The organism is Sorangium sp. So ce295, from assembly GCF_051527405.1.
GTDB lineage: Bacteria > Myxococcota_A > Polyangia > Polyangiales > Polyangiaceae > Sorangium > Sorangium cellulosum_B.
In genome coordinates this window covers 13,188,192-13,244,649 of record NZ_CP150324.1, presented here as the reverse complement: position 1 = coordinate 13,244,649, position 56,458 = coordinate 13,188,192, and the positions used below count along the sequence as shown (strand labels likewise).

Annotated in this window: 46 protein-coding genes, 1 tRNA gene and 1 other RNA gene (2 of these 48 only partly in view); 26 read left to right on the top strand and 22 right to left on the bottom strand. The window is 72.6% G+C overall.

The window, feature by feature from the left end:
• On the top strand, positions 1-987 hold the 3' portion of the coding sequence (locus WMF11_RS50080; protein ID WP_437906104.1) for a hypothetical protein. 579 nt of this gene lie to the left of the window's left edge; 987 of the gene's 1,566 nt are visible here — the last part of the coding sequence; its start codon lies off the left edge, out of view; it ends in the stop codon at positions 985-987.
• A gap of 143 nt (positions 988-1,130) precedes the next feature.
• Complete coding sequence (locus tag WMF11_RS50075) at positions 1,131-1,736, top strand: hypothetical protein (protein ID WP_437975802.1); 606 nt, start codon at positions 1,131-1,133, stop codon at positions 1,734-1,736.
• 100 nt (positions 1,737-1,836) lie between these two features.
• Here the strand turns inward: WMF11_RS50075 and WMF11_RS50070 are convergent, their stop codons facing one another.
• Together WMF11_RS50070 and WMF11_RS50065 are read right to left on the bottom strand one after the other, a co-directional pair.
• On the bottom strand, positions 1,837-3,318 hold the full coding sequence (locus WMF11_RS50070; protein WP_437547922.1) for a sigma-54-dependent Fis family transcriptional regulator: 1,482 nt from the start codon (positions 3,316-3,318) through the stop codon (positions 1,837-1,839).
• Positions 3,319-3,374: 56 nt separating this feature from the next.
• Positions 3,375-4,217, bottom strand: coding sequence for an MBL fold metallo-hydrolase (locus WMF11_RS50065; RefSeq protein ID WP_437743285.1), 843 nt, complete (start codon positions 4,215-4,217; stop codon positions 3,375-3,377).
• Positions 4,218-4,646: 429 nt separating this feature from the next.
• Here WMF11_RS50065 and asd point away from each other — a divergent pair, with 429 nt between their 5' ends.
• The 3 genes from asd to WMF11_RS50050 are packed head-to-tail and all read left to right on the top strand — an operon-like array spanning position 4,647 to position 9,942.
• Positions 4,647-5,489 (top strand): archaetidylserine decarboxylase, encoded by an 843-nt coding sequence (gene asd, locus WMF11_RS50060; RefSeq protein ID WP_437975801.1) that lies wholly within the window; start codon positions 4,647-4,649, stop codon positions 5,487-5,489.
• Positions 5,486-7,867, top strand: a complete 2,382-nt coding sequence (locus WMF11_RS50055) for a methyltransferase domain-containing protein (RefSeq protein WP_437975800.1) — start codon at positions 5,486-5,488, stop codon at positions 7,865-7,867. The genes asd and WMF11_RS50055 overlap by 4 nt, the downstream gene beginning before the upstream one ends.
• Before the next feature lie 20 nt (positions 7,868-7,887).
• Entirely contained in the window at positions 7,888-9,942 is a 2,055-nt protein-coding gene (locus WMF11_RS50050; protein WP_437906099.1) for an FAD-binding protein, read from the top strand.
• 49 nt (positions 9,943-9,991) lie between these two features.
• Here WMF11_RS50050 and WMF11_RS50045 read toward each other — a convergent pair whose 3' ends face one another.
• The 5 genes from WMF11_RS50045 to rpmE form a co-directional block, all read right to left on the bottom strand.
• Entirely contained in the window at positions 9,992-10,330 is a 339-nt protein-coding gene (locus tag WMF11_RS50045; RefSeq protein WP_437547915.1) for a histidine triad nucleotide-binding protein, read from the bottom strand.
• A gap of 9 nt (positions 10,331-10,339) precedes the next feature.
• Positions 10,340-10,927 carry a hypothetical protein gene (locus WMF11_RS50040; RefSeq protein ID WP_437547913.1) on the bottom strand — a complete coding sequence of 196 codons (588 nt, stop codon included), beginning with the start codon at positions 10,925-10,927 and terminating at the stop codon, positions 10,340-10,342.
• A complete protein-coding gene (gene prfA, locus WMF11_RS50035) occupies positions 10,927-12,021 on the bottom strand; it encodes a peptide chain release factor 1 (RefSeq protein ID WP_437975799.1) in 1,095 nt (364 codons plus the stop codon). Before prfA ends, WMF11_RS50040 begins: the two co-directional genes overlap by 1 nt.
• 62 nt (positions 12,022-12,083) lie before the next feature.
• Complete coding sequence (locus WMF11_RS50030) at positions 12,084-13,259, bottom strand: DUF1385 domain-containing protein (RefSeq protein WP_437975798.1); 1,176 nt, start codon at positions 13,257-13,259, stop codon at positions 12,084-12,086.
• A 260-nt stretch (positions 13,260-13,519) separates the two neighbouring features.
• Positions 13,520-13,726 carry a 50S ribosomal protein L31 gene (gene rpmE, locus WMF11_RS50025; RefSeq protein ID WP_012241637.1) on the bottom strand — a complete coding sequence of 69 codons (207 nt, stop codon included), beginning with the start codon at positions 13,724-13,726 and terminating at the stop codon, positions 13,520-13,522.
• A 551-nt stretch (positions 13,727-14,277) separates the two neighbouring features.
• Between rpmE and dnaK the strand changes: the two genes are divergently transcribed.
• From dnaK to WMF11_RS50010, 3 genes are all read left to right on the top strand, one after another.
• The gene (gene dnaK / locus WMF11_RS50020) at positions 14,278-16,197 is read left to right on the top strand and encodes a molecular chaperone DnaK (RefSeq protein WP_437296781.1); all 1,920 of its coding nucleotides are present in this window, start codon (positions 14,278-14,280) and stop codon (positions 16,195-16,197) included.
• A 222-nt stretch (positions 16,198-16,419) separates the two neighbouring features.
• Positions 16,420-18,447: a hypothetical protein gene (locus WMF11_RS50015; RefSeq protein ID WP_437975797.1), complete on the top strand. Its 2,028-nt coding sequence runs from the start codon at positions 16,420-16,422 to the stop codon at positions 18,445-18,447.
• A gap of 225 nt (positions 18,448-18,672) precedes the next feature.
• The gene (locus WMF11_RS50010; protein WP_437906094.1) at positions 18,673-19,098 is read left to right on the top strand and encodes a TraR/DksA family transcriptional regulator; all 426 of its coding nucleotides are present in this window, start codon (positions 18,673-18,675) and stop codon (positions 19,096-19,098) included.
• A gap of 168 nt (positions 19,099-19,266) precedes the next feature.
• Here the strand turns inward: WMF11_RS50010 and def are convergent, their stop codons facing one another.
• Complete coding sequence (gene def / locus WMF11_RS50005; protein WP_437975796.1) at positions 19,267-19,911, bottom strand: peptide deformylase; 645 nt, start codon at positions 19,909-19,911, stop codon at positions 19,267-19,269.
• A gap of 35 nt (positions 19,912-19,946) precedes the next feature.
• Between def and WMF11_RS50000 the strand changes: the two genes are divergently transcribed.
• A complete protein-coding gene (locus tag WMF11_RS50000) occupies positions 19,947-20,870 on the top strand; it encodes a hypothetical protein (protein ID WP_437975795.1) in 924 nt (307 codons plus the stop codon).
• Positions 20,871-20,961: 91 nt separating this feature from the next.
• Here the strand turns inward: WMF11_RS50000 and WMF11_RS49995 are convergent, their stop codons facing one another.
• Positions 20,962-21,750: a hypothetical protein gene (locus WMF11_RS49995; protein WP_437906092.1), complete on the bottom strand. Its 789-nt coding sequence runs from the start codon at positions 21,748-21,750 to the stop codon at positions 20,962-20,964.
• 322 nt (positions 21,751-22,072) lie between these two features.
• Here WMF11_RS49995 and ffs point away from each other — a divergent pair.
• An RNA gene (ffs, locus tag WMF11_RS49990) (signal recognition particle sRNA small type) lies at positions 22,073-22,162 on the top strand.
• 90 nt (positions 22,163-22,252) lie between these two features.
• Here the strand turns inward: ffs and WMF11_RS49985 are convergent.
• Together WMF11_RS49985 and WMF11_RS49980 are read right to left on the bottom strand one after the other, a co-directional pair.
• Positions 22,253-23,722, bottom strand: a complete 1,470-nt coding sequence (locus WMF11_RS49985; RefSeq protein WP_437975794.1) for a hypothetical protein — start codon at positions 23,720-23,722, stop codon at positions 22,253-22,255.
• 55 nt (positions 23,723-23,777) lie between these two features.
• Positions 23,778-28,151, bottom strand: a complete 4,374-nt coding sequence (locus tag WMF11_RS49980; RefSeq protein WP_437975793.1) for a serine/threonine-protein kinase — start codon at positions 28,149-28,151, stop codon at positions 23,778-23,780.
• A gap of 369 nt (positions 28,152-28,520) precedes the next feature.
• Between WMF11_RS49980 and WMF11_RS49975 the strand changes: the two genes are divergently transcribed.
• The gene (locus tag WMF11_RS49975) at positions 28,521-29,939 is read left to right on the top strand and encodes a sigma 54-interacting transcriptional regulator (protein WP_437975792.1); all 1,419 of its coding nucleotides are present in this window, start codon (positions 28,521-28,523) and stop codon (positions 29,937-29,939) included.
• An 89-nt stretch (positions 29,940-30,028) separates the two neighbouring features.
• Here WMF11_RS49975 and WMF11_RS49970 read toward each other — a convergent pair whose 3' ends face one another.
• The gene (locus WMF11_RS49970; protein ID WP_437547892.1) at positions 30,029-30,469 is read right to left on the bottom strand and encodes a deoxycytidylate deaminase; all 441 of its coding nucleotides are present in this window, start codon (positions 30,467-30,469) and stop codon (positions 30,029-30,031) included.
• Between the two features lie 280 nt (positions 30,470-30,749).
• Here WMF11_RS49970 and purD point away from each other — a divergent pair, with 280 nt between their 5' ends.
• The 4 genes from purD (at position 30,750) to WMF11_RS49950 (ending at position 34,477) form a co-directional block, all read left to right on the top strand.
• A complete protein-coding gene (gene purD, locus WMF11_RS49965; protein WP_437975791.1) occupies positions 30,750-32,084 on the top strand; it encodes a phosphoribosylamine--glycine ligase in 1,335 nt (444 codons plus the stop codon).
• 9 nt (positions 32,085-32,093) lie between these two features.
• Positions 32,094-32,543, top strand: a complete 450-nt coding sequence (locus WMF11_RS49960) for a hypothetical protein (RefSeq protein WP_437547888.1) — start codon at positions 32,094-32,096, stop codon at positions 32,541-32,543.
• 203 nt (positions 32,544-32,746) lie between these two features.
• Complete coding sequence (locus WMF11_RS49955; RefSeq protein WP_437547886.1) at positions 32,747-33,625, top strand: FHA domain-containing protein; 879 nt, start codon at positions 32,747-32,749, stop codon at positions 33,623-33,625.
• 3 nt (positions 33,626-33,628) lie between these two features.
• A complete protein-coding gene (locus WMF11_RS49950) occupies positions 33,629-34,477 on the top strand; it encodes an FHA domain-containing protein (protein WP_012241622.1) in 849 nt (282 codons plus the stop codon).
• Here the strand turns inward: WMF11_RS49950 and WMF11_RS49945 are convergent.
• The 3 genes from WMF11_RS49945 to WMF11_RS49935 form a co-directional block, all read right to left on the bottom strand.
• A complete protein-coding gene (locus tag WMF11_RS49945; protein ID WP_437979413.1) occupies positions 34,368-35,030 on the bottom strand; it encodes a DUF721 domain-containing protein in 663 nt (220 codons plus the stop codon). The two genes, WMF11_RS49950 and WMF11_RS49945, sit on opposite strands and share 110 nt — an antisense overlap.
• 277 nt (positions 35,031-35,307) lie before the next feature.
• Positions 35,308-35,390, bottom strand: a tRNA-Leu gene (locus tag WMF11_RS49940).
• A 196-nt stretch (positions 35,391-35,586) separates the two neighbouring features.
• A complete protein-coding gene (locus WMF11_RS49935) occupies positions 35,587-36,450 on the bottom strand; it encodes a Crp/Fnr family transcriptional regulator (RefSeq protein ID WP_437975790.1) in 864 nt (287 codons plus the stop codon).
• A gap of 337 nt (positions 36,451-36,787) precedes the next feature.
• Here WMF11_RS49935 and WMF11_RS49930 point away from each other — a divergent pair, with 337 nt between their 5' ends.
• Both WMF11_RS49930 and nadE read left to right on the top strand, forming a co-directional pair.
• Entirely contained in the window at positions 36,788-37,774 is a 987-nt protein-coding gene (locus WMF11_RS49930) for a hypothetical protein (protein WP_437975789.1), read from the top strand.
• 11 nt (positions 37,775-37,785) lie between these two features.
• Complete coding sequence (gene nadE, locus WMF11_RS49925; protein WP_437975788.1) at positions 37,786-39,705, top strand: NAD(+) synthase; 1,920 nt, start codon at positions 37,786-37,788, stop codon at positions 39,703-39,705.
• An 85-nt stretch (positions 39,706-39,790) separates the two neighbouring features.
• On the opposite strand, the gene add is transcribed toward nadE, so the two are convergent.
• Together add and WMF11_RS49915 are read right to left on the bottom strand one after the other, a co-directional pair.
• Positions 39,791-40,984: an adenosine deaminase gene (gene add / locus WMF11_RS49920; protein WP_437975787.1), complete on the bottom strand. Its 1,194-nt coding sequence runs from the start codon at positions 40,982-40,984 to the stop codon at positions 39,791-39,793.
• Between the two features lie 57 nt (positions 40,985-41,041).
• Positions 41,042-42,430 carry a vitamin K epoxide reductase family protein gene (locus WMF11_RS49915; RefSeq protein WP_437975786.1) on the bottom strand — a complete coding sequence of 463 codons (1,389 nt, stop codon included), beginning with the start codon at positions 42,428-42,430 and terminating at the stop codon, positions 41,042-41,044.
• A gap of 91 nt (positions 42,431-42,521) precedes the next feature.
• Between WMF11_RS49915 and rnr the strand changes: the two genes are divergently transcribed.
• From rnr to WMF11_RS49870, 9 genes are all read left to right on the top strand, one after another.
• Complete coding sequence (gene rnr / locus WMF11_RS49910) at positions 42,522-44,894, top strand: ribonuclease R (RefSeq protein WP_437906081.1); 2,373 nt, start codon at positions 42,522-42,524, stop codon at positions 44,892-44,894.
• A 402-nt stretch (positions 44,895-45,296) separates the two neighbouring features.
• A complete protein-coding gene (locus WMF11_RS49905) occupies positions 45,297-45,779 on the top strand; it encodes an MSMEG_0572/Sll0783 family nitrogen starvation response protein (RefSeq protein WP_012241614.1) in 483 nt (160 codons plus the stop codon).
• Between the two features lie 14 nt (positions 45,780-45,793).
• Positions 45,794-46,822 (top strand): Nit6803 family nitrilase, encoded by a 1,029-nt coding sequence (locus WMF11_RS49900; RefSeq protein ID WP_437975785.1) that lies wholly within the window; start codon positions 45,794-45,796, stop codon positions 46,820-46,822.
• Complete coding sequence (locus tag WMF11_RS49895; protein WP_437906080.1) at positions 46,767-48,098, top strand: MSMEG_0568 family radical SAM protein; 1,332 nt, start codon at positions 46,767-46,769, stop codon at positions 48,096-48,098. Before WMF11_RS49900 ends, WMF11_RS49895 begins: the two co-directional genes overlap by 56 nt.
• Positions 47,995-48,501, top strand: a complete 507-nt coding sequence (locus WMF11_RS49890) for an MSMEG_0567/Sll0786 family nitrogen starvation N-acetyltransferase (protein WP_373372214.1) — start codon at positions 47,995-47,997, stop codon at positions 48,499-48,501. The genes WMF11_RS49895 and WMF11_RS49890 overlap by 104 nt, the downstream gene beginning before the upstream one ends.
• Positions 48,501-49,490: a sll0787 family AIR synthase-like protein gene (locus tag WMF11_RS49885; protein WP_437906078.1), complete on the top strand. Its 990-nt coding sequence runs from the start codon at positions 48,501-48,503 to the stop codon at positions 49,488-49,490. The genes WMF11_RS49890 and WMF11_RS49885 overlap by 1 nt, the downstream gene beginning before the upstream one ends.
• Positions 49,487-50,716 (top strand): MSMEG_0565 family glycosyltransferase, encoded by a 1,230-nt coding sequence (locus tag WMF11_RS49880; RefSeq protein ID WP_437975784.1) that lies wholly within the window; start codon positions 49,487-49,489, stop codon positions 50,714-50,716. Before WMF11_RS49885 ends, WMF11_RS49880 begins: the two co-directional genes overlap by 4 nt.
• A 16-nt stretch (positions 50,717-50,732) precedes the next feature.
• Positions 50,733-51,020, top strand: a complete 288-nt coding sequence (locus tag WMF11_RS49875; RefSeq protein WP_437975783.1) for an MSMEG_0570 family nitrogen starvation response protein — start codon at positions 50,733-50,735, stop codon at positions 51,018-51,020.
• A gap of 40 nt (positions 51,021-51,060) precedes the next feature.
• Positions 51,061-51,972, top strand: coding sequence for a methylenetetrahydrofolate reductase (locus tag WMF11_RS49870; protein WP_437906075.1), 912 nt, complete (start codon positions 51,061-51,063; stop codon positions 51,970-51,972).
• Positions 51,973-52,048: 76 nt separating this feature from the next.
• Here WMF11_RS49870 and WMF11_RS49865 read toward each other — a convergent pair whose 3' ends face one another.
• From WMF11_RS49865 to WMF11_RS49845, 5 genes are all read right to left on the bottom strand, one after another.
• Positions 52,049-53,212, bottom strand: coding sequence for a flavin reductase (locus WMF11_RS49865; RefSeq protein WP_437975782.1), 1,164 nt, complete (start codon positions 53,210-53,212; stop codon positions 52,049-52,051).
• Between the two features lie 147 nt (positions 53,213-53,359).
• Positions 53,360-53,728 (bottom strand): cupin domain-containing protein, encoded by a 369-nt coding sequence (locus WMF11_RS49860; protein ID WP_437547860.1) that lies wholly within the window; start codon positions 53,726-53,728, stop codon positions 53,360-53,362.
• A 14-nt stretch (positions 53,729-53,742) separates the two neighbouring features.
• A complete protein-coding gene (locus WMF11_RS49855; RefSeq protein WP_437906074.1) occupies positions 53,743-54,207 on the bottom strand; it encodes a 1,2-dihydroxy-3-keto-5-methylthiopentene dioxygenase in 465 nt (154 codons plus the stop codon).
• Between the two features lie 55 nt (positions 54,208-54,262).
• On the bottom strand, positions 54,263-55,261 hold the full coding sequence (locus WMF11_RS49850) for an FHA domain-containing protein (protein WP_437906073.1): 999 nt from the start codon (positions 55,259-55,261) through the stop codon (positions 54,263-54,265).
• A 34-nt stretch (positions 55,262-55,295) separates the two neighbouring features.
• On the bottom strand, positions 55,296-56,458 hold the 3' portion of the coding sequence (locus tag WMF11_RS49845; protein WP_437547854.1) for a methyl-accepting chemotaxis protein. 826 nt of this gene lie beyond the right edge of the window; 1,163 of the gene's 1,989 nt are visible here — the last part of the coding sequence; the start codon falls outside the window, past its right edge; it ends in the stop codon at positions 55,296-55,298.

Sequence of the window (56,458 nt, the reverse complement as noted above, 5' to 3'; positions counted from 1 at the left end):
CTGCCCGAGGAGGCGGCGCGGACGACGGGCACGGTCGCCATCGCCAAGTGGGGGCGGGTGACGATGCTCTCGCCGCGCGCCACGCCGAACGGCTACCCCTGGCTGGACACGCTCGCGCACGAGATAACGCACCTCGCTCTGTCCCGCGGGACGCGCGACAACGCCCCGCTGTGGCTGCAGGAGGGCGTGGCCAAGCGCGAGGAGGTCCGCTGGCGCGAGCCCGACCCGCTGGACGACGTGCCGTCCGCGGACGCGATCGCCTTCCTTGGCATCCAGAGGGGCCTCGGGCGGCCGCTCGACAAGATCGGCCCCTCGATCGCGATGCTCCCGAGCGCCGAGGAGGCGGCCGTCGTGTTCGCCGAGGTCGCGAGCTTCATCCGTTACTGGACGAGGGAGGCGGGCGACACGGCGCTGCCGCAGCTCCTGCGCCGGCTCAAGGACGCGAGCAGCGACGCGGACCTCGAGCGGGCGATCGCCGAGATCTCCGGCGCGGACCTCGCGGCCTGGGACAAGCGCTGGCGCGCCTACCTCGCCAGCGTGCCGGCCGACGTGCCGCCCGACCTCGCGCCCGGCGCCGACATGCCGCACCGGCAGGAGGTGAGCAAGCGGGTGCGGCTCGGCCAGCTGCTCCATGACCGCGGCCACCACGCCGCCGCCGCGGTCCAGCACGCGCGCGCGCAGGCGCTCGCGCCGCACGAGCCGGCGGTGCGCTGCTTCCTCGCCGCCGCCCTGCTGGCGTCGGGCGAGCGCGCGAGCGCCTCGCCCCTCGTCGAGCGGGTCGAGGACGTGCACAGCCGCTACGGCCGGTGGTGGTCGCTGCACGGGCTGCTCCACGGAGGCCCCGACGGGGACCGCGCCTTCTCGGCGGGCACGGCGCTCGATCCGCTGGACCCCGACGTGGCCTGCGAGGAGAAGCTGCCGCCCGATCTCCCCGGCGACCCCCTCCGTTCGGCCCTGTGCGAGGCCGCGCGCCGCAGGGCGCGCTAGCCCGTCGCCTCCGAGATCCAAAAAAAGACGGCGAGCCGAGGAAATAGCGCCGCTCGACGCAATGGCGCGCGAGCGGCGGTTTGTTCGCGAGCGCGCCCGCTCCGGATTCCGTCGCGCCGGAGCGCGCTCCTACGGTGCGCGGGATGCCGAACCCTGGTCGCATCCCCTTGATGATCGCGCTGGGCCTCGCCCTGCCGGCCCCGGCCTACGCCCACGGCGCGCAGCGCGCGCCAGAGCCGCATGTGCACAGCGAGTTCAGCGCGTCCTCCGTGATGGCATTTGGCCTGACACCCACGGTGGGCATCGGCATCTCGCCCGCTGCCGCTCTCCGCTGGTCCGACCTGTCCCTGTCGCTCGAGGCGCGGGCGATCGTCGCGCTGGGCGGCCCTCCGAGCGATCTGCCGAGCGCCGGGCCGCGGCGCATCAGCGCCGGGCTGGGGGTCATGTCGCTCTGCAGGCACCGGGACGGCGTCTTCCTGTGCAGCGTCTTCCAGCTCGGCGCTGTCCGCGCGCCCGTCCCGGAGAGCATCACCCAGACGGAAAACGGCGTCCTCTGGCTGCTCACCTCCGGCGCGCGCGGCGGCGCCGAGTGGCGCATCGCGCGGTACCTCCAGCTGCGCAGCTTCCTCGAGCTGCACCTCGTCCTGGCGCGCCCTCTGCTCTCGGCCGGCCCGGCCGCGAGGTGGAAGACCTCCGCCGTCGCGGCGATCGCCGGGATCGGCCTGACGTTCCCGGTGGACCCGGGGTGAGGAGGGTCGCGCCTGCGCGCCGTGACCCACGCCCCGCGCCTCCTCGGGCCTCGCGCGGCGCGGGCGTCGTGCCGGAGGAGGCCGTGCGCTCCGCGCGGCCTCAGTGCTTCGCGCGGAGCGCGCGCGCCAGGGTGTTCCTGCCGACGCCGAGCCGCTTCGCCGCTTCCGTCTTGTTCCCCTCGCACGCCCGGACCATCGCCTCGACGTAGCGCCGCGTCACCTCGTCGAGGGTGAGCCCGAGCGGCAGCGCGACCCGCGCGTCGCCCTCGGGCGCCGCGGCGGCGTGCGGCGGGGCGCCTTCGCCCCGGCGCGTCGGGAGGTGCCCCGCGGAGATGCGGCCGTCCGGCGCGAGGGCGATGGCGCTCTCGACCCAGTGCTCGAGCTCGCGCACGTTGCCTGGCCACGTGTGGGCGCGGAGGTGGCGGAGCGCGTCCGGATCGAAGCGCGGCGGCGGCCTGCCGTACCTCGTCGCGTAGACGTCCGCGAAGTGCCGGGCCAGCGTCTCGACGTCGTCGGGGCCGCGCTCGCGCAGGGCCGGCAGATCGATCTCGACGACGCGCGCGCGGTAGTAGAGGTCCTTCCGGAAGCGTCCGTCGGCGACCGCGCGCTCGAGGTCGCAGTGCGTGGCGCACACGACGCGCACGTCGGCGCGGAGCGACTGGCGACCGCCGACGCGCTCGAAGGAGCGGTCCTGCAGGAAGCGAAGGAGCTTGCCCTGGATGTCGAGCGGCAGGTCCCCGAGCTCGTCGAGGAACAGCGTGCCGCCCTCGGCGAGCTCGACCTTGCCCGGCACGCGCCGGTCCGCGCCGGTGAACGCCCCCCGCTCGTGGCCGAAGAGCTCGCTCTCGACGAGCTGCGCCGGCAGCGTCGTGCAGTCGACGGTGACGAAGGGCCTCGTCTGGCGCCGCGAGTTGACGTGGATCGCCCGGGCGAACAGGCTCTTGCCGGTGCCTGTCTCCCCGCGGAGCAGCACGGTCGCGTCGGTCTGGGCCGCGAGCTGGACCTTCTCGTACACGGCGGCCAGCCGCTCGCTCCGGCCGACGATCCGGTTGAACGGCCCCTGCAGCACGACCCCTGGGCCGCCGCCCTCGGCGGCGCGGAGCGTCGTCAGCGAGAGGGCGCGGGCGAGCTGCGTCGCGAGGGCGACGAGGTAGCGCTGGTCCTCCTCGTCGAAGGGCGCGCCAGCGCGGTTCAGCAGCTGGACGACGCCGCGGACCGGCGCGGCGCCGTCCTCGCGGATGGGCGCGACGAGCATCGAGCGCGTCGTGTAGCCCGTCGCCCGGTCCGCCGACGGATCGAAGCGCGGGTCGCGCGAGGCGTCGTCGACGCGCACGACCTGCCCGGTCGTGGCCACGTGCCCCGCGATGCCGCGCTCGAGCGGCTGCCGGAGCGAGGGGAGCTCGGGCAGCAGGGCGACGCGCGTCACGAGATCGCCGCGCTCGGCGTCGACGAGCCAGATCGTCGCGCGGTCGGCGCGGAGCGCCTTCGCGAGCCGCTCGCACGCCGTGCCGAGGAGGGCGTCGAAGTCGACCTCCCGGGCGAGGAGGGAGGCGAGATCGACGAGCAGCGAGAGGCGCGACATGGATAGCGGAGCAGTGTCCAGCATAGAGGGCGCCACGCTTGTCGTCATCCGCGTCATCACGCGGCCCGCGCGAGGGCCTCGACGTGGATGCACAGCCCCTCGCGCGCGGCGACCGAGCCAGGGAAGAGCTCGCGGGAGAGGCGCTCGATCTCGGCGACGCCGGCGTCCGTCCGCTGCGGGTCGTGATGGAACAGGACGAGCTTCCGCGCGCCGCACGCCCGCGCGATCTCCGCGCCCGCGACGTACGTCGAGTGCCCCCAGCCGACCTTCGAGCGCCCGCCGTCGCCGCGGTACTCCTCCGGGGTGTACTGCGCGTCATAGATGAGCACGTCGGCGCCGTCCGCGAGCGCGCGCAGCGCCGGATCGACGCAGGCGTAGTGCTCGGTGTCGGTCGCGTAGACGACGCTGCGGCCCTCGTGCTCGACGCGGTAGGCGAGGACGCCGCCCGGGTGGTTGAGCTTGGCGATCCGCACGTGCACCTCGCCCACATCGAACGCCTCGCCCGGCCGCGCCTCCCGCACGGCGATCTGCGCGCAGAGCTCGTCCATGCGGACGGGGAAGCTCGGCGCGGCCATCTGCGTCGAGAGCACCTCGCGGAGGCTCCCGACCCCGTGCGCGCTGCCCACGAACGACAGCCGCGAGCTCGGCAGGTACGCCGGCACGAAGAACGGCAGGCCCTGGATGTGGTCCCAGTGCAGGTGCGACAGCAGCACCGTCGCCTCGACCGGTCCCTCCCGGAGCAGGGCATCTCCGAGCTTGCGTACGCCCGTCCCTGCATCGAGGATGATCCGCGACGATCCGCAGCGAACCTCGACGCAGCTTGTGTTTCCGCCCACCGCAGCCGTCTCCGGCCCAGGCGAAGCGATGCTCCCGCGAACTCCCCAGAACTTGATCTCCATCGTTGTTGCGAGCCTCCTGGGCCCTCTTCAGCGAGCGGCGTGCCAGGACGCATGCCCTTGAAATCTCTCCGCTTTTCTGCTGCGCCCGCGGAGGTCGATCGAAGTTGCAGCGCGAGGTCCGGATCGCCGCTTCAGAATGGAGCGCGTCGAGGGGACGGCCTGCGGCCCCTCGCGCCTCCATTTGCGCGGAGCGGCGCTTCGCGATTGACGCGCTCGCAGCGACGTGGAGAAACGTGGGGCGCGGGGGACGGGCCTGGCGTCGCGCCTCGGATCGCGCTGTGCGTCGCGTCAAGGCTGAGCTCCCTCGCTGGTTGGGGACTGCGCCGACGCTGGAAGGTTCGTCTGACCCGAGCGTTGACCAAGGTCCTTCCTGAGGCCTAGCATTCCTGCACCGCTCTCTTTCCCGCATCGTTACCGCTGCTCCGCACAATGACCGTTGCCACCTACGCCGCCGCACAGCTGTTGCGGGTGCTTCCGCGAGAGCGCATTACCCGGGCCGTTGGCCGCCTCTGCGACGCCAGAGCACCCGCCGCCGTCTTGAACACGGTGGTGAAGCTCTACGCGCGCGCGTACCGCGTCGACATGGACGCCGCCGAGGTGCTGACGAGCCCTTACGAGAGCTTCGACGCGTTCTTCACGCGCAAGCTCCGCGAGGGGATGCGCCCTGTCTGCTCCGATCCCGGAGCCATCACCAGCCCTGCCGACGGACGGGTCGAAGACATCGGTCCCGTGACCGAGGGCGGGCGGCTGACCATCAAAGGGCAGCCCTACCGCGTGGAAGACCTCGTGGGCGACCCCGCAGAAGCCGCGCGCTATGACGGCGGGCAGTTCGCGATCGTCTACCTGTCGCCCCGCGACTACCACCGGGTCCATTCGCCCGTCGCCGGGCGGGTGAGCCTCATCCGCTCGATGCCGGGGGAGCTGTTCCCGGTGAACGCGATCGGCGAGCGCCACGTCCCGGGCCTCTTCGCGCGCAACCGGCGCGTCGCGATCGTGATCGACACGGAGCGCCAGGGGCGCGTTACGGTGGTGATGGTGGGCGCGATGATCGTCGGACGGATCACGGTGAGCGCCGTCGACGCGCGCGACGTGCCGCTCGGCCTGCACACGATCTCGCCGGCGCTTCCGGTCGCGTGCGGCGAGGAGATCGGCAAGTTCCACCTCGGATCCACCGCGGTCATGTTCGTGGAGCGCGGGGTCGCGCCCCCTTGGAGCAGGGCTCCTGGGCCGATCCTCTACGGCGAGCCGCTGGACGGAGGGGGCCAGCGATGACCAGCGAGCGGCCGCGCAACCCCCTGGCTACGCCCGCCCAGGAAGGCGGCGCCTCCGGAGAGCCCGGCGCGCCGCTGCCGGGCGAGGCAGGGAGCGCGGCCGCACCGGCGCCGCAGGGAGACCAGGGCTCGCTCCCCGCGCGAGCGTCCGCTCCACGGCCCGAGCGCTCGCCCAGCGCGCGCCCGCAGCTCGCGACGACGACGCCGCTGCCGCGCCTCGATGTCATCGCGGGCATCGCGGACGGGAGCTCCGGCGGGCAGATCGCCGAGATCCCGGACCTCGATCTCGACCCGCGGATCGCCGGACCGCCCACCGAGCGCTCGCGGCACGGCGCTCCCCTGCCGACGAACCCCGGCTCCAGGCGGTCCTGGCAGTCGCTCGCGACGGAGGTGGAGCGGGCGGCGGAGGTGGAGCGCGGCGAGGGCGCGAAGACCGGGCGACGGCGCTCGCGGCGGCTCGTGAACGTGTCCGGAGACGCAGCGCAGCAGGGTGACGATCAGGTCGCCACGCACGACCGCGCCACCGTGCCCGAGGACGCCGCGGCGCAGCGCTCGGGCGCGCGCGACGAGGCGGACGACGACGGGTGGCCGAGCGCCTCCGAGAGGCGGCCCAGCTACCCGACGCTCGATGCGCCCAGGCATCCCAGCGAGCCCGCGCTGGATGGATCCAGGCCCCCCGGCAAGCCGGCGGCGGCGACGGCGGCGAACCTGGCCGAGCTGGTTCCGCCCCGTGCCGTCCCGCGCCCGTCACCGAAATCCTCGAGCATGCCGCCGATGCCGGCGCCGAGCGGGCTCATCATCGATCCCGATTCGGTCGCGGTGATCCGGCCGCTCCAGATTGTCAGCATCGAGTCGGACCTGCCGCCGGTGCCGCCGATCACCTCGGCCCCCGAGCCCGCCAGACCGCCGCTCTTGACCGATCCGGCGGAGCACGAGTGGCCGCCGCTCCAGTTCAGGATCCGGCCGGACGACGTCCCGACCGGGATGGGCCTCGAGTCGTTCCAGGAAGGCCTCCCCGAGGGCCCGCCGACGGCGCGCGACGCCGCCTTCGACGCCCTCCAGCCACAGCCTCGGAGGCGGCCCAGGAGGCAGGCCTCGGCGCCGGAGATCGACGCGCACCCCTTGGACTGGCCGCTGGGGGCGGGCGCGGACGAGGTCGCGGAGGTCGAGCCCGAGTCCGAGCCCGTCACCGAGGCGAAGGCCGAGCTATCGAGCGATCCTCCCGCGGGCGGCGAAGGCCAGCAGGCGCAGGGCGACCCGACGCGCATCACCGTGCCGCCCAGGAGCACCGAGGTCGAGCTCGAGGAGGTCGAGCCCGAGCGCGACGCCGAGCTCGCCGACGCGGGCTCGGCAGCGCAGGCCGATCCGCACGCCGCGCACCCCAAGAAGCCACCGCCGCCTCCCTTGCCGCCGCGGCGCCCGCGCGCGCAGGCGCTGGCATCGCCGGATCTCGCGACGTTCACGAGCTCGGTGCCGCCGCCGCCCGCGTCGGCGCCGCCCGTGTCGGCGCCTTCGTCGCACGGCGAGCCGTCCGCGTCCGCGCGGCCCGCCGCTCCCGCCGCGGCGCCCGCGGCGCCCGCGGCGAAGCAGGTCGAGCACGATTCCGGACCCTCGACCGAGCCCGCCGCGCGCCGGAAGCGCCCGTGGTGGGAGGAGCTCTTCGGCGACGACTTCCTGCGCACGCTCGACAAGATCGACAGCAAGGTGGTTCGCCGCGAGGTCGATTTCATCGAGGAGCGGCTCGGCGTCGAGAAGGGCGCGGTCATCCTCGATCTCGCGTGCGGCGCAGGCGGCCACGCGATCGAGATCGCCAGCCGCGGCTACAGCGTTGTCGGCTACGACCTGTCGCTCGCCATGCTCGCCCGCGCCGCCGACGAGGCGCAGGACCGCGGCCAGAAGCTGAACTTCCTCCAGGGCGACATGCGCGAGATGACGTTCGAGGAGACCTTCGACGGCGTCTACTGCTGGTCGACGAGCTTCGGCTACTTCGACGACGAGAAGAACGCGGATGTCCTCGCCCGCATCCGCCGCGCCCTCCGCCCCGGCGGGATGCTCCTGCTCGACATCGTCAACCGCGACTATGTGGCGTCCCGCCAGCCGAGCCTTGTCTGGTTCGAGGGGGAAGGCTGCGTCTGCATGGATGAGATGCACGTGGATTTCTTCACGAGCAGGCTCAAGGTGAAGCGCACCGTCATGTTCGAGGACGGCCGCTCGCGCGAGCTCGACTACTCGCTCCGCCTCTACGGGCTGCACGAGCTCGGCAAGGTGCTCCACGAAGCGGGCTTCAAGGTCACCGAGGTGACCGGACACCCTGCGCACCCCGGCGTCTTCTTCGGCTCCGAGTCGCCGCGGCTCATCGTGCTTGCCGAGCGGAGCTGAGGCGCTAGGGCTCCCCGGGAATGAGCTTCGAGGCCGCGATCGCGCGCGCGCTGCCGGGGATCCCGCGCAGCGCCTCCCCCGTCGATCAGATCGCCTACGCCCGCGATCTCTGGCCGCGGCACCACCTCGCGGTGACGGAGGGCCGCATCGCCGAGCACCGGCCCGGGATGATCGTCTGGCCGTCCTCCGCGGAGGAGGTCGCCCAGGTGGTGCGCTTCTGCGCGGACGAGGGGCTCCCGCTGGTGCCTTTCGGGGCGGGCTCGGGCGTGTGCGGCGGCGTCTTGCCGGACGAGCGCACGGTCGTGCTCGACCTCAAGCGGCTCTCCCGCCGCCGCTCGCTCGATCGTCAGGCCCCGTCGGTCGAGGTCGAGGCCGGCGCGCTCGGCATCCGCTTCGAGGAGGAGCTCAACGCCGAGGGCTTCACGCTCGGCCATTTCCCGTCGTCCATCCTCTGCTCGACCGTGGGGGGCTGGGTCGCGGCGCGCAGCGCCGGCCAGTGCTCCGGGCTCTACGGCAAGATCGAGGACATGGTTGCGTCGCTCGAGTGCGTCGTCGGCCGCGGCGAGATCGTCCGCTTCGATCGGCGCGCGCGAGGTCCGGATCTCACGCCGCTCCTCATCGGCAGCGAGGGCGTGCTCGGCGTGGTCACCGCCGCGACGCTCCGGCTGCACCCGGCGCCGCCGGCGCGCGCGTTCGCCGCGTTCTCGTTCCCCAGCGTCGAGGCCGGATGGGACGCGATGCGGGCGATGTTCCAGGCCGGCCTCCGCCCGGCGGTCTCGCGGCTCTACGACCCGTTCGACTCCTTCATGGCCCGGCTGGGCGCCGTGCGCCGGCAGCGCGCCCACGCCGGCGCAGCCGATGAATCCTCCGAGGGGGCGGCCGCGCGGGGGCACGGCGCGCGCGGCCCCGGGGCCGGCGCCGCGGTGCTGCGCGGCCTGCTGCGCGCGCCGGGGCTCCTCAACCAGATCGTCGACGGCGTCGGGTCGCGGGTGCTCCGCGGCGCGACGCTCATCCTCATCTTCGAGGGCACGGCGCGCGCGAGCGCGGACGACCTCGCCCGCGCCGCGGCGATCGCGGAGCGCGGCGGCGCCAGGCCGCTCGGCGAGGAGCCCGCGCGCCACTGGCTCGCCCACCGCTACAGCGTGAGCTACCGCCAGGCGCCCGTGTTCATGGCGGGCGCGTTCAGCGACACCATGGAGGTCGCCGCGCCCTGGTCGCGCCTCGACGGGCTCTACCGCGCGGTGCGCGGCGCGCTCGGGCGCCACGTGTTCGTGATGGCTCACCTGTCCCACGCGTACCCGGACGGCTGCAGCATCTACTTCACCTTCGCTGGCAGCGCGCCGAGCGTCGCGGCGGCCGAGGCGAAGTACGACGCGGCCTGGCGAGCGGCCCTCGACGCCGCGATCGACGCCGGCGGGACGCTCTCGCATCACCACGGGGTCGGCCGGAGCAAGGCGCCGCGGCTCGGCGCCGAGCTCGGCCTCGGCGTCGACGTCATCCATGCGCTCCGCGGCGTCTTCGACCCCGCCGGCGTCATGAACCCTGGCAACCTGCTCCCGCGCGAGGCGCCCTCCGCCGCGCGCCGCCCGCTGCCGCCGCCGCCCGCGGCGCCTATGCTCGACGGCGACTCCATGCTCGTGCACGCCGCCGGTACCGCTCGCCTCGGCGAGATCGAGCGCGCCCTCGAGCAGCGCGGCCTCACGCTGGCGATCGACTTCGGCGCGACCTCGCCCGAGCTGACGCTCGACGCATGGATCGCGGCGGGCGCCCCCGGCGCCCCGGATCCGTGGAGCGATCCGGTCGATCACCTCGTCGCCGGGTTCACCGCGCGGCTCGCGTCCGGCGCCGAGCTCGCGGTGCGGCCCGCCCCGCGGCGCGCGGTGGGCCCGGATCTCTTCGCGCTGTTCCTCGGCGTGGGGGGGCGCGTCGGCGCCATCACGTCCGCGCACCTCCGTGTCCACGGCGCGTCGCGGTCCCGCGCCCTGCCGACCGCGCTGCCGAGGCAGCCGTCGCTCCGCGACGACGAGGCGGCATGGCTCGACGCGGCGGTGAGCGCCGCCCGCGGCGTCCGCTGAGCGCGGTCGGCGCCGCGCTCGCTCGGAGCGCGGACGGCGCGGACGGCGTTCAGCCGGGAGGCCAGGCCATCGGCCTTCCACCCATCACGTGGACGTGGATGTGGAAGACCGTCTGGCCGGCGTTCGCGCCGCTGTTCACCACGGTCCTGAAGCCGCTCTCCGCGATGCCGGTGAGCTCCGCGACCCGCCGCGCGGCGAGGAGCAGCCGGCCGAGGACGGCCTCGTCCTCGGGCGTGGCCTGGGCGATGCCCGCGATGTGGCGCTTCGGGATGATGAGCGCGTGCGTGGGCGCATGCGGGTTCACGTCGTGGAAGGCGATGACGTGCTCGTCCTCGAACACGACCTTCGACGGGATCTCCTTGTTCGCGATCTTGCAGAAGATGCACATGGCCGCCTCCTACTCCCAGGGTGCTTGCGAGTCACGCCGCGCCCGGTCACGCGGCAGCGCCCTGGTCCCGGGGTCCGGCTCTCCCGGCTCCCCCTCGCCAGGAGACTCCAGCGCTCCGCCGGGCTTCCCCTCGGGCAGCAGCCGGGCGAGCGCGCGCTCGATCCGCGACGTGTCCGCCGGCTCGGGGAGGAGCGCATGCGGCAAGGCTGCGCCTGTCGCCGAGCTCGGCGCGGCGTCCCCGCCGCCCGGCGGCTCGGCCCGCGGGACCGCCCCGCGCGCGACCGCGATGCGGAGCACCGCGAGCTCCAGGGCGTCGAGCGCGGCGGTGCGCTTCAACCCGAGCGACGGCACGTCGTAGGTGAGCAGCGCGCCGCCGCTCGCGGCGGGCGCGAGCCCGGCGCGGTCCGCGCCCGCGACCAGCTGCCGCACGATGCTCCTGAGCAGCGCCGCCCGCCGCCGCACCCGGCGCGCCTCCGGGTCGGCGTAGAGCGAGAAGAAGCGGTTTCGCGAGAAGGTCGACGGCGCCAGCACGAGCGCGACGAGCAGCGCCTCCAGATCGACGGGCGGCGCCCCTCTCTCGATGGACGGCGCCCCCATCACGTGGCGGGCTCCAGCGCGGGCCCCGAGAGCCCGCCGCGTCGCAGGAGCTCCGCCTGGCGGTGCGTGCGCAGCGCGCCGATGAGCTCTTCGAGGTCCCCTTCGATGATCTTGTCGAGCTTGTGTAGCGTGAGGCCGATCCGGTGATCCGTCACGCGGTTCTGCGGGAAGTTGTAGGTCCGCACCTTCTGCGCCCGCTCCCCCGTGCCGACCATGGTCCTTCGCTCGGCGCTCTGGGCCTCTTCCTGCCGCCGCTGCTCGAGCTCGAGCAGCCGGCTCCGGAGCACCTTCATCGCCTTCGCCTTGTTCTTCAGCTGGGAGCGCTCGTCCTGGCACTTCACGATCATGCCCGTCGGCAGGTGCTTGATCTGCACGGCGCTGTTCGTCGTATTGACGCCCTGGCCGCCGGGGCCGCCCGACGCGGCGATCGAGATCTCCAGGTCCTTGTCGTCGATGTGCACGTCGACCTCGTCGGCCTCGGGCAGCACGGCCACGGTCGCGGTCGAGGTGTGGATCCGCCCCTGCGTCTCCGTCGAGGGGACCCGCTGAACGCGGTGAACGCCGCCCTCGTACCGGAGGTGGGAGTAGACGTCCTGCCCCGTGATCAGCGCCGCGACCTCCTTGTAGCCGCCGGCGGAGGCCTCGCTCAGGTTGAGCACCTCGACCTTCCACCGCTTCGTCTCCGCGTAGCGGCAGAGCATGCGGAAGAGATCGGCGGCGAAGAGCGCCGCCTCCTCGCCGCCCTCGCCGCTGCGGATCTCGATCACGGTGTTCCGCGTGTCGTTGGGGTCCTTCGGCAGGAGGAGCACCTCGAGCTCGGCGGCGAGCCGCTCGCGCTCGAGATCGAGCTCGGGCAGCTCCGCCTGGGCGAGCTCGGACAGGTCGGGATCGCTCAGCGCCTCGCGATCCTCGGCGATGCGCCGCTCGACGTCCCGCAGCCGGGCGAAGGCGACGACGACGGGCTCGATCTCGGTCCGCTCGCGGTTGAGCCGCTGGAGCTCGGCCGGCGCGGAGAGCACCGCCGGGCTGCACATGAGGTGCTCGAGCTCCTGAAAGCGGCGCTGAACCGCCTCGAGTTTCGCGATAGGTAGCATCTGCAATCCGAAGACGACGCGGGGTTGGACGGCGGCGAGGGGCCCGGCGGAGCCGGCGCGCGCTAGCCGTGAGCGCCTGCGTAGCCGGGGTCGGCCAGCAGCTTGGAGTAGTCGGCGAACACCCGATCGGGCTGGGCGGGAGCGGCCACCGAGGCCTCGCGCCAGAGCGTCGCACGGAGCGACGCGAGGGCGATCTCCAGCTGCGCGTCGTCGGGCTCCGCCGTCGTGATCTTCTGGACAAGGAACCCCGGCCAGAGCAGCGCGCGGAGCGGGCCGGTGGTGCAATAACGCGCGAAGATCCGCTGGATCTCGAAGGTGACCGCGGCGATCAGCGGGAGGAACGGCAGCTTCATCAGGAAGAACGTGACGCTCTCGACGAGCCGGCCGCCGGGGAGCTTGGGCAGGAGCGCCCCGAGGGACGCCCCGGCCACCGAGAACACCACGATCGAAACGAGCGCCACCATGACCAGGAACGTCGTCCCGCAGCGGGGGTGCATGGCCGTCTTCCGGCGCGCGTTCTCGACCTCGAGGACCTCGTGCGCCTCGTAGGTGGAGATCGCCTTGTGCTCGGCGCCGTGGTACTGGAAAACGCGTCGAACCTCGGGGATCTGGCGGATCAGCAGGAGGTAGCCGACGACGATGGCGAGCTTCGCCACGCCGGTGATCGCCTGGAAGGCCGGCGACGTGACCTCGAGACCGAGGCCCAGGAGCTTGTTGATCAGCTCGGCGCCGGCCTGGGGCGCCGCCACGAAGAGCAGGACCGCGAAGAGGATCGGGATCATGCCCATCCCTCCTCCCCGCTTCTTCCCCTCTGCGCCGCCGCCCGGCGCGGGGCTGCCCGTGACCTGCGCGGGCTCCACGTCCTGCGCCGCGATCGCCGCCATGCTGAGCGCCAGGGAGGTGAGGTTCACCCCGCCCGCCTGCCCTGCGCTCGGGCGCTTCGACTCCGGCCCCTTGGCCGAGCCCGCCTCCTCGGCCGAGAGATCTTGCTCGTAGAGGTCCGCGGACCAGCGGAGCGCCTGGGATCCCAGCCGGAGCGACTCGACGAGGGTCGCGACCCCCCGCACGAACGGCCACGTGCGCGGCCCCTTCGAGACGGCGGTCATCGGCTGCTCGCGGACGACCAGCTCTCCCGAGCGGCGCCGGCAGACGATCGCGACCGAGCTCGGCGACCGCATCATGACCCCTTCGATGACCGCTTGGCCGCCGATATACGGACGTGCAGGCTGATCGCTCATACGCGTTCCAATCTAGCGCATAACACGGCCAGCGCATCGGCCCGACCGACCATCGCCGCACAGGTGAATGTGCCGGCGTCGTTCGATCCGCGTCCGCCCCCGCGTCCGCGACGCGCGACGTCTCGGCCGCTCACGCTCCGCACAGGGGGCGAGCGAGCTCTGCGCGAACCAGCCCATTCGCCACGCCCCGGGCGGGCGCGGCGTGACGGGCGAATCCGGTAAAAGAAGGGAGTTCGGGGGTAGAGGGACGATCGGCCCGGCTACTTGCCTGCGGTCGCGTACTTCTTGCGGAAGCGGTCGACGCGGCCGGCGACGTCCATGATCTTGTGCTTGCCCGTGTAGAACGGGTGGCAGGCGGAGCAGACGTCGGTGGTGAAGCTGCCGCGGGTGGAGCGGGTCTCGACGACGGCGCCGCACGCGCAGGTGATCGTGGAGGCCTTGTACTCGGGGTGGATGCCGGGCTTCATGGTGAGTCCTTCGGGTGTTGCGAGGGAGGGCGCCTATAGCTCAGCGCGTCTTGGACCGCAAGAAGCCCCTCAGACGCGCCCGCTCTTCTATCTCTCGTCCGGTTCTCGTCCGGTCCGCTCGGCATTGTTTGCGCGAGTTCGCGCGGGTTTGCGCGAAGCTGCGCAGCGAGGCGGCCCTGGCGTTGCCGGCCGAGCCCGCCGCGCTTCCCCCAGGAGCTAGGCCCCCGGCTCGAGACGCTGGCGGTGCGAAGCGCGGACACCTTAGGTGCGGCGCGACCGGGCTCCGGTCAAGGTGCGGGCAGCCCCAGCCCGCGCGCACGGCAATTGCTAGAGGCGGCGTTGACGCTCGGGCGCACATGGTTAGTTTCGCGGTCGCGAGCCAGCGAGCTCGCGAAAACTCGGCGAAAGTATCCGGATTCCCAGCGGTTTTTGACGGCTCTGGAGCGGTGGCTCGCGGCAGCTGTCAGCTGAGCCCTGCTGGCCGGTCGGGTCTTCTCGCCCCCCGTGGTCATCAGGCCGTCGCGCAAACAGTTCTCGGAGGGTTCAACGTCATGGGCAAGATCATCGGCATCGATCTCGGCACGACCAACAGCGTCGTCGCGGTGATGGAGGGCAAGGAGCCCAAGGTCATCGTGAATGAGGAGGGCTCCCGCCTCACGCCGTCCGTCGTGGCCTGGGACGACAAGGGCGAGGTGCTCGTCGGTCAGATCGCCAAGCGCCAGGCGGTCACGAACCCCACCAACACCATCTACTCCGCCAAGCGCTTCATGGGGCGCCGCTACGAGGAGGTGCAGGAGGAGGCGAAGCGCGTCCCGTACACGGTCAGCAAGGGCAAGAACAGCGACGCCTCGATCGCGGTGCGCGGCAAGCAGATGTCGCCCCCGGAGGTCTCCGCGAAGGTCCTCCAGAAGCTGAAGAAGGCCGCGGAGGACTACCTCGGCGAGAAGGTCACCGAGGCCGTCATCACGGTGCCGGCGTACTTCAACGACTCGCAGCGCCAGGCGACCAAGGACGCGGGCCGCATCGCCGGGCTCGACGTGAAGCGCATCGTCAACGAGCCCACGGCCGCCGCGCTCGCGTACGGGCTCGACAAGAAGAACGAGCAGGTCATCGCCGTGTACGACTTCGGCGGCGGCACGTTCGACATCTCGATCCTCGAGGTCGGCGACAACGTCGTGCAGGTCATCTCGACCAACGGCGACACCCACCTCGGCGGCGACGACGTCGACCACCTCGTGATGGACTGGCTCGCGGCCGAGTTCAAGAAGGACACCGGCATCGACGTCTCGAACGACAAGATGGTCGTGCAGCGGCTCAAGGACGCCGCGGAGCAGGCGAAGATCGAGCTGTCGAACGTGCAGGAGACGACGATCAACCTGCCGTTCTTGACCGCGGACGCCTCGGGGCCGAAGCACCTCCAGAAGCAGCTCACCCGCGCGAAGCTCGAGCAGATGATCCGGCCGCTCATCGACCGCACGCTCGAGCCGACCCGCAAGGCGCTCGCCGACGCGAAGAAGTCGCCGCAGCAGATCGACGAGATCGTCCTCGTCGGCGGCTCGACCCGCATCCCGCTCGTCCAGGAGACGGTCAAGAAGTTCTTCGGCAAGGAGCCCCACAAGGGCGTGAACCCGGACGAGGTCGTGGCCGTCGGCGCCGCGGTCCAGGCGGGCGTGCTCTCGGGCGACGTGAAGGACCTCGTGCTGCTCGACGTCACGCCGCTCTCGCTCGGCGTCGAGACGCTCGGCGGCGTGATGACCGTGATGATCTCGAGGAACACCACGATCCCGACCCAGAAGAAGGAGATCTTCTCGACCGCGACCGACAGCCAGCCCAGCGTCGAGGTCCACGTGCTCCAGGGCGAGCGCACCGAGGCCCGCTACAACCGGACCCTGGGCCGCTTCCACCTGGAAGGGATCATGCCGGCGCCCCGCGGCGTGCCGAAGATCGAGGTGACGTTCGACATCGACGCGAACGGCATCCTCTCGGTCCACGCCAAGGACACGGCCACCGGCAAGGATCAGCGCATCACGATCACCGCGTCGGGCGGCCTGAAGGAGGACGAGATCAACCGGATGGTCAACGAGGCGGCGGCGCACGAGGCCGAGGACAAGCGCCGGCGCGAGGAGATCGAGCGGCGCAACAAGCTCGATAACCTCTGCTACACGCTGGAGAAGACGATCAGCGAGAACAAGGACAAGCTGCCGGAGGGCGACGTCTCGGCGCTGAACGGGGTCATCGCCGAGGGGCGGTCGGCCATCGAGAAGCAGGACGACGCGGCCGTGAGCGCGGCGCTGGAGAAGCTCGAGAAGGAAGCGCACCGCATCGCGAGCGTCATGTACGAGAAGGCCGGCCCGCCCCAGGACGGCGGCGGCGCCGCGCCCGGCGGCGCGCCGGGAGGCCAGCCGCCGCCCCCCGCCGGCGGCAAGGGGAAGGATTCGGTCATCGACGCGGAGTTCGAAGAGTCGAACTGATTCGCCGCGAGGAGCCCGCTCCTCGACGGTGTGCGACGAGCGCGGATTCCTCCGCGCGCGTTCGCCGAGCGGCAAACGCTAAACGCAACGAGCGCGGATTCGTCCGCGCTCGTTCGCATTTGGAGCGGCCGCCGCGCGCGAGGCGGCGCACGCGGCCGTCGCCTGCGCGGCGCGCTCCTTGGGCGTCGACTCGGATGTCCGGGAGCCGTATAACCGGCGCTCATGCGAACCCTCCTGCCGATCGCCCCCCTGGTCCTGATGGCCGGTTCCCTCGCCTGCGGGCCGTCGCCCGCGCCTGTCGCGCCGACAGCAGGACAAGGTGAGGTCAAGGCCGGGCCTGCCCAGGTCGCCGCCAGCCCAGCGTTCGATCTATCGCCCGTCGCCGAGCCGACCGACGTCGTCGGCGTGCTCCGCTGGAGCAACCCCGCGGCCACGCTGTCGAGCATCGCGACGTGCGCGGGGCTGCCTCCGGCGCTCGCGGAGACGGGCGCGCAGGCGTTCTCCTCGGCTGTGCTGGGCGAGCTCGTGAGCCCTTCCATCGACACGGACCAGCTCGCCACGGTGCTCGCGCTCGACGCGCCGGTGCACCTGATCGTCGCGCTCGATGACAGCTCGAAGCGGGGCAAGCCCGTGGCGGCCGTGTCGTTCGGGCTCACGTCGCTCGAGCGGGCGAGGGGCGCGCTCGAGGCGGGCGCCGCCCTCACCGAGGTGAAGCCCGGCATGTGGAAGATCGGCGGCAAGGAGCCCTCGTCGTCGAGCTGCTTCCTCGCCGCGTCCGCCGGATCGGCGCCCGCGCGGCTCCTCTGCGGCGATCGGGACCGCGACGTGACGACGCTCGGGCCGTACCTCGCGCGCACGCTGCCGACGCTCGCGCCCGAGGCGCGCGACCTCCACGGCGAGGTCCGCTTCGTCCCGCTCAGCACGAAGTTCGGCGGCATGGCGAAGCAGCAGCTCGGCGGGCTCCCGATCCTCGCGCAGAGCCAGCTCTCGATCGGGCAGCCCCAGTTCGACCGGGCGCTCACCGACGCGGCGACCTCCGTTCAGCAGGAGCTCGAGGCGCTCATCAACGACGCGAGCAAGGCGGTCGTCGATCTCCAGGTCGACAACCAGTCCTGCGTGAACCTCACGGCTGCCCTGGAGCTCCGGGGCCAGTCGTCGTGGGTCGCCAAGACGATGGCCGACAGGGCGAACCGCGCCGCGGCCGCGCCGGCGCTGTACTGGCGCGCGCCGAAGGACAGCGCCGGCGCGTTCTTCGACCACGGCTACGACCCGGCGCACTACGGCGGCATCCTGAAGACGCTGCGCGAGATGCTCGAAGGGTGGCTGGAGAAGGAGAAGATCGGCAAGCCCGCCGATCGCAAGGCGCTCGCCGATCTCCTCTCGCTGCCGATCAACCAGGGGCCGAGCGTGTCCGCCCACGGGTACCCGGACGCGCCTCCTCCCGCTCCTCAGGCCGGAAAGCCGACGCCGAACGAGGCGCTCGACAAGATGATGGGGAGCTTCGTCGGCTGGAACCTGTTCGGGTTCGAGGAGGCGCCCGACGCGCTCATCAGGTACGTGAAGAACGCCGTCACCGCCTACAACACGCCCGGGCTGCGCAAGCGGCTCCCGGAGATCGACGTCGATCCGAAGGATTTGCCGACGGTCAAGACGGTTCAGGCGCCGAAGGAGCTCGGGAAGACGTCGCTCGCCGTCGAGATCCAGATCGTCCGCGATCTCCCGGCGCTCGACGGAGAAGCGAGCTCGACCCCCGCCGCCAAGGGCAAGCAGAGGCCCAAGCTGACGATGACGCTCCACCTGCTCCTCATGGGTGAAGAGAAGACGACGTGGGTCGCCTTCGGAAACGACAAGGGCGACCTGCTGAGGCGGCTCGCCATGGTGAAAGCGGACGCGCCCGCCGCAGCGACGCTCGCGTCACGTCCGGGGCTCGAGAAGCTGAAGACCGGGAAGTTCGCCTGGGGTGGATTCTCGACGCTCGCCCCGATCACCCGCACGTTTCAGAGCGTGCTCTCGACGTTGGATCAGCCCGGCGCGGCGCCGGTGGCGCTGCCTCAGGAAGCTCGCATCTTCGGCGAAGCGCTGGCAAAGCTCCCCCACAAAGGGGAAGGGCTGATGTTCGTCACGACCCAGCAGCAGGGCGGCGCCGCGCCGCGAGCCGAGATCTCGATCAATGTGTCGAAGCCCGTGCTCGAGGACATCGGCGCGCTCGTCGCGGCAGGGCTTCGAATGGCCGGCATCACGAAGCCATAGGCTCGTGGATGCGCTATCACCACAGCCAGTAAGCCGGCGCGGCTGCTCCTGCTCGGTCGTGTTCCCTGGTCACCGCGCCGCGCGTGCTTCGTCCGCCCATGTTCAAGATCGGTACGCGAATTGCCACCGAAAAGATGAGAGGAAACAATGAACAACCGTGAAGGTGCGAGTCGCGACGGAATGAGCCCGGCGCAGCCAGAGACGTCTGCCACGACGGCAGCCGCCATGCCGAGGCCACCCGTGCGCCGCGCGACGCCCGAAACGGACGACTCCGATCTGCCGGATCTGACGCAGGAGCAGCTCGACGAGCTCAGGAAGGCGCTCGAGGAGCGCCGGGCGAGCCTCGTCGCCAACATCGATGAGCGGCAGCACGCGGAACGCGACATCTCGCGCGAGGTGGGCGACGAGATGGACGAGGCCAACGCCGAGGGCGCGACGTCGCTGACGTCGAAGCTCCTGGAGCGCGATGTCCGCGTGCTCGCCGAGATCGACCGTGCTCTCGCGAAGATGAAGGAAGGGAGCTACGGGATGTGCGAGGGCACCGGCGAGCCCATCGGTTACCGGCGCCTCAAGCTGCGTCCCTGGGCGCGCTACAGCGTCGCCTACCAGGAGCAGATCGAGCGCGAAGAACGGACCGGCGGCGGCGCCTGATCGCTCCCCGCCAGCAGGCACCGCACGTCCCTCCCCGCCAGCGCGGGCGAGGGACGTGCGGCCTGCGCTAGCGGAGGCGCATGTCCGCGTGAGCGCTCGATCTCGTGCCGAGCGCCCTGGTCCGCAGAGCGATCACACGCACGAGCAGGACCCGCGCGACGAGGCACCTCAGCCGCCCATCCGCTGGATGAACGGGACGATGCGCTCGACGAAGGGCTGCTTGTGATAGCGGTCGAACTCCGCCCAGGTGCAGAGCGTCCGCGGATCCTTCACGCGATCGACGAAGAGCACGCCGTCGACGTGATCCTTCTCGTGCTGGAAGGTGCCCGCCGATAGCCCGCGCACGACGCGGTCGATCGGCCTCCCGTCGCGATCCAGGCCGGTGAGCCGGATCTCGGTGGTGCGGTCGACGACACCCCTCAGGTTCGGGACGCTCAGGCACCCTTCGTAGTTCTCGAACGTCTCCTGCGTGAGCGGCTCGATCACCGGATTGACCACGACGGTGAGCGGGATGTTCGGCTTGTACGGATAGCGGGGGTTGTTCTGCACCTCGACCGCGAAGATGCGGACCGGCACATGGACCTGGGTGGCGGCGATCCCCGCGCCGTTCGCGTCGCGCATCGTCTCCACCAGATCGTCGATGAACGCCTGCATCGCAGGGGAGGAGAGCTCTTCTGGCGTGACCTCACGCGCTCGCTGCCTGAGGACAGGGTTGCCGATGTGGGCGATTTTCAGGAGCGTCACGCGGCGATCGTACCATGGACCCGCGCCGTCGGCCTGGCCGGCCATGGCGGCGATCAGGCGCTGATCCATGCGGCGCGCGGCGGCGTCAGCTATGGAGACGGGGCATGCACTACTTCCCTGACGAGCCTTGCGTCCCCGAGCAGCAGCAGGCGACCGCCGTCATGCATCTTCGCTTCGAAGACGTCAGCCAGAACGGACGGGTGATGCTGGACGCGCTGCCGCACGGCCTCGGGCCCGCGGTCTGGATGAAGCTCCTGCGGGCGAGCCCCATCGAGGCGCTCATGCTCACGCAAGGGATCGTCCCGATCCTCACCCGCCTCATCATCGAGGGCGGAGAGGGGCCGATCGCGACGCGGGAGCCGCTGGAGCTGCAGGGCCGCTACCAGCTGGCGCACACGGAGGACGCCACCTCCCAGGTGAACCGGCTGATCCTGGCCATGTGGCTCTCGGCCAGCGGGCGCCGCAGCCGGACCTACGGCCCGCCGCCGCCCGGCGCGGGCGAGCCGATCCAGGTCGGTCGCGTGTTCGCGGAGCACGTCTTCACGCGGCCCTTCGCGGCGCCCGAGGCGCGCAAGGTGCTGCGCTTCGAGTCCCCGGATCTGCCGGCGGTGCCGCCCGAGCGCTACGACTTTCGCCCGCCGGAGGCGTTGATGGGCCTGCCCGAGGGCGCGGAGCCGCTCGACGCGAAGCCGACCCTGGATCCGATCCCGGTGGTGTTCGGCCTGGATCACACGGACGGGAACCAGCACGTGAACTCGCTCGTGTACCCGCGGCTCTTCGCGGAGGCCGCGCTGCGACGCCTCGCGGCGCAGGGCCACAGCACGGCGGTGCTCGCCCGGAGGGTGGAGATCGCCTACCGCAAGCCGTGCTTCGCGGGCACGCAGGCGAGGATCATGCTGCGCACGTTCACCCTCGGCGGCGCGCTCGGCGCGCTCGGCGCGTTCGTGCCGGACGCGCCGGAAGACCCCGCCGGCGCAGCCCCCGGGGCGCGCGCCTATTGCTACATCCGCACGCTGTTCCAGGGCTGAGCCGGCGCGAACGCGACGACGGCGCGCCCTCTGGGAGGACGGGCGTTCCGGGTCGGCGCCGCGCGCAGCGGCGCGCGCGATGATCGGCCCGCTACGCGCTCACCGTGCGGGGAAGGCCGGCGCGATCGGCGATCTCGTCGTGGAATGCGCGGAACGTCGACTCCTGGGGCCATGAGGGCGCGTCGGCGAGGAGCTCCTCGACGCGGGTGAGCTCGCCCTCGTCGATGGCGACGACGGCCGCGGCGTAGCGCATGGCCCAGAAGACGAGCGGGCTGGCCTCGCTCGCGCGCTCCAGCAGCGCGCGGTCGCCCGGCACGCTCGTGTGAGCGAAGGCGCGGGCGAGCGCGCCGGCCGCCGATCGCAGGGTGACCACCCGGCTGCGAAAGGGCGAGCTGATGTCCGGGAGAGGGAGGCGCTCCAGGCGACCTGCCTGCGCGAGCGCCGTGTCGCGATCGCCCTCGAAGGTGCAGAGGAGCGTGTCGAGGAAGAGGCGGTGCTCGAGGGCCGCTTCCCACGCGGGCCCCCGCTCGGCGGCGGCCATGGCCGCGCGCGCCTTCTCGACCCAACCATAGGCCGCGAACGCCGTCGCCGTCATGAGCGGCGCCATCGTGGCGGGGTGCGGGACGCGGTGGAGCGACGACGACCAGCGCCGCAGCACCGAGCCCACATCGCCCGAGCGCAGCAGCCGGCGCAGCTTGCGGCGCGCGAGCCAGCGGGCCGCGGCGAACACGAGAACCACGCTGAGCACCGCCGCCATGATCACCGGCTGCTGCCAGGCGAACCGGAGCGCGGCCGCTGCCAGCGCTGCGGAGCCGATGAAGAGAAGCACCGGAATCAGCCGGCTGCCCCGTCCCTCGTCCTCGGAATCGAACGGATTCACGACACCTCCAAGCGTACGGGGCTTCCTGAACGAGGCAAGTCCTGGCCGATGCCGCTCCAGGTCGATCGCTCCGCGCTCACACCGCCACCCTTTGCACACTCCGATCGCAGCTCACGCTCACACCTCACTCGCACCGCGCTCACCCCCGATGGCTCCGAGGAGGGAACCAAACGTAGGCGACGTGGGCGACGTGGGCGGCGCTGCGTTCGCGAAGGAGCCGAGGCGCCCTGGCCCACGAATCGCCGCCGCGCGCGCCATGGGGCTCGACAGAGGGACGAGGTTCGACTACGAAGTCCCTGCGTCAGGCAACAGCGCCTGGACCTCATGGGTCCGCCGACAGCGCGCCGTGAACCCCGCCAGGCCCGGAAGGGAGCAACGGTAGCGGAAAGCGAGTGTGGCGGGCCCACTTACTTTTTGTCGGTCCAGTTGTGGGCCCAACGCGCTCCCGCGCTCACCTCGGGACGCGGTCCGGAGCCGGGCCGTCGCCGCGCCGATGCAGGCCTCACGGGGCGTCGAGCGCCGCCGGCGCGATGGGCGCGACGGGCACGGAGAACAGCGCCTCCGGGCTCGTCACGATGCGCGGAACATCCGCGTCGCGCAGCGGGCTTACGCCGTCAGCGGGCAGACGCTGCTGCACGATGCCCGCCGCTTCGTCGCCGCCCTCCAGCGTCACGGCGGAGAGGCGGCTGTCCAGACCGACGCCGCCATCGATGAGCACGCTCGCGCGGCGTGACGGGCTGATGGAGGGGTTGAGGGACTCGAGCCCGTTGCCGCTCAGGACGAGCCCGAAGATCGCGGCCTGCGCGCGCTCCTGCCAGCTGACGCCGTCGCCGACGACTTCCTGGGCGAGCCCGCCATCCGCGCTCACCACCGCCGAGTCGGCGAAGGTCCCGGCGATGCGCATGCCGTCGATGATGATGCCGCGCGCGTCGCCGCTCATCCCCAGGCCGATGGCCCGGTTCTTCTCGAGGAGGCCTCCCGTGAGCTGGACGGTCTGCTCCGGCGTCGTGTGCTGGATCCAGATCCCGGGCTGGTTGCCGCTCACCTCGAAGCCCTCGCCGCTCTCGCCGAGGGCGGCGTTCGCTCGATCGATCAGGAGACCGAACCCGGTGTTGTCGGCGACTTTGAGGGCCGCCGCGTCGAGGGTCGAGCAGCCGGACACGGAGATGCCGCCGCTCGGATCGAACCCGATCAGGCCATTGCCGCTGACCTCGACGAAAGACATCGAGGCGCGCGCCCCGACGAGCGACACGCCGACCACCTTGCTGTCGCGGACGAGCGCGTCCTCGACGTGGAGCTCCACCGGCGCCTCGCAGTCACAGCCGCCGGTGCACTGCGCCCACAGCCCCGGCCCCTGCGAGCCCGAGACGACGGACCGCACGACGGAGACGCGGCCGGCGTCGAACGCGCTCAGGCCGTACCGCCCGGAGCCCTCGATCGCCGACGCGACGAGGTCGAGCGACGCGCCGAGGCCGAGCGTCACGCCGTCGGACGCGCTGCCGACGACGCGCACCGCCTCGATCCGCGCCCGGGCGCCGGCCGCGATCCGCACGCCGCCCTCGCCCACGGTCAACGCCCGGAGGACGGCGCCGTCACCGGCCGCGAGCGAGACCGCCGCGACGCTCACCGAGCCAGCGCCGCGGCCGAGCAGGCTCACGCCAGGGGGCAGATCGATCGGGCCGTAGGCGCCAGGGCCGAGCGCGATGCACGCCCCAGGTCGAGCGGCGTCGGTGGCCTGCGAGAGCGCGGCGGCGCTCGAGACCTCGATCACCTCGGCGCAATCGACCGACGCGGCGCAGAAGTCCCCGTCGCAGAGCGCTCCCGCGGGGACACCGATGCACGCGCCAGATGCGGCGCGCGCGCCAGGGCACCCGCCCGGCGGCGCGGGATCCGACGCGCACCCGAGCGCCGCCGAGCCGAGCGCGGCCGCGGCGGTCAGAACGATAGCTGCCTGATTCCAAGCCTTGATCATGACGAACGTCTCCCGCGCGGCACGTCGCGCTACCTGACGAGAAGGGGTCGGCGCCTCAGGGATCCGAGAGCAGCGCGCGGCACTCGGCCGCCCGCGCCGCGAGCTCGCCGTCCCGGAAATGCGCCTCCAGCGAGGCGGAGAGCTGCGCCACGGCCGCCTCGGCGCGAGGGCGCGTCGAGGCGTCGCGGAGGGCCGCGCGGCAGATCCGCGCGAGGCCGAGCGCGACGTCCGCGAGGTACACGCGCCCGCCGCCCACCTCGGCGAGCCGCAGCGCCGCGCAGCCGGAGTCGAGCGCCTCTCCGACGTGGCCGGCCGCGAGCAGCGCGGCGGCGAGGTTGCGGTACGCGTCCGGGAGATCGGCGCCGGCGCCGGCCTGCTCGCCGAGCCTCACGGCGCGCCGCGCGTGCTCCAGCGCGGCGTGAGGGCGCGCGAGGCGGAGCTCGACCTCCGCGAGGTTGTTGTGCCCCGACGCGATCGCCTGGAGATCGCCGAGCCGCTCCTTCAGCGCGAGCGCTCGGGCGAACACCTCCCGCGCGCCGCCGAGATCGCCCTTCGCGAACAGCACGGCCGCGACGCCGTTCAGCGCGAAGCCCAGCGCCTCTGGGTACGCGCGCTCGTCGACGGCCCGCGCGGCCTGGCGGTAGCAGCGCTCCGCCTGCGCCAGCCGACCGCGCGAGTAGAACACCGTCCCGAGCGCGAGGAGCAGCTGCGACGCCGCCGCGCGGCGACGGTCGTCGCCTCGATGCAGCGTCCGGCAGATGCGCAGGCTCCGGAGCGCGACCGCGCGGCACGCGTCGAGATCGCCGGCGCGCCGGTGGAGCGCCGCGAGCAGCCCGTACATGGGGAGCGTCTCCGGGGCGGCGCCGCCGCGCTCCGCGAGCGAGATCGCGCGCTCGACCAGCGCGCGCGCGTCGGCCGTCGCGCCGCGCACCTTCAGCACGAGGGCGAGGCGGAAATCCACGCGCGCATCCCAGAGCAGCGCCGCCTCCGGGCCTTGCGCGGCCTCCGGGCCTTGCATGGGGAGCGCGGAGGCGCGCCGCTCGACGCGCAGGATCCGCGTCCGCGCCTCGAGGTACGCGCGCTCCGCCTCGTCGAGTCGGCCCGCCCTGCGGAGGGCGTCGCCGACGTCGAGCAGCAGCGCCGCGCGCTCGTCCCAGGTGAACAGCCGGCGCTCGTCGCCCCCCGGCGCGGCGGCCGACGGGGCGCGCGCCGCGGAGCCCCTCGCCGGGGCGCCGTCCGCCGCGCTCGCGTGGATCTCCCGAGCCCGCTCGAAGTGCCGCAGCGCCTCGGCGTTCTGCCCGAGCGACGACGCGCTCGCCGCCGCTCGCGCGTAGGCGAGCGCCGCGCTCCGCGCGTCGCCGCCGCGATCATGGTGGAGCGCCGCGAGCGCCTCCCCGAGCGCCCGCGGCGCGCGCGCAGGCGAGCGCCCCGCCGAGACGCCGTCGACCCAGGCGGCGACCGCGCGGTGCATGGCCCGGCGCACCTTGAGGCTGAGCGTCTCGTAGGCGATCTCCTGGGTCGCCGCCTCGGCGAAGACGTACTCGCAGTCCTCGGGGAAGGTCGACGCGTCACGCGCCTGGATGATCTGCTGATCCCGGAGCCGCCGCAGCACGTCCGCGGTGCTCGATCCGCCGCCGTCGAGCGGCGCGGCGCCGCGGAGGTGGTCGATCGCGCCCTTCCAGAACGTCCTGCCGACCACCGCCGCCTGCGCCAGGACCGCGCGCGCCTCGCCGTCGAGCCGATCGAGCCGCGCCTGGACGATGCCCTGGATCGTCGCCGGCAACGAGAGCCGGGCGAGCTGCTCCTCGTGCAGGATCCAGGGCTCGCCGAGGCGCCGCTCGAGCGCGCCGGCGTCGATGAGCAGGTACAGCGTCTCGGTCAGCGTGAGCGGGTTGCCCTCGGCGCGCTCCGCCAGGGCGCGGATGGCCTCGGCGGAGCAGCGCGCGACGAGCCGGAGGCGCTCACGCGCCATGTCCTCGATGTGCCGCCGAGGCAGCGGGCCGAGATCGAGGCGCGCGTGGCTCGCCTTTCCTTCGCCCCAGTGCGGCCGCCGCTCGTAGAGCTCGGGCCGGGCCGCGCCGACGAGCAGCAGGGGCGCGTCCGACAGGCGCACGGCGAGATCGTCGAAGAGGTCGAGGCTGGCGTCGTCAGCCCAGTGGATGTCGTCGAGCAGGACGACGACGGCTCCGCGCGCGGCCATCGCTCGCAGCAGCATCGCGACGGCCGCGGCCACCCGCTTCGCCACCTCGGCGCCGCCCTCGTCGGGGACGATCGCCGTCGCGGGCGCGGCTTGCGCCGCCGGGCACGGGCAGAGCACGGCCGCGACCTCCGCCAGCGCGTCCTCCAGGGCGAGCGGGTGCGGCGCGCCGCCGGCCTCGCTTCCGGCATCGACGCCGAGGACGCCGCTCGCGAGCTTGCGCAGCACGACGTCGCGCGCGTCGCCGTCCTGGACGCGGAAATGAGCGCGGACGAGCGACGCGGCGAGGTGATAGCTCGCATCCATCGACAGCGACGAGCACGCCGCGCCGAGCACGATGCACGGCTCCGCCTGCGACAGCGCCCTCGTCCGGACCTCGGCGAGGAGGCGGCTGCGGCCGATGCCGCCCGCGCCGATCACCGAGACGAACGTCGCGCGCCGCTCCGCGATGACCGTCTCCAGCGCCTCCGAGAGCCGCTGCACCTCCGCCGCCCGCCCGACGAAGCGGGTGTCGAGGCCGAGGAAATCGGATCCCGCGCCCGATCCGCTCGCGAGCTTCAGCACACGGAAGCCCGGCGCGCCGTCGCCTTGCGGCTCGACCTGGAAGAGCCCGGCCACCTGCCGGAACGTGGGCTGCGCGATCAGCACCGCGCCGGGCACGGCGGCCTGCTGGAGCTGCGCGGCCGCCTTCAAGGCCTCGCCGGAGGCGTCGACCGGGGCGCCCCGCCCGGTCGCGCCGCTGACGAACAGCCTCCCCGTGCTGATGCCCACGCGCAACCTCGGCCGGGAGCGCGGCGGCAGCTGGACAGGGAGCGACCCGGCGTCGAGCGACGCGAGCTCCAGCCCGGCGCGGACGGCGCGCTCGGCGTCGTTGTCGCTCGCGCGCGGCGCGCCGAACAGCGCGGTGACGACGCCCTCGCTCCTGCCCTGCACGACGCCCCCGAGCGCCTCGACGCGCTCGCGGACGAGCTCGCGGCACGCCTCGCGGAGCTCCAGCTCCTGCTCGGGATCCAGAGGCTCCTGCCCGTCGTCGCCGGCGACGATCTCCGCGGAGAGCACGGTGCAGACACGGTACTCACCCGCGGGCGCCGCGACCTTCGCCCCGCCCGCGGGCGCCGCGACCTTCGTGGCGTCCACGGGCGCCGGGGCGGCCGGGAGCGCCGCGCTCGGCCCCCGCGGAGACGCCTGGTCGGCCCTCGGCGAGATCGCGGAGAGCGGGGCAGCCGGCGGCCGGAGCGCGGAGCCGGCGCGCGCGGACGCGAGCGCTTCTCCGAGCTCGCGCGCGTCCCGGAAGCGCGCTGCGGGCTCGACCGCGACGGCCCGCGCGACGACCGCCTCGATCGCGGGGCTCGCCTCGACGCCGAGCCCCGCGAACGACGGCCGCCTGCGCGGGTCCACGGCGGCGAGGTAGAGCTCGGCCCAGTCGCGCCCGTCGATCGGCTGCTTCCCCGAGGCGAGCTGCAGCAGCACGAGCCCGAGCGCGAACACGTCGGTCCAAGGCCCCGTCGCGCCGAGCTTCGGCTCGAACTGCTCCGGAGCGCCGTAGAGCGGCGTGAACACGTGCAACGTCGGCGACGTCGCGAGCACCTGCGTCGTGTCGCTGGGGCTCACGCCCCGCGCCGCGGCCACGGCTCGCCTCGTCTCCGCGAGCGCCTTCGACATCGGCACCGACGCGTCGATCACCTCGGCGATGCCGAAGTCGACGACCTTGATCGTCGTCGCGCCGGGAATCTCGACGAGGAACAGGTTCGCCGGCTTCACGTCGCGGTGAGAGACCCGCTCGTCGTGCGCCATCGCGAGCGCCCCGACCGCCGGCGCCAGGAGCTCGATCGCCTCGTCGACGGAGTACGGCGCGCGCCCCGAGGCGCGCCGCGCCTCGATGTGCTGCGCGAGCGTCTCTCCCTCGAGCCACTCCATGACGATGTACGGCGTCCAGGAGCCCTCCGGCGAGGTCGCGGCAGAGACGTCGAGCGCCTGGACGATGCCCGTCGTCCGGCGCGAGAGCCGGTGCAGCAGCCGGGCCTCGCGCTCGAACGTGTCGAGCAGCGACTGCCGCTCTTCCGGCAGGAGATCTGCGGGGATCTTCAGGCACTTGACCGCCACCTGCTCCTGGAACCCCAGGTGGGTCGCCCGGTAGACCACGCCGAACGTCCCCTCGCCGGCCACGGCGTCCACCAGCAGCTTGCCGCCGATGGTGCTGCCCACCCAGCCGAACGGGTCCCGCGCGATCATCCGCGGAAACTCTACTGCCCGCGCCGCGGCGCCGGGAGCGCGCCGCCGCGCCGCGATGACGATCGCCGCCCCGCGCGCGCTGGACCACCTCGACCACCACGCCCCTCGATCCCCGCGGGCGCGAGGCGAGCGCGACGGCAGTCGCCCTGCGCGCGCGTCCGTGCTACGCAGCCGGCTGCTGGGCGTGCCCTCGGTCCTGGCGACCGTCCCGCGAACGCTGCCGCAACGGTCCCCGGAACGGATCGCACGCGCGCAGCGGCAGAACGTCGCTCGTCGTCCGGCGCGACTCTGGGGTGCGATGTGGCTGAGCCGGAGATTCTTTCCCGCGATGGTGGCTCGCTCGAGCTCCTGATCATCACCCAGAGCTCGATGAGCACCCGACAGCTGCCGGGCTCGGGCAGCGTCGTCCTGGGCAGGGACGAGGACGCCGGCATCTGCGTCCCCGACGCCTCGGTGTCGCGCCGGCACGCGGTGCTGCACCTCGGCCCGCCGCTCCGGATCGAGGACCTCGGCAGCAGCAACGGGACCCGCGTGCGCGCCCGGCACTGCAGCGCGGCGACCGAGCGCCTGATCGATGTGGGCAAGGGCACGCCCGCGCGGGGCGCCGCGGTCGAGCTCTCGCCCGGCGACGTCATCTACCTCGGCGCCGCGCGCGTCGTCCTCCGCCAGAAGGGCGGCGAGCGGGACGCGGGCAAGGACGTCATCGTCAAGGACGACGCGATGCGCGCGGTCTACGAGCTCGCCCAGCGCGTCGCGAACGGCCCGATCAACATCCTCCTCCTCGGCGAGACGGGCGCCGGCAAGGAGGTGCTGGCCGAGTCGATCCACAGGGCCTCGCCGCGCGCGAGCCGCCCGCTCCTGCGCCTGAGCTGCGTCGCGCTGTCCGAGTCGCTGCTCGAGAGCGAGCTGTTCGGCCACGAGCGCGGCGCCTTCACCGGCGCCGTCCGGGCGAAGCCGGGGCTGCTCGAGACGGCCGAAGGGGGCACCGTGTTCCTCGACGAGATCGGCGAGCTGCCGCCCTCGATCCAGGCCAAGCTGCTCCGGGTCATCGAGGAGCGGAAGGTGATGCGGGTCGGCGGGCTGACCCCCATCAAGATCGACGTCCGCTTCGTCTCGGCCACGCACCGCGACCTCGAGGCCGAGGTGAGCCGCGGCGCGTTCCGGCAGGACCTGTATTTCCGGCTGAACGGCGTGACCCTCTCCATCCCGCCGCTGCGCGAGCGGCCCGGGGAGGTCGCGGCGCTGGCGCAGCTCTTCGCGGAGCGCACGGCGAAGGAGCTCTTCCCCGGCGAGGCGAGCGCCGCGTCCGTTCCGATCTCGCCCGCGGCCCTGGCCGAGCTCCAGCGCCACAGCTGGCCAGGCAATATCCGGGAGCTGCGCAACGTGATCGAGCGCGCGGTGATCCTCGCCAACGGGGCGCCCATCGGGCCGGAGCACCTGCTCCTCTCCGCTCTGGCCGATCCCACCCGTCCATCGCATGCCATGCCCCTTCCGGCGCGCCCGCCGCAGGCGCCCCCGAACGCGAGTGCGGCGGCGTCAGCGTCAGCACCAGGGTCTACGATTGCGAGGAGCGTGCCCGACGGCGCGAAGAGCGCGCCGGACGGCGTGGACCCGGGCCCCACCCGGCTGCGCGACGCCATGGAGGCCCACGAGCGCGAGCGCATCGTCCAGGCGCTCGAGCAGTGCATGGGGAACCAGACGCGCGCCGCGGCGCTGCTCGGGATCTCCCGGCGCACGCTGGTCGAGCGGATCCGCGTGTACGGGCTGCCGCGGCCGCGCAAGGCCTGAGCGTTGCGCAGATCGCCGCGCAACCTGGCGTCGATCCGGCGTCGATTGCGCGAGGGCTCGCTCAACCGAGCGGCCGCCCGCGCAACACCTCAGGCGGGCGTCTCGCGCCGCTCCAGCGGGGCGAGCTCGATCCCGAGCTCCGTGGCGAACCGGAAGATGCGCTCGTCGCGGTAGAACTCGCCGAAGACGACGCGCGAGAGCCCCGCGTTCGCGATCATCTTGAAGCACCCCCAGCAAGGCGAGGCCGTGACGTAGACCGTCGCGCCGTCGATCCGCACCCCGTTCCGCGCGGCCTGGATGACGGCGTTGGCCTCCGCGTGGATCGTGCGCACGCAGTGGCCGTCCTCGATCAGGTGCCCCTCCTCATCGCAGTGAGGCAGCCCCCGGATCGATCCGTTGTACCCGGTCGCGAGGATGCTCTTGTCGCGCACGATCACCGCGCCGACGTGCTTCCGATCGCAGGTCGCCCGCGACGCGACGACCTCGGCGATGCGCATGAAATATTCATCCCACGAAGCCCGATGCGTCATCGCTCACCTCCACGACGGGGGATCCGCGCCCGCCGCCCCCTCGACGTCCCCTCGACGTCGAGCGACCCGCGCTCGCCGATCCCTCCAGAATGTTCAGGGATCCGCCCTCCGGTCCCCCTCGCGAAGGGCCCGGCGTTGCGCGCCCGCGGCCCCGGCTGAGCCGCGCCGCGCGCCCCGCGGGCGCTTCTATCACGACGCCGAGCGCCGCGGAGCCCCCCGCGGGCGCGGGACCGCGCGAGGCGCCTCGACAGCGAGGCCCGGCGCGTGGTAGCGCGCGGGGGTGAGCTCCGCCGCCCCCCGAAGGTCAGATCGCCGCATCCTCGTGCTCGGCTCCGGGGGGCGCGAGCACGCCCTCGCGCGTGCGTTCGCCCGATCGCCCTCGGTCGCCGAGGTGATCGTGGCGCCCGGGAACGCCGGGACCCACGCGCAAGCGGGCGCCGGCCGCGCCCCGATCCGCCGGGTCGACCTCCCGTCCCTGTCGCCCGCCGAGGCGACCCGGCTCGCCGTCCGCGAGCGCGCCGACCTGGTCGTCGTCGGCCCCGAGGCGCCGCTCTGCGCCGGCGTCGCCGACGCGCTCGCCGCCGAGGGCATCGCCGTCTTCGGGCCGAGCCGCGAGGCGGCGCGCCTCGAGGGGTCGAAGGCGTTCCTCAAGGAGTTCGCCGCCCGCCACGGGATCCCGACCGCGCCGTTCCGGATCGTGCGCTCCTTCGACGAGGCGGCCCGCGTCATCCGCGAGCGCGGCGCGCCCATCGTCGTGAAGGCCGACGGGCTCTGCGCCGGCAAGGGCGTCGTCGTCGCGACGACCGTCGACGAGGCGCTCGCGGCCGCGAAGGACATGCTCGTGGATCGCCGCTTCGGCGACGCCGGCGCGACCGTGATCCTCGAGGACGCGATCCAGGGCGAGGAGGCCAGCGTGCACGCCATCAGCGACGGCGAGGCGATCTTCGTCCTGCCGGCGGCGCGCGATCACAAGCGCGTCGGCGAGGGCGACACCGGGCCGAACACGGGCGGCATGGGCGCGTTCGCGCCGAGCGCCCGCGTCACCCCGGCCCTGACCGCGCGCGTCGAGCGCGAGATCCTCCGGCCGACGATCGACGGCATGCGGGCGGAAGGGAGGCCCTTCCGCGGGGTGCTGTTCGCGGGCCTGATGATCACGCCCGCCGGGGACCCCATGCTGCTCGAGCACAACGTCCGCTTCGGCGATCCCGAGTGCGAGGCGCTGATGGAGCTGCTCGAGGGCGACGTCGCCGAGCTCTGCGCGTCCGCCGCGGCGGGCGCGCTCGCTCCCGGGGCGGCGCGCGTCGCCCCCGGCCGCCACGCGCTCACCGTCGTGCTCGCGGCGCGCGGCTACCCCACGGCGCCGGTGACCGGCGACGTCATCCGCGGCCTCGACGCCGCGGCCGCGGTGGAGGGCGCCTTCGTGAACCACGCGGGCACGGCCGAGCGGGACGGCGCGGTCGTGACCGCGGCGGGCCGCGTGCTCGCCGTCACCGCCGCGGGCGACTCGCTCGCCGAGGCGCGGGAGCGCGCCTTCCGCGCCGCGGGGGCCATCGACTTCGACGGCAAGGTGCTCCGCCGCGACATCGGGGTGGACGGAGCGCGCGCGGCCGGGTGAGGCGGCACCATGGAACCCATCGTCGATCTCGCCCCAGGCGCTGAAGAGAACCCGCTCGCGGCCTACCTCGGTCATCTCATCCGCGAGCACCTCGCGCGCGACCCGAAGCGCGCCTCCGATTTCCGGGCGCTGCGCGGGTCGGTGCTCGTCGTCGCGCAGGACGCCGATACGTCCATGACGATGCGCTTCGACCACGGGCGGCTCACCATCCACGATGGCGCCATCGGCATCCCGTCCGTCACGTTCTGCGGCGACGAGTCGGCGCTCCGCCGGCTCCCCGACGTCGCGTTCCACCGCTGGCTGCGCCTCCCGAAGCTGGGGGTGCTGCACCGCCGACAGAGCGGCCCCCTGCGCGACCTCGCGCGCCTCGTGGCTCGCGGGGAGCTCAAGATCTACGGGCTCGTCGCGCACCCAAGGCTCCTCCTTAGGCTGCTCCGGGTCCTCTCTCGCCTCCCCTGAGCGCCTCGCCCAGACCGGTAGCAACGGCGCGTGACGGCACGCGACGACGACGCCGACGACAACGAGGACTGGTGTGATACTGTAAGACGGCAACGGACGTCCCGTCCGCATTGCACGGCCGTTCTTGTGGGCTTGCAAACCAATGCTACACGGCCCGAAAGCTGTCTTTTGACGGCCTGTTGGGCTGTTGGTATGGCTCGATCATGGGCATCCGATTGCGCTACCTCGCCCACGATCTCGAGGTGCCGCTCGGCGAGTTCTTCATCGGACGGAGCGCGGACTGCCAGCTGTCGCTGGACGACCCGCTGGTGTCGCGCAGGCACGCGCTGCTGACCGTCGGTGAAGGCGGCGTCGCGATCGAGGATCTCGGCAGCCGCAACGGCGTGCTCATCAACGGTGCTCGGATCGCGGGGCGCCAGATCCTGACGGACGGCGACAAGATCGCGATCGGGGGGCAGGAGATGTTCCTGCTCGGCGCCATCGAGCCGAGCTCGGCGCACTCGCCGCGGAGCGCGCCGCTCTGGACGAGGCAGCAGAACGCGCGCACGGTCGACATGAGCGAGATGCCCGCAGGCGAGGACGACGGCGCGACGGCCATCGCCTCCCGGAGGTCGCTCCCCGGGCTCGTCCCTCAGCACCCGGACAAGCGCGTGCACGCGCTCAGCCTCATCGGCAGCGTCGCCGACAAGGCGCTCGCCCTGGGGCGCGTCGACGAGGCCGAGCGCATCCTCCAGCGCTCGCTCACCGACATCCTCACGAAGGCGCGGGACGGGGGCGTCGGCGCCGTGCAGCCCGAGCTGGTCGAGAAGGCAAGCATGTATGCGGCCCGCCTCGCCTCGGCGACGGGTCGGGGCTCGTGGATCAACTACATTTTCGAGCTGAATACCCGGCTCGAGCTCCTCCTCCCCGCCTACCTCGTCGATGAGCTGTATAGTGTCCTGCGCAAGGTGAAGGCCGTCGACATGTCCATTCTCCGTGGCTATGCGAAGCGGCTCCGCGAGCGCGCAGGTGAGCGTACGCCGGCGGAGCGGTTCATCCTCCAGCGCATTGAAGGGCTCGAGCGCCTCGGCGCACTGAAATAGACCATGCCTTTCCGCCTCCGGTACTTGGCGCACGATTTCGAGCTCCCCGAAGGGCCCTTCGTGATTGGCCGGAGCGGCGACTGCCAGCTCTCGCTCGATGACCCGCTGGTGTCGCGGCGCCACGCGACGCTGCAGGTGCGCAACGACGGCGTGGCCTTGCACGATCTCGAGAGCAGGAACGGCGTGTACGTCAACGGCACGCGCATCTCCGGCCAGCGCGAGCTGACCGACGGCGACCGCATCATCATCGGCAGCCAGGAGATGCTGCTCTACGGCGGGGAGGAGTCGCGCCCCCACGACGCCTACGGGGTCGAGTTCCGCCGCGCGACGGCGACGCTCGGCGCGATGGCGCTGACCGAGATGCGCAAGATGTCGGACGACCCGACGGAGCTCACGAGCCCGACGGGAGACGGCGGATCCAAGGGCTTCCAGTCGCTGCGCCTGCTCGCGAGCCTCGCCGACAAGGCGCTGGCGATGGGCCGCAGCGAGGAGGCCGAGCGCATCCTGCAGACGGTGCTGATCGACATCCTGAGCCGCGCGCGGACGAACGTGCCGCTGGAGATGCCGGCCGCGGAGCTCGCCGCGCGCTACGCGGCTCGCCTCGCGGGCGCCACGACCAAGGGGACGTGGGTCAACTACGCGTTCGAGCTCTTCACGATCGCGCGCCGCCCGCTGCCCGGCCCCGTCGTCGACGAGCTCTACACCGTCGTCCGGCGCGTCAAGACGCTCGATATCCAGCCGCTCAGGATCTACCTCGACGACCTCCGCCGGATGGCTCCGTCGTTCGGTCCGACCGAGCGGTTCTTGATGCAGCGGATCGAGGGTCTCGAGCGCCTCGTCGCGGCGAAGTAGCCTCCGCATCGCCGCCGGGCCTCGCGGGAGCGGCGGCCTCTGGCGACACGCGCGACACGCGCGGAGCCGGCGGCTGCGCCGCGCGAGCGGCCCCGTGCTGGACAGGCGGCGGCGACACACGGGGGGCCGGCGCCGCGGAGGGCTGGAGCGGCGGCGGTGCGTTGCGGGGACGCGCGCCCGCCTCGGCTTCCTGCCAGCCGAGGTTCCTCGCGGCGGCCTTCGCGATCGCATCGCGCAGCTCGGTATCGGCGACCTTCCCGAGCTCTCGCCGCACCTCGACCGGGAGCGGCGCCTCCTTCGGGGTCGGGCGGACCTCCTCGCGCCAGGGCGGCCGCGCGACCGGCTCCACCTTGCCGACGCGGAACCGGAGGGACTGCACAGGGAGGCCGCGCGACCGGAGCTGCGCGGTGATGGCGTCGCCGAGCAGCGAGAGCTCCTGCGCCCACATCGAGCTCGCCGCGCGGACGTGGAGCACGCCGCGCTCCAGCTTGAGCGGCCGCGCGCGCGCGGCGATCCGGGACCCCACGGCCGCTTCCCACTCGCGGAACGGCATCGGCGAGGTGTCAATCTCCGCCGGCGCCGAGAGCGAGGACCCGCGCTGGATCAGCGCACCCAGCCGTTCGATCCCACCTCCGCTCCGACGCGACATGCGCGCCGAGCGTAGCAGCCTGACAGCGCCGTGCTCCGGCAGAGCGCGCCGTCCAGGCTCGCCCAGCGTAACGAACGGTCAGCCCCTACGGCGCCGCCCTGTGACCAGGACGGTCGCCCGCCAGAGCGAACCACCCGCCCTCGGCTGCCTGGCGGCGAACGATCGTGAGGGGCGCTCTCGGTACCGAAGGTGGGACTCGAACCCACAAGCCCTTGCGGACAGCGGATTTTGAATCCGCCGCGTCTGCCATTCCGCCACTTCGGCTCAGCGCTGCGATGTCAGCGAGCTCCTGGAACCGTAGATCACCGGGCACGATCCTGGCAACCGTCTGAACGCCTGGGAGCCTGAGAGCTTGAGAGCGGTCGCGCAGGCCGGAGGCACGGCGAAGCCAGGAGCAGCGCCGCCGCGCCGCCGCCGCCACGCATCGAGGCGCGGCCCGCGAGCGCGGCGCGGCGCGAGGTCACACCACGAAATCCAGCATCTGGAGGCGCGTCAGGTAATCCTGGAGCGCAGAGGCGTACTCGTCGATCAGGAGATCGAGCTTCACCAGCGCGCCGTGATCGTCGACCGCGTCGATGGTCCCGCTCACCGGGATCTCGCGCGCGGGCAGGACGAGCACGCCGCTCCAGTGCGCGTCCTTCGCGACGTCACGCAGACCGGCGAGGCGCAGCCAGCCGTCCGAGAGCTCGACGATGGGGACGAGGGCGCCGCTGTCCAGGCGGACCGAGCTCTTCAGCGTGTGAGCCGGCTCGACCATGTAGTGGGAGCGCCGGTTCTTCTCGATGAGCTCCTCGAGGGTCGCGCAGATGACCTTGCTCAGCGGCGTCTCCTCGCTGTCGAGCACGAGATCGAGGAGCCGCTTCATCGCCTTCTGCGTGCGGATCAGGTTCGCGCGGGTCTCCTCGAGGCGGCGCGCGTCGCGCCGGATCTTGCCGGCCACGACGTTGAGCAGGTTGTTGTAGAAGGGGTACGCGACGTCCCCGTGGTCCTCGAAGAAGTTCTGGAGCTCGGCGACGCCGATGCGCCAGATCTCCGAAGGCTGCGTCGTCACCGCCGTCGTCGTCCGCCGGAAGCCGGTCAGCGCGCCGAGCTCGCCGATGGGCGAGATGGGGCTCAGGCGGAAGCGCGTCTCGCCCGCCTCGAGCAGCGCGACCTCGCCCCGGACCAGGAGGAACAGGTGCGCCGGGGCGCTCCGGGCCTCGAAGAGCACGTGGCCGGACGGGACCTCCTGGCGCTGGAACGCCTTCATCAGGTCATCGAGGTGATCCTCCGTGATTCTCTCGAACAGCGGGATCGCGTGCAGGTCGGATGGGCGGACCGCCATGGGATGACACTCCTCTTCAACATGGGTCGGGCTCCGCGTCCGCGTCGCGGGACACGGAGCCTTGCGGCGCGCACGAGCTCTGCGTGGACCGCGGGAGCGGCATCCTACTCCAGGTCCCGAGCCGAGGAAGAGGGATGGCCTCGCCGCAGCAAGGTGCGCGCGCAGGACCGCGAGCCCGCGCACCTTCTCGCATCGTCGCCGCGCAGCGCGTCGTCGCGTCGCGCGTCGGCGAGCGACGATCGCGCGGTCGGTCCGTCGACGCGCGCCCGGCGACGGGCGCCCTGGAGGTTTGCCCCGCTGGCAGGATCGGGTAGGTGCCGGTAACGTCGCCCGGGTGATGCCGTCCGTTCGCCAAGGGCTCCCCGACGCGATGCGCGCCTCGCCGCTGCGCCGCTCGCTGCTGCGGCTCGCCGCCATCGGCCTCGCCCTCCTCGCCGCCTCGTGCGGCTCCGCGTCGTCCGGAGCGCCGGTCAGCGCGGAGACGGCGCCGCCGCCGAAGCCGCGCAACGCGGCCGCGATCGCGCAGTCGATCGCCGGGGGGAAGGTCTCGGTGCTCGTCTACGGCGAGAGGACCCGGGGACACCCCATCATGGGGCGGCTCGCGGCGCTCGATCTGTGGGGCCCCGTGCTCACCGGCACGGGGCTCGATCCGGAGCGGGACGTCGAGCGCGCCTTCGTCACCGCGCCGCGCGCGGACGCGGCCCACGAGGCGGTGGTCGTCGTCCAGCACAGCGTGCCGCCGGACAGGCTGGCGTCCGGCCTCGACGCGCTCCTCTCGCGCAGCCAGCCGCCAGGGACCCTGGAGAGCGGGCTCGGCGTGCCGGCGGTGCGCGTGACCATCAAGGGGCACACGCGCGTCGTGGCGACCGTGGAGCCCGACTTCCTCGTGGTCTTGCCGGTCGCGCGGGCGCGCGAGGCGCGGCGCTTCCTTGGCACGGGCGGCTTCCCCGATCCGACAGGCGACGAGGCCGCGATCGCCGCGGCGATCGACCCGGCGCGGACGCTGAAGGGGCCGCGGGAGGCGCCCCGGGTGCCGCCCACCCTGAGATCGCTCGAGGCCACCGTGACGCTGACCAAGGACGGCGGCGCCACGGTCGCGCTCGACGGCGCGAGCGAGACCCCCGAGCTCGCCGCCCGCGACGCGGCCTTCCTCAACGAGGAGATCGAGCGCGCGACCTCGTTCCGCATCGCCATCGTGACGGTCCGCGTCGTCGACCCGATCGTCTTCTTCGCCGAGGGGGATCGCGTGAAGTCGAACCGGCGCGTGACCCCCGGGGAGCTCGACAAGCTCTTCGGCCTGCTCAGCGCCGTGCTGCCGCGGTAGGCTGCCGCCCGATGCGACTCGTCAAGATCGGAATCGCCAACGTCAACGCGACCGTCGGCGCCGTCCGCTCGAACACCGACCGGTGCCTCTCGCTCGCCCGCGCGATGGCGCGCGACGACGTCACCCTGGCGGTCTTCCCGGAGCAGGTGATCGGCGGCTACGCGGCCGAGGACCTCGTGCAGTGGCCGGCGTTCGTCGCGAGCCAGCAGCGCGAGCTCCGCCGGTTCGCCGAGGAGACCGCGCAGCTCCGCACCGTGTTCGTCATCGGCGTGACCGTCGGCGTGGGGGGCGACCTCTTCAACGCCGGCGCCATCGTCCACGCCGGCCGGGTGCTCGCCTTCTCCCCCAAGGAGAAGCTGCCGACCTACAACATCTTCTACGAGGCGCGGACGTTCTCGCGCGGCATGCCGTTCATGGAGCTCGACGCCGACGGCGTGCTCTGCGGCGATCGCGTCTACGCCTTCGATTTCGGGACGATCGCCGTCGAGGTGTGCGAGGACATCTGGTCGCCCGACGGCCCGATGCGGCGCCGCTGCTACGCCGGCGCCGAGATCATCTGCAACATCTCGGCGTCGCCGTTCCGCGCCGGGGTGACGAGCACCCGGCGCGAGATGATCGCGACCCGCGCCTCGGACAACCAGTGCACGATCGCCTACGCGAACCTGGTCGGCGGCAACGACGGGCTCGTCTTCGACGGCGGCGGGTTCATCAACCAGAACGGCCGGCCGATGCTGGAGGCGCCGCGGTTCCGCGAGGGGTTCTCCGCGGCCGTCGTCGACCTCGACCGGACCACCCGCTGCCGCCGCGAGGCGAGCACCTGGCGCAGCGATCTCGAGGAGTTCCGCCGCGCCTCCGCCCGCATGGTGCAGGTACTCCGGATCGACGGCGAGACGGCGGACCGCGCGCGCCTCGCCTACCCCGCCCCGCCGGCCGGCACGACGCCGTTCCTGCCCTCGGCGGCGCTGCCCGCGATCTCCGCGCGCGACGAGCTGCTCGACGATTTCTACGAGGCGCTCGCGCTCGGCGTCGCCGACTATTACCGCAAGATCGGCGCCTTCAAGAGCATCGGCCTCGCGCTCTCGGGCGGCCGCGACTCGCTCCTCACGCTGCTCGTCGCCTGGCGCGCGGTGCAGCTCATCCACCCGGGCCTCGAGGGCGCGGCCCTGCGCGAGCGGATGGGGGCGTCGCTCCACGCGTTCTTCATGCCGTCCCGCTACTCCAGCGACGCCACGCACCGCGCCGCCGCGCAGATCGCCGACGATCTCGGGGTGTCGTTCGCGGTCATCCCGATCGAGGACGCGTTCCCCCGGGAGCTCGAGGCCGCCCAGGCGATGGTCGGCGAGGGCGGCCAGCTCACCGAGCTCACGAAGCAGAACGTGCAGGCGCGCATCCGCGGCGGGCGCATGTGGAACTGGGCGAACACGAGCGGCGCGCTGTTCCTGCAGACGGGGAACATGAGCGAGAAGGCGCTCGGCTACACCACGGTGGGCGGCGACCTCGAAGGGGCGTTCAGCGTCATCGCCAACCTGCCGAAGACGGTGGTCATCGCGCTGCTCGAGCGGCTCTCGCAGCGCTTCCGCTTCCAGGGCATCCAGCAGACGCTCGCCACCACCGCCGGGCCGGAGCTCGCCGAGAACCAGTCGGGCGAGGCCGAGCTCATGCCGTTCGAGGTCCTCGACGCGTGCCTCCACCTCTACGGCGCCGAGAAGCTCGCCGCCGACGAGGTCGCGACGGCCCTCCCGAGCCTGTTCCCGGACAAGGACCCCGCCGCGCTGCGGGCCTGGGCCGAGAAGTTCGCGACGCTGTTCTCGAGGTCGATCTTCAAGTGGGTGCAGTCGCCGATCGCGATCCACCTCGGCTCGCTCGACCTCGACCGCGAGCGCGCGCTGCAGCTGCCCGTGGTGCAGCGGACCGAGTGGAAGGGCGGCTGAGCCCGCCCCGAGGGCGCGGCCGCCGCCCTGCGCCGCGCGATCGACGCTTCGATCCGCGGCGCGCGTCGCGTCGGCGGGCAGCCCGTCAGTTGGCGGCCTTCTCGACGGAGGCCGGCGGGCCCTGCCTGCCGTCCTTCCCGTCCTTCGAGGTGATCTCGATGCCGTCGTGGCCGGCAGCCGCGCCAGGAGCCACGGGCGCCGCCGCGGGGCGGATCGAGCCGTCCGCCGAGAAGCGCTCGAGATCCTCGGTGACGCGGCGGAGATAGGCCTGCTTGATGTGGAACGGCAGGAAGGAGCTCTTGAAGCCGGCCACGATGGTCGCCTTGATCTCCTTCAGCCCGAACCCCATCTTCGTGTGGCAGTACCAGAGCTCGTGGGACACCGTCGTGTCGGTGACGAGCCGGTTGTCGGTGTTGACCGTCACGCGCAGGCCGAGGCTCTGGTAGAGCTTGAGCGGGTGCGAGGCGAGGTCGCGCACGGCGCCGGTCTGCACGTTCGACGACGGGCAGCACTCGAGCGGGATGCGGTGATCGTTGATGTAGTGGAGCAGGTCGCCGTCCTCGCGCAGGCGGCAGCCGTGGCCGATCCGGTGCGCGCCGCAGACGTGGAGCGCCTGCGCGACCGACTCGGGGCCGTACGCCTCGCCGGCGTGGATGGTGCAGTTGATGTTGTTCTGCCGCACGAGCTGGAACGCGGCCTTGTGGTGCTTCGCCGGGTGGTCGTACTCGGCGCCTGCCAGGTCGAACCCGACGACGCCGCGGCCCTTGTACGCCACCGCGAGCTCCGCCATCTCCAGCGACGACTCCGGCGAGATGTTGCGGATGCCGCAGACGATGACGTTGCTCTCGATGCCCAGCGCGTCGCGCGCCGTCCTGAGCCCGGAGAGCACCGCCTCGACCACGCTCGTGAGCCGCAGGCCGAGGCGGGTGTGCAGCATCGGCGAGTAGCGGACCTCCATGTAGCGCACGTTCTCGCGCGCGGCGTCCTCCGCGAGCTCGTAGGCGACGCGGTGGAGGGCCTCCTCGGTCTGCAGGACGCGCAGCGTGATGTCGAACGCCTTGAGGTACTCGACGAGCGAGCCGCAGTTCTGGCCCAGGTTCATCACCCTGCGCAGCTCCGCCGGCTCGTACGTGGGGAGCTCGATGTGGTGGCTGCGGGCGAGCTCGATGATCGTCTCGAGGCGCAGCGAGCCGTCGAGGTGGACGTGCAGATCGGTCTTGGGTAGTTGCCGGAAGAACTCCAGGGGGAGCTTGCCGGCTAGCTCGGGATGATCACTCATGAGCCATTCTGTCACCCGGCGGCCAGCCGCGAAAGGCAGCGCGGGGCGCGACGTCGCTCACGATCGCTCTGGCGAGGACGACGAGGGCGCGGCGCCCCCCTCGTCCGCCGCGCCGCGCGAGCGATCCCTTCCGCCCACGAGCACGGCGACAGCGGCCGCGCCGAAGAGGGCGACGAGGAGCCAGGGGAGCGGCAAGCTCATGTCGTCCCCGGCGGCCTCACGGCGCAGCGCATCGCGGATCCGCTCGGGGTTGTACGCCACCACGAGCCGCCGGCCGACGTAGGTCGTCGGGAGCCCGCGCGCCTCCATCCGCCCATACAGCGCGACGTCCGCGTCGATGGCGGCCTGGGTCTCGGGCGCGGCGAGGCAAGCCGCGAGCTCCGCGGCGGAGAGGCCGAGCGGCGAGAGGACGGACGCGACGCGCTCGTCCGTGAGCTTGCTGGGCGACGCGCTGTAGAGCAGCGCCGCGGCCTGCTCGCGCTTGTCCTCGGGCGTGCAGACGTAGGCCTTCGCGGCGGGGAGCGCGCCGGGGTGGATCGGGAGCGGCACCATCTTGCGCACGTGGCGCACCCTGTCGCCGTAGGGCTCCTCGATCTTGCTCAGCTCGGGGTGCAGCCTGCGACAGAAGGGACACTCGAAGTCGGTGAAGGCCACGATCGTGATCTTGCCCGGCTCCTGCAGCGCCGCGAGCTCCGGCGGGAGCGGCGGAATGACCGGGTGGCTGCCCCAGAGGAACGGCAGGCCGATCGCGGCCGCGGCGGCCGCGCCCCACACCGTGACGCCCAGCGGCCCGCCCTGGGCAGCGCGCTCGAACGCCCCGGCCGGCATGCGCCGCGCCTGCCGCGCGACGAGGGCAGACGTGACCGCCGCGGCGAAGGCCGCGAGATCGACCGCGATGCACCACGCGCAGAACGCGCCGATCACGAAGCTCTGGAGCGCGAGGAGCACCGCGGCGGCGAGGCCGCCGACCGCCGAGGCGGCCGCGATCGCGGCGTGGTGCCAGCGCGCCCGCGCGAGCAGCGAGGCGGTGAGGAGCGCGGTGAAGGCGGCGAGGCCGAGGTTCGGCAGCGGGACGCCGAGGAAGCGGCTGTACGGCGAGATCCTGACGGCGAAGCACCCCGACGTGACGCCGCAGAACGCGGGATCGCCCGCGTTCTGGTACTCGACGACGAGCGCCGCGCTCGCCGCGATGGCGACGAAGAGCGCGAGCCGGAAGAGCGTGACGAAGAACCGGGCGCGCCCAGCCTGCCGCTCGTCGCTCGAGGACAGCGACGCAGGCGCCTCGGGGCTCGCCTGAGGCGCCTCCGCGCGCCCAGGCCGTCCGTCGCGTCCTTCACGTCCCTCACGCCGGTCACCGGCCGGACGCACCGCGAAGACGTTGCCCCTGCCGGCGAGGGCGACGAGGAGCACCAGCGCGAGGAGCAGGGCGATCGAGTTCAGCGGCATCGGTCGTTGCGGTCGGTGAGGGGTGGGTTCGAGGCATACCGGACCCGGGCGGAGACAGCCAGCGCGAGGAGACTCGTGCTAGTCGAGTTTCATGCGTTCTTCATCTCGCGGAGATCCTCCGACGACCGGCTCCGGCGCGCGCCGCCGGGAGGCCGTGGTCGACCTGCTGTCCTCGTTCAAGCGCGCCCTGCACGCGAACGAGATCGCCGAGCGCCTCGGGGTCGAGCCGGGCCGCTACGCGAAGCTGCAGCGGCTGCTCGAGGAGCTGTCGCTGGAGGGCAGCATCGTCGCGCTCCCCGGGCAGCGCTTCCGCACGAGCCAGAAGCAGGTCGAGGCGCGCGGCGCCGAGCGCGAGGGGACGCTGACGGTGCACCCCCGCGGCTTCGGCTTCGTGGCGCTCGGAGGGGCGGCCGAGGACGTCTACGTCTCGCCCGAGGCGATGGGCGGCGCGCTCCACGGCGACACCGTCGCCGTGCGCATCTCGACCCGCTCGCGGCGCGGCGTGGAGGGGGAGATCGTCCGGGTCGTCAAGCGGCGCCACGCGCGCGTGGCGGGCGTGCTGCGCCGGCGCGGCAGGAGCGCGTGGCTCGAGCCGGACGACGGGCGCGTCCGCGGGCCCATCGTGATCGTGCCGCGCGAGCCGGGCGGGCCGCTCGTTCCGCCCGACGCGGAGGACGGCGCCGCGGCGGTCGTGTCGATCGCCCGCTTCCCTGACCTGGCCGACGAGAACCCGGAGGGCGTGATCGAGGCCGTGCTGGGGACGCCCGGCGATCCGAACGTGGAGGTCGCCAAGATCCTGCTGCGCGAGGGGATCGAGGAGGAGCACTCGCCCGAGGCGATCGCCGAGGCCGAGGCGTTCGGGGGCGAGGTGCCGGCCGAGGCGCTCGAGGGGCGCACGGACCTCACCCACCTGCCCATGCCGACGATCGACCCGGAGGACGCGCGCGACCACGACGACGCGGTGTGGGTGATCCGCGAGGAGGACGGCTCGTACCGCGCCTGGATCGCGATCGCCGACGTCTCGCACTACGTGCGGCCGGGCACCGCGCTCGACAAGGCGGCGCTCGCGCGGGGCAACTCGGTCTACCTGCCCGATCGTGCGATCCCGATGCTGCCGCGGGCGCTGTCGTCGAACCTGTGCTCGCTGCTGCCGGGCGTGATCCGCCTCTGCCTGTGCGTCGAGGTCGAGCTCGACCCGACGGCGACGGTGCGGCGGGCCCGCGTCATCGAGGGGTACATCCGCTCGATCGCGAAGCTCACCTACCCCGGCGTGGCGCGCGCGCTCGGCTTCACCCCCGAGCCGCCGCGCAGCCCCGAGGCCGAGGCGCTCAGGAACGATCTCCAGGTGATGTGGGACCTCGCCCGGCTGCTCCGCGGCAAGCGGATGCGGCGGGGCGCGCTCGACCTCGACCTGCCCGAGGCGAAGGTGGTGCTCGACCCGAAGACGGGCGCGCCCGTCGACGTGCAGAAGCGCAGCCACGACCCCGGCGTGGCGAAGGCCTACCAGCTCATCGAGGAGATGATGCTCCTCGCGAACGAGACGTGCGCGCAGTTCGTCGTCGACCAGGGCATCCCCACGGTCTTCCGGTACCACGCGCCCCCGGACCAGGCGAAGCTTGAGCGCTTCGCGACGATGTGCGGGGAGCTCGGGCTCGCGTTCGACCCGGAGGACGCGGCCGACCCCAAGCGGCTGTCGGTGTTCCTGAAGAAGCTCGACGCGCACCCGCAGAAGCAGGTGCTGCACATGCTGCTGCTCCGCGCGATGAAGCAGGCGGTGTACGACGTCGCGAACGTGGGCCACTTCGGGCTCGCCTCGAGCGCGTACCTGCACTTCACCTCGCCCATCCGGCGGTACCCGGACATCACGGCGCACCGGGCCATCCGCGCGGTGCTGCGCGGCGAGCGCGTCGACAGGAGCGAGGCGGCCACCGAGCGGCTGCGCGAGGCGGCCATCACGGCGTCGGAGCGCGAGCGAAAGGCGATGGAGGTGGAGCGCGAGGTGGTCGACCTGCACCGCGCGCTCCTCATGCGCTCCCGGCTCGGCGACACCTTCGAGGGCACCGTCACGGGCATCGTGGGAGGGGGCGTTTACGTCAACATCGAGGATCCCTTCGTCGACGTGCTCGTCCGCATGGAGTCGCTCGGCCCGGATCAGTACGAGATCGACGACGAGGGGCTGCGCGTCATCGGCCGCCGCTCGGGGGACCGGATCGCGATCGGCGACGCGATGCTCGTGCAGATCGAGGACGTGGCCATCCTCCGGCGCGCCGTCTATGGCCGGCGCCTCGCCGGCGAGCCGGCGGCGGACGAGGCGAAGCCGCGCCGGCCGCGGCGCGACGCGGCGGACGCACGGCCCCCCCGTCGTGTCAAGATCAGCAAGAGCACCAAGCCCCTGAAGGGCATTAAGACCAGCAAGCGCACCAAGGGCGGCAAGAGCGCCAAGGTGCGAAAGAAGCAGCGGTAGCAGCCCGCCCGAGGGCTCGATTCCCTGCCAGCTTTGCCGCTCGAACGCACGAGCGCACAGCACCTCCCCAGCCACGCTCGCTCTCGCGGACAAGCGCGCGAAACCTCGTCGAAATCGTCGAGACGATCCGGCGAAACAGAGCGAGTCGAACCCGTCGAAATCGCCCAAGCGCACGAAGCGCACGAAGCGCACGAAGCGGACGAGGCGCTCGAGACACACGCGACGACCCAGGCAAACAGCCGACCGGGGCGCTGCGGACGCCGACGCCAGATCCAAAGTCGCACCCCCTCCGCGCCCCTCCGCGACTGACACCCGCTCAAAAGAGGGAGGGCTCCTGCATTTTCCTTGCGTCCAGAAAACCACTATGTTCTCAACTAACTCATTCTAGGAGAGAGGTAACCAATGCCCAAGCCGACGTATCCCGCCTACAACGCTGGTGACTTCCTGGTCGATTACGAGGAGAAGGTCTTCGAAGACGTCAAGGCGAAGCCGGGAGAGAAGGCGCTGGTTACCTTTCACACGGTGGCCTTCGAAGGGTCGATCGGCCTCGTCAACGTGCTGACGGCGATCCGCCTGCAACGTAAGGGGTTTGAGACATCCATCCTGCTCTATGGGCCGGGCGTCACGCTGGGGCTCCAGCGCGGCTTCCCCAAGCTCGGGAGCGAGGCGTTCTCCGGGCACCTCGCGGTGAACCAGCAGATCGGCCGGTTCATGGAGGAGGGCGGCAAGGTGTACGCCTGCCGGTTTGCGCTGCAGGCGCTCTACGGCCACGGCGAGCACGCGCTGATCCCGGGCATCAAGCCCATCAGCCCGCTCGACGTGCTCGACATCCAGCTGATCCACCGCCGGGACAACGCGTTCATGGTCCACTCCTGGACGCTCTGATCCGAGCGCGGTCCATGGAGTTCAACCGCAAAGTCCGGGCCGCCGCGGTGCAGGCCAGTCCCGTCCTCGGCAGCCGGGACGGGACGACCGAGCGAGTCGTCGCCGCGATCGCCAGGGCCGCGAAGGAAGGCGCCGAGCTGTGCGTCTTCCCCGAGGCGTTCGTCCCGTATTACCCGTACTTCTCCTTCGTGCTCCCGCCGCCCGCCATGGGGAAGGAGCACATGCGCCTTTACGACGAGGCGGTCACCGTCCCCGGCCCGGTGACCCGGGCCGTGGCGGCCGCCGCGCGCGCGCACGGGGTGGTCGTGGTGCTCGGCGTGAACGAGCGCGATCACGGGACGCTCTACAACGCGCAGCTCGTCTTCGACAGCGACGGCTCCCTGGTGCTCCACCGCCGCAAGATCACGCCGACCTACCATGAGCGCATGATCTGGGGGCAGGGCGACGGCTCGGGGCTCAGGACCGTGGACACCGCGGCCGGCAGGCTCGGGGCGCTGGCCTGCTGGGAGCACTACAACCCGCTCGCGCGGTTCGCGCTCATCGCGCAGCACGAGCAGATCCATTGCAGCCAGTTCCCCGGCTCCCTTGTCGGGCCCATCTTCGCCGAGCAGATGGAGGTGACGATCCGGCACCACGCGCTGGAGTCGGGCTGCTTCGTGGTGAACGCCACGGCCTTCCTGACGCCGGAGCAGGTCCGGGAGGTCGCCCCGAACGAGCAGATCCAGGGCGTGCTCCGCGGCGGGTGCATGACGGCGATCGTGACGCCCGAGGGCGTGCACGCGTGCCCGCCCGTGACCGACGGCGAGGGGATGGCCGTCGCCGAGCTCGATTTCGCCCTGATCACGAAGCGAAAGCGGATGATGGATGCGGCGGGGCACTACGCCCGGCCCGACTTGCTGCGGCTTTGGATGGATACGGCGGAGCGCTCGATAACGCTCGGCGCGAGCAGCCCCAAGGCCTCCTCCCTTGCCCCTGCGGCGGTGGACCATGGATACCCAGACGCTGATCACCGAGCTCCAGTCGTTCGGCCTGAGGCTGGCTGAAGCCCCCGAGGGCGCCCCCGAGGCGGGCGCCGCGCCCCCGCCGGAGCCCGCCTCCGGTGAGGCCTCCTGCGAGGGAGGCGGCCGCCGCGCGGCGTGGACCTCGCGGCGCGGCGGCGCGGGGCCGACCCAGCACGTCGCGGCGACGCTGCGCGGCGCCACGGTGATGATCCCGATCCACACCGACCAGGCGGCGGCGTCGCCGTTCGTCGCGCGGCTCGGGCGCGACGGCGCGGGGACCGTGGAGCGGGACGGCCAGGCGCTCGCGCCCATCGCCCTCGTGAAGACGCCGCGCTTCTACGCCCTCTCGACGAAGGACGGCATCCCCTACCCCAAGATCGCGCTGCTGCACGGGGCGGACGTCCTCGCCTCGACGGTGCTCCAGACGTGCATCCGGTACACGGAGCCCGAGAAGGCCTGCACGTTCTGCGCGATCGGGCAGTCGCTCGCGGCGGGGCGCACCACCGCGAAGAAGACGCCCGAGCAGCTCGGCGAGGTCGCCGAGGCGGCGGCGCGGCTCGACGGGGTGCGGCACGTGACGCTGACGACGGGCACGCCGCGGTCGGCGGATCGCGGCGCGGCGCACCTCGCCGACTGCGCGCGCGGCATCAAGGCGCGCGTCGATCTGCCGGTGCAGGCGCAGTGCGAGCCGCCCGACGATTTCGCCTGGTTCGAGCGGATGCGCGCCGCCGGCGTCGACAGCCTGGGCATGCACCTCGAGGCGGTCGAGGACGAGGTGCGCGCGGCCGCGATGCCGGGCAAGGCCGAGGTGAGCGTGGCCCGCTACTTCGAGGCGTTCGAGGCGGCCGTGCGCGTGTTCGGGCGCGGCCAGGTGTCGACGTACCTCATCGCGGGGCTCGGCGACTCCCTGGCGTCGCTGCTCGACGCGAGCGAGCGGCTCATCGCGCTGGGGGTCTATCCGTTCCTCGTCCCGCTCGTGCCCATCCCCGGGACGCCCGGGGCCGATCGCGCGCCGCCCTCGGGGGACTTCATGCGGGCGCTCTACGAGCACATCGGCCCGCTGCTCGCGCGGGCGGGGTTGCGCTCGACCGACGTGAAGGCGGGCTGCGCCCGCTGCGGCGCCTGCTCGGGGCTCTCGGGCTTCGAGGCAGAAGGCCGAGCCGCGGCGCGATCGGGATCCGGCGCGGCATGGACATCAACCTCGGAGAGCTCCGATGACGCCACGTTACAGCTTCGAGCTTGTGCAGAGCAGGGACACGTACCTCGAGTACCTCCGCTTGCGCCGGGCCATCTTCTGCGACGAGCAAGGGCTGTTTAAGACCACCGACGAGGACGACTGGGACGGCTCCGCGTTCCCGATCGCCGCCCTGGAGCACGGGGCGCCAGGGGGCCCGCGGCTCGTCGGCACCGTGCGCATCTACGAGGCGGAGCCCGGCCTCTGGTACGGCGGCCGGCTCGGCGTCGAGCGCGCCCACCGCAAGCAGGGCGTGGTCGGCCGCGGCCTCGTCCACAAGGCGGTCACCACCGCCCACGGCTGGGGGTGCCGCCGGTTCCTCGCGCTCGTCCAGGCGGCCAACGTCCCGTTCTTCGAGGGCATCCACTGGCGCTCCCTCGAGGAGCGATCGCACCGCGAGCGGCCGCACCACCTGATGGAGGCCGACCTCGACAGCTACCCGCCGAGCGACGAGCCCCGCCCGCCGCCCGGGCAGAGGTTCCGCTGATGCTCGGCGGCGTCGCGGCCCAGCTGCGCGGCGCGATCGGCGTCCTCGCGAAGCGGGACGTGCAGATCCCGGCGCGGTACCTGTCCGGCGAGCGGGGCGCGGCGCTCGCGGCCAGCTCCGTCGAGCGACCCGCGGCGCTCGGCGACGACTGCGCGGCCATCCCCGACGGAGACGGCTACCTGCTCCTCGCCGCCGAGGGGATCTGGCCCGCGTTCCTCGAAGGGGATCCGCGGTTCGCCGGCTACAGCGCCGTGATGGTCAACGTCAGCGACGTCTACGCGATGGGCGGCCGACCCATCGCCGTTGTCGACGTCGTCTGGGGGACCTCGGCCGGCGCGCTGGAGCCGGTCTGGGAGGGAATGGTCGCCGCGTCGCGCGCCTACGGCGTGCCGATCGTTGGAGGGCATACGAGCGCGCGCAGCCCGTACAACGCCCTCGCCGTGGCCATCGCGGGCCGGGCGCGGCGGCTCATCACGAGCTTCGCGGCGCGCCCCGGCGACGTGCTCGTCGCGGCGATCGATCTGCGCGGCGAGATGCACGCGGAGCACCCGTTCTGGAACGCCTCGACGGGCGCGGACCCGGCGCGGCTGCGCGGCGACCTCGAGGTCCTGCCCGCCCTCGCCGAGGCGGGCCTGTGCGACGCGGGCAAGGACATCAGCATGGGCGGCGTCGCGGGGACGCTGCTCATGCTCCTGGAGACGTCCGGCGCCGGCGCGGTGCTCGATCTGGAGGCCGTCCCGCGGCCGCGTGACGTCCCGCTCGCGCGCTGGCTGCTCGCGTTCCCGAGCTACGGCTTCCTGCTCAGCGTGCGCCCGGAGGTCGCCGGCGACGTGCTCTCGGCGTTCGCGCGGCGGGGCATCGCGAGCGCGGCGGTCGGCGCCGTCGACGGCTCGCGGCGGCTCACCCTCCAAGCCGCCGGCGAGCGGCAGACGCTCTGGGACCTCTCGGCGGAGCCGCTCACCGGGCTCGCGCGCGAGGGCGCGCGATGAGCGCCCGCGCTGCCTCGGGCGCGATGAGCGCCGGCGCCACGAAGGCCTCGGGCGCGCCGCTCTCGGTCGCGCTCCTCACCTACTCGACCAAGCCGCGCGGCGGCGTCGTGCACACGGTCGAGCTCGCGGAGGCGCTCCACGACCTCGGCGTCTCGGTCTGCATCTACGCGCTGAACAAGGACCAAGGCGGCTTCTACCGCGCGCCGCGCTGCCCCTCGGTCCTCGTGCCCGCCGCGCCCCCGCCGGCGGGGATCGACGCGGTCGTGAAGCAGCGCATCGCGGAGTTCGAGGACGGGCTGCGCCGCCTCGGGGCGCGGCACGACGTCTGGCACTCCCAGGATTGCATCAGCGCGAACGCGCTCGCGGCGCTGCGCGCCGAGGGGCGCGTCCCCCACTTCCTCCGGACGGTGCACCACCTCGACGACTACGACAGCCCGTACCTGCGCGCCTGCCAGGACCGCTCCGTGCGCGAGGCCGACGCGTGCCTCGTGGTCAGCGAGGCGTGGAGGGAGGCGCTCCGGGCCGAGCACGGCGTCGACGCGGCGATCGTCCCGAACGGCGTGAGCCTGCGCCGCTACACGGCCACGCCCGACGAGCGGGACGCGGCGCTGCGCGCGCGCCTCGACGCCACCGGATCGCCGCTCTTCGTGACGGTGGGCGGCGTCGAGCCGCGCAAAAACTCGATCGGCCTGCTCAAGGCGTTCCTGTCGGTGCGGAAGCGGCTGCCCGGAGCCCAGCTCATCATCGCCGGCGGAGAGACGCTGTTCGACTACGAACCTTACCAGCGCGAGTTCGAGGCGATCGCGCGCGAAGGCGGCGTATGGCCCTCGCCCGCGGGCGCGTCGCCGCCGCCGCTCGTCCTCGCGGGCGTGCTCCCCGACGCGCTGATCCCGCCGCTCTACCGGCTGGCCGACGCGTTCGTCTTTCCGTCCGTCCGCGAGGGGTTCGGGCTCGTCCTGCTGGAGGCGATGGCCTCCGGGGCGCCGGTGGTGAGCTCTGCGCAACCTCCCTTCACCGAGTTCCTCGCCAACGGCGAGAGCGCGCTGCTCGTCGATCCCTCGAGAACAGACGATCTCGCCGGCGCAATGGAAGCTATCCTGGACGAGGGCGTGAGGCGGCGCCTCCGCGCCGCGGGGCTCGAGACCGCGGCCCGGTACACGTGGGATCGATCGGCCCGCATCGCGGCCGGCGTGTACCGCGAGTTCCTTGGATCCCGCCAAACGTAGGACAAGCGAGCGACGTATGCCGGAGATGCGCTTCGTTATCGAGTGGCCGAGCGGCGAGCAGCAGGTCTGTTACTCTCCGTCGCTCGTCGTGAAGGAGCACCTCGACGTCGGGGAGAGCTACGATCTCGACGACTTCGTGTCGCGTTGCCGGACGGCGCTCGATATCGCGAGCGAGCGGGTCCTCAAGAAGTATGGGTTCCCCTGCAACCTGGCGCGGGCCGAGGCGGCGCGCATCGCGAGCGCGGCCGCGCGGTTCCACGGCCGGAGCGGGGCCAAGGTCCGGGTCCTCAGGTTCGTCGAGTGACGGAATCCTCAGGTTCGTCGAGTGACGGAAGGAGCAGGAGATGGTGACGAAGTCGAAGATGGAGCGCCTCCTCAGCGAGCGCCAGTTCCTCGTTTCCGCCGAGCTGACGCCCCCGCGTCACTACGATCTGGAGAAGTTGCTGAAGCACGCCCGAAACATGGCGGGCTGTGTGGATGTGGTGCAGATCAACGATCACCTGCTCTCGCAGGCGCGCTGCGCCAACATGGCAGTCGGCCATTTCGTGAAGCAGGAGGGGCTCGAGCCGGTGCTCCAGTTCTCGCTCCGCCACAAGAACAAGATCGCCCTCCAGGGCGACCTGCTCGGGATGGCGGCGCTCGGGCTCTCGAACATCATCGTCCTCGGCGGCTACCCGTGCGCCATCGGCTCCGATCCCGACGCGAAGGAGGTGAGCGACGTCGACAGCTACGCGGCCATCGAGCTGACCCGCCGGCTGACGCGCGAGGGGAAGCTCTTCAACGGAGACGTCGTCTCGCCGGCGCCCTACTTCCACGTCGGGACCATCGATTTCCCGTGCGCGGAGCAGGCGATCGCCGGGGCGATGGACCGGCTCGCCGCGAAGATCGACGCGGGCGCGAGCTTCATCCAGGTGCAGGCGGTGTTCGAGCTCGCGTCGATGCGCCGCTGGATGGCCGCGGTGGTGGAGCGCGGGCTGCACGAGCGGGCGCACTTCATCGCGGCGATCTTCCCGTTCGCGGGCGTGGATCGGCTGAGCTTCCTGCAGAAGGTGCCGGGGCTCGTGGTCCCCGAACACCTGATCGAGCGCGTCCGCCAGAGCGGCGACGCGGAGGGGGAGAGCTACCGGATCACGCTGGAGCTCATCCGCGGGCTCCGCGACATCCCCGGGCTCTCGGGCATCCACATGCGGTCCATCGGCGCGGAGGACTGGGTGCCCCGGCTGGTCGACGAGGCAGGGCTCCGGCGGTCGGCATGAGCCTCTAGCGCGGGGCTCCGCGCGCCGGGCGAGGTTCGGGGCCGGTGCCTGGCGCCTGGGCGCTCGGGCGGCGCGCTCAGGCCTTGCGGGCGATCCAGAGCAGCGCGAGGCCGTTCATCCGGCGCTCGCGGCGGTCGACCTGGAGCCCTGCGCCGCCGATCTCGCCGCCGAGCTTGTCCTCGGTGTGACGGTAGGTGACCTCCGCCGCGTCGGCCCACGCCAGCATCGCGTGGGCCGTCGACGGGTTGTACCGGTGGCCGCGCAGGTAGCCGGCCATCGCGGCGCGGCTCATCGTGGCCGCGGGCTCGAGCAGCGCCAGGCGGCCGCCCGGGCGGAGGACGCGCGCCGCCTCGGCCAGCACCGGGCCCGGCTCGGGCAGGTGCAGGAGCAGGTTCGACGCGGTCACCACGTCGAACGAGGCGTCGGGGAACGGCAGCCGCGTCGCCAGCGCCTCCCGGAACGTCACGTTGTCCAGGCCGAGCGCCTTCGCCCGCTGCGCGGCGCGCTCCACCATCGCCGCCGTCGCGTCGATCCCGATCGACTCGTGGCAGCGGCGACCCATCTCACGCGTCAGGCGGCCCGTGCCGCAGCCGAGATCGAGGCACCGCTCCTCGACGCCCGGATCGACCAGCGTGACGAGCTCGTCGATGAGCGTCGCATAAGGGCCCTCCGCCTGCATGCGATCGAAGAAGTCGACGAGCTCGTGGAACGGGGTCGCCTGCTCTCGCGCCGCATAACGATCGCGCCACCGCCAGACGTCGTCGAGGGCCTGGTACGTGCCCCGGTAATACAGGAGCGGCGCGCCCGCCTCCCCCCGGCCCGACGCGAGCACGCGACCGACATAGATGATGTGATCACCCCCGTCGTACGTGTGCTCCACCTTGCAGTCGAGGAAGGCCAGCACGTCCTTGAGGATCGGGCTGCCCGACTCGGCCACGTGGGCCTCGGTGAGCACCACCTGCCGATCGATGTCCGTGCCCTTGCCGGCGAACAGGTCCGAGAACTCCCGCTGCTGCTCCCGCAGGATGTTCACCGCGAAGACCCCGGACGCCTCGATGGCCGCGCTCGTGCGCGACCGCCTGTCCGCGCAGAACAGCACGAGCGGCGGGTCGAGCGAGACCGCGCTGAACGAGTTCACCGTCATCGCCTGCGGCGTGCCGTCCTGCACCGTGGTCACGAGCGTGACCCCGGTCGCAAACTGGCCCAGCACCTTCCGGAACTCCGCGGGATCGAAGAGCATGGGGCATAGTACGCGCTCGGCGCCCACCAGGGATCGAGGATCTGCGCGGCGCGGTGCGCGGCGGCAGCGCGCGCGCCGCGCACCGCGATGCGCGCATCCTGCGGCGGCGCCGCTCAGATCACGCGCCGGCGCCGCGCACTGCGGAGCTCACTCGGCGTCGCGCCGCGCCAGATCCGGCGCGAAGGCCGGTATGCAGAGCGCGAAGTACTCGCTCTCCTCGTCGAACGGGTTGCTGTAGCGGACGCGCTGATCGGGCTCCGTCCAGAGGGCCTGGCCGGCGGAGACGTCGACCGCCTCGCCCGCGATCTCGGCGCGCACGCGGCCGCGGATCACGAGCGTCAGCTCGCCGAACGAAGGCGTCTGTGCCGGCTCGCTCCAGCCCGGCGGGGCCACCATGTGCGCCAGGCTGAACCCCTCCGTGCCGGTGTTCACGCGGCCGAAGATCTCCTCGATGAGCTTGCCGCCAGGGACGGGGATCCGGGCCCTGGAGGTGACGAGACGGTAGGGATGCGCCATGGGGTACCTCGCGATCACATCGCGCGCGTCCGATCATCGGACACGCGGTAGAGCTGCATGAGCAGGTGACGGCCGCCGTACGGCTGCAGGTAGCGGATCGCGCCCGCCTTGCTCGCCATGAAGCGATGGTAGCGCCGCGCCGGCACGGCGATGAGATCGCCCGCGCCGACCCAGATCCGCAGCCAATCGTCGTTCGTGCAACGGATGTCGTAACAGCCCTGTCCCTCCACGAAGAGCCGCACCTCGTCGCCCAGGTGACAGTGCTCATCCGCCTCTCTCGCGCTCTCCGCCTCGTCGCGCGGCTTGCTCCCGTCGCGGCGGACATCCTCGTGCTCCGTCCATCCGCGGTCCGCGACCACGCCCTGCAAGGCGAGCACAGCTGCGCCCGGGTCGAACGCGCCGCACCGGATCCCTTCCGCCTGAAGCTCCGCCTCGGTGGCCTCGCCCTCGCCGTCAGCTCTCATTCGGATCGCACGCATGCGCACCCTCCGGGACTGCGCTCTTCGAACCCTGCGCGCGCGCGACGTCAAGACGCTAAGAGCGCCCCAGCAGCCACAACAGGCCAGCAATGCTGAGCGCCAGCACACCAAGCGCGAGCAGCGCAATGAGCGCCTCTGTGAAGCCCCATCCACTTCCCTGCGCCGCGCGAGACACCGGAGCCGCTTCAGCGGGCTGCGCGAGCGGCGAACTCGTGCTCACCGAGGCAGGCGGAGGCGTCGACGTGGAATGCGCTGCCTTCGGCTCCTCGAGCGAAGGCGGCTCGAACACCGCGTCTGGACGGAGCGGCTCACAGGGGCTGCGCTCGATCTCCGCGAGCGCCTCGGCGGCCGGATGCTCGAAGATGAGCCGATCACCCGAGATCGCGAGCACCTGTCCAGGACGCCAGATCGTATCGAACTGAGGCACCGGAACGCCGTCGAGCGAAGCGCCCGAGCGCGATCCGAGATCTTGAACAGAGAATTGATCGCCCCTGCGGGTAATGGCCAGATGACGGCGAGAGACGTCCGGGTCGTCGAGGACGAGATCGGTGTCCTTGGCGCGCCCGAGGATGTAGGGCCGCGCCGCCTCCTCGATCCGCAACGCGCGGCCGCTGTCGGGGCCCTCGACGACGACCACGCGCGGCGCCGGATCCTCCCCTTGCGCGGCGAGGCCGCGCGCGACGAGCTCGAGGGCGAGCTCCTTGGCGGCCGCCGCCGGGGCGGCCTTCGCGACCGCCGGCTCGATCCGGAGCAGGAGCCACACGCGCCCGATGCGGATGCGATCGCCGGTCTTCAGGGGCATCGCCGTGCGCAGGGCGATGCGTGTCTTGCCGAGGAACGTGCCGTTCTCGCTGCCCTCGTCGAGGAGCAGGTACGTGGCGCCCCGCTGCCGGATCGACGCGTGCCGGGGGCTCACGCTCGTGTCGGGGAGGCGCACCTCGCAGCCCTCCGCGCGGCCGAGGATGACGCGGGGCGCGTCCAGCGTCAGGGAGAGCTCGCCCCCGTCCGCCTTCCCCGCCCCGTCGGGCGCGAGCACCACGATCGTCAACGCCATCGATGCTGCCTGCGCGCGAGGGGGCGGCTCGGCCTCAAATCGCCGCCGTACGACGCATCCGCTCGGTGGCGCTGAGGAGCTGGCGCACCGCCTGGTCCTGCTGCCGCGCCGCCTCCTCGATGCGCTTGCCGGCCTCGACGAGCTGCTCGCCGCCGCGCGTCTGGCTGCGGTGCGAGGCGTTGAGGCTGTTGACCCCGTGCGAGATCTGCTCGATCGCGCTCGTGATCTGGCGACCGCCGCGCGCCTGCTCCTGGCTCGACCGCTCCACGTGCTGCGTGATGGTCCGCATCTTCTCGGCGCTCTTCATGATGAGCTCCGAGCCGCGCGCCTGCTCCGCCGTGGCGGCGGCGATCTGCTGCACCGTCTCGGCGATGCGCCCGATCGCGTCCGTGACCTGCTTCGACCCCTTGGCCTGCTCGACCGTGGCGCGGGCGATGGCGCGAACCATGTTGGTCGACTTCTGCGAGCTCTCGAGGATCTTCTTGAGGGCCCGCTCGGCCTCGTTCGAGACCTCGACGCCGCGGTCGACGTTGTGGGCGCCGCGCTCGACGGCGGCGATCGCGTTCTTCGACTCGGACTGGATGGTCTTGATGAGCTCGGCGATCTCCTTCGTGCTGCCGCCGGCGCGCTCGGCGAGGTCCTTGATCTCGTCGGCGACGACGGCGAAGCCCTTGCCGTGCTCGCCGGCCTGGGCGGCGATGATCGCGGCGTTCAGCGCGAGGAGGTTCGTCTGCTCGGCGACGTCGTCGATGACGGCGAGGATCTGCCCGATCGCCTCGATGCGGAAGCCGAGGTTCGAGATGACCGCCACGGCCTCCTGGCTCGACTCCTTGATGCGGTAGATCTCGCCGATCGTCTTCAGGATCGCCTCGGCGCCCTTCTCGGCGTCGGTCGCCACCTCCTCCGAGAGCCGGGCCGTCTCGTTCGCGTTCGACTGGACCTGGTCGATCGAGACGTCCATCTGGTTCATCGAGGAGCTCGTCTCCTCGGCCGTCAGCGCCAGGGCGTCGACGTTCTTCGCGACCTCGCGGATGGAGTAGGCCATCTCCTCGATCGAGGAGACCGTCTCGCGCACGCTCGACCCGAGCTCGCCGACGTTCTCGGCGACCTCCTCGTTCGTGGCCGTCATCTCGAGGATGCTCGAGCTCGACTCCTCGGCGCTCGACGCGAGCGACTCGACCGACTGCGCGATGTTGG

What these genes read in the sequence shown, in the direction of transcription:
- WMF11_RS50075 (WP_437975802.1), top strand. Translation starts at nt 1,131, where the DNA reads ATGCCGAACCCTGGTCGCATCCCCTTGATGATCGCGCTGGGCCTCGCC.
- WMF11_RS50070 (WP_437547922.1), bottom strand. Translation starts at nt 3,318, where the DNA reads ATGTCGCGCCTCTCGCTGCTCGTCGATCTCGCCTCCCTCCTCGCCCGG.
- WMF11_RS50065 (WP_437743285.1), bottom strand. Translation starts at nt 4,217, where the DNA reads ATGGAGATCAAGTTCTGGGGAGTTCGCGGGAGCATCGCTTCGCCTGGG.
- asd (WP_437975801.1), top strand. Translation starts at nt 4,647, where the DNA reads ATGACCGTTGCCACCTACGCCGCCGCACAGCTGTTGCGGGTGCTTCCG.
- WMF11_RS50055 (WP_437975800.1), top strand. Translation starts at nt 5,486, where the DNA reads ATGACCAGCGAGCGGCCGCGCAACCCCCTGGCTACGCCCGCCCAGGAA.
- WMF11_RS50050 (WP_437906099.1), top strand. Translation starts at nt 7,888, where the DNA reads ATGAGCTTCGAGGCCGCGATCGCGCGCGCGCTGCCGGGGATCCCGCGC.
- WMF11_RS50045 (WP_437547915.1), bottom strand. Translation starts at nt 10,330, where the DNA reads ATGTGCATCTTCTGCAAGATCGCGAACAAGGAGATCCCGTCGAAGGTC.
- WMF11_RS50040 (WP_437547913.1), bottom strand. Translation starts at nt 10,927, where the DNA reads ATGGGGGCGCCGTCCATCGAGAGAGGGGCGCCGCCCGTCGATCTGGAG.
- prfA (WP_437975799.1), bottom strand. Translation starts at nt 12,021, where the DNA reads ATGCTACCTATCGCGAAACTCGAGGCGGTTCAGCGCCGCTTTCAGGAG.
- WMF11_RS50030 (WP_437975798.1), bottom strand. Translation starts at nt 13,259, where the DNA reads ATGAGCGATCAGCCTGCACGTCCGTATATCGGCGGCCAAGCGGTCATC.
- rpmE (WP_012241637.1), bottom strand. Translation starts at nt 13,726, where the DNA reads ATGAAGCCCGGCATCCACCCCGAGTACAAGGCCTCCACGATCACCTGC.
- dnaK (WP_437296781.1), top strand. Translation starts at nt 14,278, where the DNA reads ATGGGCAAGATCATCGGCATCGATCTCGGCACGACCAACAGCGTCGTC.
- WMF11_RS50015 (WP_437975797.1), top strand. Translation starts at nt 16,420, where the DNA reads ATGCGAACCCTCCTGCCGATCGCCCCCCTGGTCCTGATGGCCGGTTCC.
- WMF11_RS50010 (WP_437906094.1), top strand. Translation starts at nt 18,673, where the DNA reads ATGCCGAGGCCACCCGTGCGCCGCGCGACGCCCGAAACGGACGACTCC.
- def (WP_437975796.1), bottom strand. Translation starts at nt 19,911, where the DNA reads ATGGATCAGCGCCTGATCGCCGCCATGGCCGGCCAGGCCGACGGCGCG.
- WMF11_RS50000 (WP_437975795.1), top strand. Translation starts at nt 19,947, where the DNA reads ATGCACTACTTCCCTGACGAGCCTTGCGTCCCCGAGCAGCAGCAGGCG.
- WMF11_RS49985 (WP_437975794.1), bottom strand. Translation starts at nt 23,722, where the DNA reads ATGATCAAGGCTTGGAATCAGGCAGCTATCGTTCTGACCGCCGCGGCC.
- WMF11_RS49980 (WP_437975793.1), bottom strand. Translation starts at nt 28,151, where the DNA reads ATGATCGCGCGGGACCCGTTCGGCTGGGTGGGCAGCACCATCGGCGGC.
- WMF11_RS49975 (WP_437975792.1), top strand. Translation starts at nt 28,521, where the DNA reads ATGAGCACCCGACAGCTGCCGGGCTCGGGCAGCGTCGTCCTGGGCAGG.
- WMF11_RS49970 (WP_437547892.1), bottom strand. Translation starts at nt 30,469, where the DNA reads ATGACGCATCGGGCTTCGTGGGATGAATATTTCATGCGCATCGCCGAG.
- WMF11_RS49960 (WP_437547888.1), top strand. Translation starts at nt 32,094, where the DNA reads ATGGAACCCATCGTCGATCTCGCCCCAGGCGCTGAAGAGAACCCGCTC.
- WMF11_RS49955 (WP_437547886.1), top strand. Translation starts at nt 32,747, where the DNA reads ATGGGCATCCGATTGCGCTACCTCGCCCACGATCTCGAGGTGCCGCTC.
- WMF11_RS49950 (WP_012241622.1), top strand. Translation starts at nt 33,629, where the DNA reads ATGCCTTTCCGCCTCCGGTACTTGGCGCACGATTTCGAGCTCCCCGAA.
- WMF11_RS49945 (WP_437979413.1), bottom strand. Translation starts at nt 35,030, where the DNA reads ATGCCGTTCCGCGAGTGGGAAGCGGCCGTGGGGTCCCGGATCGCCGCG.
- WMF11_RS49935 (WP_437975790.1), bottom strand. Translation starts at nt 36,450, where the DNA reads ATGGCGGTCCGCCCATCCGACCTGCACGCGATCCCGCTGTTCGAGAGA.
- WMF11_RS49930 (WP_437975789.1), top strand. Translation starts at nt 36,788, where the DNA reads ATGCCGTCCGTTCGCCAAGGGCTCCCCGACGCGATGCGCGCCTCGCCG.
- nadE (WP_437975788.1), top strand. Translation starts at nt 37,786, where the DNA reads ATGCGACTCGTCAAGATCGGAATCGCCAACGTCAACGCGACCGTCGGC.
- add (WP_437975787.1), bottom strand. Translation starts at nt 40,984, where the DNA reads ATGAGTGATCATCCCGAGCTAGCCGGCAAGCTCCCCCTGGAGTTCTTC.
- WMF11_RS49915 (WP_437975786.1), bottom strand. Translation starts at nt 42,430, where the DNA reads ATGCCGCTGAACTCGATCGCCCTGCTCCTCGCGCTGGTGCTCCTCGTC.
- rnr (WP_437906081.1), top strand. Translation starts at nt 42,522, where the DNA reads ATGCGTTCTTCATCTCGCGGAGATCCTCCGACGACCGGCTCCGGCGCG.
- WMF11_RS49905 (WP_012241614.1), top strand. Translation starts at nt 45,297, where the DNA reads ATGCCCAAGCCGACGTATCCCGCCTACAACGCTGGTGACTTCCTGGTC.
- WMF11_RS49900 (WP_437975785.1), top strand. Translation starts at nt 45,794, where the DNA reads ATGGAGTTCAACCGCAAAGTCCGGGCCGCCGCGGTGCAGGCCAGTCCC.
- WMF11_RS49895 (WP_437906080.1), top strand. Translation starts at nt 46,767, where the DNA reads ATGGATACCCAGACGCTGATCACCGAGCTCCAGTCGTTCGGCCTGAGG.
- WMF11_RS49890 (WP_373372214.1), top strand. Translation starts at nt 47,995, where the DNA reads ATGACGCCACGTTACAGCTTCGAGCTTGTGCAGAGCAGGGACACGTAC.
- WMF11_RS49885 (WP_437906078.1), top strand. Translation starts at nt 48,501, where the DNA reads ATGCTCGGCGGCGTCGCGGCCCAGCTGCGCGGCGCGATCGGCGTCCTC.
- WMF11_RS49880 (WP_437975784.1), top strand. Translation starts at nt 49,487, where the DNA reads ATGAGCGCCCGCGCTGCCTCGGGCGCGATGAGCGCCGGCGCCACGAAG.
- WMF11_RS49875 (WP_437975783.1), top strand. Translation starts at nt 50,733, where the DNA reads ATGCCGGAGATGCGCTTCGTTATCGAGTGGCCGAGCGGCGAGCAGCAG.
- WMF11_RS49870 (WP_437906075.1), top strand. Translation starts at nt 51,061, where the DNA reads ATGGTGACGAAGTCGAAGATGGAGCGCCTCCTCAGCGAGCGCCAGTTC.
- WMF11_RS49865 (WP_437975782.1), bottom strand. Translation starts at nt 53,212, where the DNA reads ATGCTCTTCGATCCCGCGGAGTTCCGGAAGGTGCTGGGCCAGTTTGCG.
- WMF11_RS49860 (WP_437547860.1), bottom strand. Translation starts at nt 53,728, where the DNA reads ATGGCGCATCCCTACCGTCTCGTCACCTCCAGGGCCCGGATCCCCGTC.
- WMF11_RS49855 (WP_437906074.1), bottom strand. Translation starts at nt 54,207, where the DNA reads ATGCGTGCGATCCGAATGAGAGCTGACGGCGAGGGCGAGGCCACCGAG.
- WMF11_RS49850 (WP_437906073.1), bottom strand. Translation starts at nt 55,261, where the DNA reads ATGGCGTTGACGATCGTGGTGCTCGCGCCCGACGGGGCGGGGAAGGCG.